Genomic DNA, 56,912 nt, shown 5'->3' with positions numbered 1-56,912 from the left:
AGCGCCCACAGCGGGAAGAACTTGCGATAGCCGTGGTAGCGCAGATAAAACACGCGCGGGAAACCGGTTGCGCTGAAGCGCGTTTCGTCCCACAAGCCGTGCTCGCGCTGTTCGCGCTGCAAATACGCGACGCCGCGCGCCACCGCTTCGTGATTGACCTCGCCGACGGCCATCAGCCCCAGCAGCGCCCACGCGGTTTGCGAAGCGGTGCTCGGCGCGCGTTCGTAACCGCGATAGTCGAGCTTGTAACTCTCGCCGCCTTCGCCCCAGCCGCCGTCCTCGTTCTGGATCGACAGGAGCCACTGCGCGGCGCGCCTCATGCGCGGGTCGTCGTGTGGGAAGCCGGCTGCGTTCAGCGAACACAGCGCGGTCCACGTGCCATAGATGTAATTCAGGCCCCAGCGGCCGTACCAGCTACCGTCCGATTCCTGCTCCTTCAGCATGTAGTCGAATGCGCGTTGTGCCGGCTCGCTGTCCTTCGGCAATTCGCCGAGTTGCGCGAGCATCGACAAACAGCGACCCGACACGTCCGCGGTCGGCGGATCGAGCAAGGCGCCGTGATCGGAGAACGGAATGTTGTTCAGGTAGTACTGGGTGTTTTCCGGCTCGAACGCGCCCCAGCCGCCGTCGCTGCTCTGCATGCCGACCACCCATTCGCGCGCGCGCGCAATCGCTTCGCGATCCACGTCGGATTGCGTGAGCGCGGCCGAGCGCTGCATTGCCATCGCGACCACCGCCGTATCGTCGACGTCCGGATAGTGCGCGTTGTTGTACTGGAACGCCCAGCCGCCAGGACGCACGTTCGGCCGCCGCGAAATCCAGTCGCCGCGCACGTCGAGAATCTGCAGCGGCCGCAGCCATGCGAGCCCGCGTTCAGCGGCCTGTTCGGCATGCGCCTCGCCGGTTTCGAGCAGCGCGTGCGCCACCAGCGAGGTGTCCCACACCGGCGACAGACACGGTTGGCAATACGCTTCGTCATCCTTGATGACGAGCAGCTTCTCGATCGACCGGCGCGCGATCGCGCGATTCGGATGATCCGCCGGATAGCCGAGCACGTCGTACATCATCACCGAATTGGCCATGGCCGGGAAAATCGCGCCGAGGCCGTCTTCCCCGTTCAGCCGTTCGTCGACGAACGCCACGGCCGCGCGCACCGCACGTTCGCGCGTCGCTTTCGGAAACAAACCGTCGACCGCGCGCAGCAGTACGTCCACACCGCTGAAAAAGCGGAACCAGCCGAGGTGCTGGTGCGGCGCCCGATCGCGCGGGCCGACGTTGACCGGCGCGCCGCGGAACAGCTCGTCGATCCGCACGCGCCGCGGATTGCGCGCCACCGGCCGCTTCGCGTTGAGCACCAGCAGCGGCACGATCACGGTCCGCGCCCAGTACGACACCTTCGACAGATGGAACGGGAACCATGCCGGCAAAAGCGTGATTTCAACCGGCATCATCGGCACCGCGCGCCACGACACCACGCCGAACAGCGCGAGCAGAATTCGCGTGAAGACATTGACCGTTTCCGCGCCGCCATGGGCCAGAATCGCCTCACGGGCGCGGACCATGTGCTCGGCGTCGACCGGGTCGCCGATCATCTTGAGCGCGAAGTAGGCCTTCACGCTCGCGCTGATGTCGAGCGCGCCGTCGGTGAACAACGGCCAGCCGCCCTCCGCCATCTGGATGCGGCGCAGATAACGGCCGATCTTCTGCTCCAGTTCCAGGTTCGGCGTTTCGCCGAGGTAGTGGACCAGCAACACGTATTCGGCGGGAATCGTCGCGTCGGCTTCGAGTTCGTAGACCCAGTGGCCGTCCGGTTTCTGCGCGGCGAGGATCGCGTCGGTCGCGCGCGTAATCGCGGCGTCGAGCGAGGCGTCGAGCGAGGCGTCGGGCGCTTGCGCGACCGGCGTCGCGACCGCGGCGGCGTCGGTGCCGGCGATTTCGGGCAGGACGGCGTCCAGCGGCTGAGCTTGAGATAAGTCGTTCATCGGCGTTCCATCGGTTCATTCAGCAACGTATCCGCGGCCTTCTGGCCGGAGCGGATCGCGCCTTCAATCGTCGCGGGCAGGCCGGTGGCCGTCCAGTCGCCCGCGAGCATCAGGTTGTTCCAGCGAGTGCGCGTGCCGGGACGCAGCGTTTCCTGGTCCGGCAGCGCAGCGAAGCTCGCGCGTGGGTTCATCACGACCTGCCAGGCCGGCATCGGCGTGGCGGGCAGACCGGCTGCCTGGGCGACTTCGGCCCACACGGTCGCCGCGAGCGCTTCGTGCGGCGTGTCGAGCAGGGCTTCAGGGTGGCCGACGGTCACGCAGAGGCGTCCGTCGGATGCGAACAGCCATTCGCCCGTTGCGTTGAGCAGTCCGGTGAGCGGCGGCAAGCCGAACGGCGGCTCGACCGCGAAATGGACGCTCGCGGCGGCTGCGAAGCGCGTCGGCGCGCGCATGCCGGGCACCAGCGTCTGCGCGATCTCCGGCGGCACAGCGAGAATCACGGCCTGATTGGCCTCGACGGCAATCTGTTCCTGCGCGAAAGTCAGCGTCTGCACGCGGGGCTGGTCGGCGGCGAAACCGATTGCCGTCAGACCCGAATCCAGCCGGATGGTCGCGCCGCCATGCTGCAGCAGTCGCAGCGCCGGGTCGACGAAAGCGCTACCGAGGCCATTGCGCGCCATCAGCGGACGCCATGCGAGGCCGCCGGCGAGCAAAGTCTCCCGCACCATGGCAGCCGTCAATTCCGCCGATGCCTCACGCGGCTCGACCTGCAGCAGCGCATGAAACAGCGGCCGCAGCAGGCGGTCCCACAACGGACCATTGGCGCGCATGGTTTGCGCGACGCTGCGTCCGGGCCTGGCGAACAGCAACGGCACGAGCGACAGATAATCGCCCGGCCCGGTGTTCGGCACGCGCGCGTTCGAGTCGAAGATCCACCAGGGCAAATGGCCTGGTGACATGCGCACGGTCCAGCGCGCCCGCGTGGCCAGATCGACGAACGGATAGTCGGGCTGCGCCGGACCGTCCAGTTGGTCGGCGGCGCCGATCGCCCGCATGTAGTTCAGCGTCGCGGCATGGCCTGCCAACACGATGTGATTGCCGCTGTCGAGCGTTGCGCCCAGCTTCGCGTCGTAATACGAACGGCAACGTCCTCCTGCGTAGCTCGCTGCCTCGTGCAGCACGACTTGCGCGCCGCGCCGCTGCAGTTGCACCGCGGCGGCCAGGCCGGCAAGGCCCGCGCCGACCACGTGGACGAGCTTCGGCATCAACTCAGAAGAGCGCGTAACGCGCGACGATCCACAGCATGCGCAGCTTCGGCTTGCTGACCTTCGTGCGCGGAATGTCGAAGCCGCGGTCCAGCGTGCGGTCGAGCAGCAGGCGATAGACGCCCGACATGATGCGCGGCGCCTTCACGTGCACCCGCGATTCGCGGTCCATGATCGCGTCGGACGCAGCAAAGTGCTCCTTGGCGCGCTCGGCGAGCGTGGCGCAGACACGCGGCAGCGAGGGATCGTCGGCGATCTGCGTCGGGCTCGTTACCGCGATGCCTTCGCGCGCCAGCAATTCGTGCGGCAGGTAGCAGCGATTGATGCCGGCGTCTTCGTCGATATCGCGCAGGATGTTGGTCAATTGCAGCGCGCGGCCCAGATGGTGCGCGAGCAAACGGCCGGGTTCGTCCTGCATCCCGAATATCCTCACCGATAGCCGGCCTGCCGCACTGGCGACCCGGTCGCAGTAGAGGTCGAGCGTGGCTTCGTCGGGCGCGCAAATGTCGGCGGCGGCGTCCATCGCCATGCCGTCGATCATCGCGTGAAAATCTTCGCGTTGCAGATGAAACGTATGAATGTGCCGCGTCAGCGCGCGCAGCGAAGCGCGCGGCGCGCCGGCATAGCACGCGTCGATATCCGCCCGCCAGCGCTCGAGCGCGGCGGCGCGTTCAACGCGCGGCATGTCGCTGTCGGCGATATCGTCGACAGCGCGGCAAAAAGCGTAGACCTGATACATCGCATCGCGCTGCGCAGCCGGCAGGATGCGCATGGCGAGATAAAACGAGCTGCCGGACGTGGCGGCAGCGGCGTCGATTTCTGGTTCGTCCACGACAAGATTGGAAACAGCCAAGACGATCTCCGCTGGAGGCGCCCGCTGAAAGGCGTTCAAGAAGTTTGATGCTCACCCGCAGGGCGAGCGGCCCGCGCGCGCGGACACGCGCGAAACATCCGGCAGGGAGGCCGGAAACGGCGAAAAGTATATCAACGTTTGTGAGATGCCGCAGTTTCGCGGGTGAATAAGGGGCCGGAAGCGGGGCCGGTAGGACAGCCGTTCACGAGCCGTTCATGCCGCGTAGTGCGCCGCGCGCGCTTCCACGCGATAAGCCGGGCCGGCCGAAACCGCGCCGTACCGCTCAGACCTCAGACAAACGCGATCGAGCGGTTGCGTCCCTGCCGTTTCGCGCTATACAGCGCAGCGTCGGCTTCATTGATCAGCACGTCGTACGCGGGCACGCCCGTACGCGCCGCCGCGCCGCCGACGCTCGCCGTCACCGGCACGCTCACGCCTTGCACTTCGACCGGCGTGTCGGCGATCGTGCAGCGGATCTTTTCCGCGACGCGCATGGCGTCTTCGAGCGGCGTGCAAGGCAGCAGCAACGCGAACTCCTCGCCGCCGAAACGCCCGAAGGTATCCTGCGCGCGCACCACGCCGGCCACGCGCTGCGCCATGACGCGCAGCACCGTGTCGCCCACGCCGTGGCCGAACTGGTCGTTGATTTTCTTGAAGTGATCGAGATCGAACAGGAGCACCGACATGTCGCCGCCGTAGCGCTGCCAGCGCGTGAATTCGTCGCGCAGACGCGCTTCGAAATAACGGCGGTTGGCGATTCCCGTCAGACCGTCGCGGTCCGCGTATTCCTGCAGCTTGGCGACCGCCTCTTCGCGTTCGCGTTGCACGATGCTGACGTGCGTGACGTCCGAGATGGTCACACACACGGCCACCACTTCGCGATCGCGCGTCAGCGGCATAAAGGTGCAGTCCTGCTGCATGAAATCGACGCCGCCGGTGATCGGCCGGTCGTGATCGAACTTGAACAGATACGGGCGCTGCTCCCACGAACTGAACGCGAAACTGCCGAGCTGAAAGACGCTTTCGATCTTGCGCGACAGCCACACGCGCGGCAGTTCGGGGAAATACGTGTACAGCGACTGGCCGACTGCCTGTTCGGCCGTTATGCCGCTGTGGTCCTGCATGAAGCGGTTCCACATGAGGACGTTCATATCGCGATCGAGCACGAAGATGCCGAAACCGACACGTTCGACAACCAGATCGCTCAACGACTCCACGGGCACATTCATAGACTGGACAGCAGCTCGTCGAGCGCTTCGTTCATGTGACGGATCGAGTCTTCCGCCATCAGCATCACCAGATGGGCGCGGAAGCTCTGGTCTTCCAGCGCGAAATTGACTTCGACCAGCAGGGCGACACCCCATTGCAGCACGCCCGGCTGGAACACTTCGTCGAGGGTCATGGCTTCGCCGAGCAGACCGGGCGCCGAAAACACCGGCGTGCGGCCGAGCTGGTCGAGAATGCACGATACGCACGCGCCCGTCAGCACATTGGCGACGTCGAACACCAGCTCGCGCTGGCTGACCGCCTCGTAGGCCGAACGCGAGTACGGATCGCTGACGAGCGAACAGAGTTGATCGACGCTATCGCTGCGGCAAATCACCAGCGCTTCGCCCTTGATGTCGGAACGAAAGCCCTGCCGCACCGCGCTAACCGTATCTTCGATGCCGGTCATCTCGCGCAGCGCCTGCGCCGCCTCGCTCACCGCCACGACCCTCACGCGCGGCACCGACAATTCGATGAACGCATCGAGCAGCCGCGCCAGACGCGTCGCGGCTTGGCCCATCGCCAGGTTGGCGACTTCTTGCAGCGCGTCGCGCTGATCTTCGGTGAGGACTGGCTCAGACATACAACCCGTACTCCTTGAGGATGGGAAGTACCGCCTCGGGCGTCACGGGCTTGGCGATGAATGCGGCGGCGCCGAGCGCGCGCACGCGCGACTGGGCCATCGGCTGGACATCGGCGGAGACGACGATCACGAAGGTGTTGAGATCCTCATGCTGCAAAGCTTCGAGCACCTGATAGCCGGTCATGTCCGGCATCGTCAGATCGAGGAACATTACCGACGCTTTGCCTTCGCGATACAGACCGAGCGCTTCGCGCCCGTTCGTGGCGTAGGACACATCGACATCCCAGTCCGGCGGCAATGCCTTGGTGAGCACCTTGCGGGCAAGCAGCGAATCGTCGGCGATCACAATAGGCAAAGGCATGGGCGGGTCGGAAAGCGAAATTAGCTCTGGCGCGTTAACGGCGTTTACAGGCGAGTTCTTTAGCAGGCGGTCTGTCGACCAGCGGCAAAGTGCGCTGAAGCGTAGGGGAATGCAGAGTGCGTGCGAGCGGGGAGCACGCGCGGCGCGGTGCGTGTGGCGGAACCCGTGGGCGGGCATGAATGCGTGCTCGCACGGTGAACGACGGCTATGACCGGCATGTTCGAAGCCTACCCCGTAGATGAATCTGCGCGGCCTCGTGGATCGGGCTGGTCCCTTGCCGCGCGCGTGTTTCCGCGAACGCCTTCGGCATGCGTGGTACGCACGGTCTGGCAGCCCTCGCGGCAGATGCCTCCGAACATGGCGGACGCATTTTTTATCGTGGCATCGATTTTCGAAGTAAATCAATGGAAAGGCAACTCGCCAATTCCGCGTTCATTAAAGAGATTTTTCCCATAAGTACTATTTTTGAAAATATTTTGATAGATATGGGAAGTCATCTTTGATATTTATGCTTTTGTGTACGTTTGCGCTTGCCGATTCGTCGCTGTTTCAAAAAGCAGACGAATAGCGCGATGCACGCCGCGCGACGATTCGCCAAGGTAACTTCTACCGTGGCCGTGTGTCTATGCTTCTCGTATGACGCCTTCAACGCACCTTTTCTGCTCCGCACGAAGCTGGCTTTAACACCATGACACCCGACCGGTTCGACCCGCCACCCGAGCACCGCCTCGCTGCCAGCCAGCAGGACGAGACGATGTTCCCCGCCGTGCCGGAACAGAACTTCCATGTACGGCGCATGACGCTGATTGCGCTGCTGATCGCCGCGATCGCGCTGCCGTGCGTCTATGTCGCGATCATGGCGTTGAGCGATTGGCGCTCGCGGGTCGCCGACGCCACCGACCTGACGCTGCGCACCGTGCGGGTGGCCGACGAACACGCGCTCAAAGTGTTCGACATGAACGAGACGCTCGACGCGCGGGTCGTCGATCTGACCGAAGGTCTCGACGACGACGGCATTCGCGCCCGTGAAGCCGCGATTCACGAGAAGTTACGCACAATGGGCGGCGGCTATCCGCAAGTGGCCGCAGTCTCGATCTTTGGACACGACGGCAGTCTGCTGGCCACCAGCCGTTTTTATCCGGCGCCGGTCATGTCGATCGGCGAGCGCGACGATTTCGTCGGCATTCGCGGCGGCAAGGATCTGGAGCACGTGTCGAAAGTCATGACGGGGCATGTCGCCGGCGAACAGGTTTTCAACACCGGCGTGGCGCGGCGCGATGCGGACGGCGGGTTTGCCGGCGTGGTCTCGGTGGCCTTGCGGCCCAGCTATTTCGACGCGTTTTACCGCGAACTGCTCGGCGGCAACGACATCACGCCGATCACGATGAGTCTGGTGCGCACGGACGGCGCGATTCTCGCGCGCTATCCCCGCAACCCACGGAACCCGCGCGAGCCGGCCGCGGTGGCCCCGCATTCGCCGTTCGCCGAAGCGTTGGCGCAGGGACGGCGGGCGGGCGTCGTGACCATGCGGTCCGACCTCGACGGCGACGACATGATCGTCGCGTTCCGGCGGGTCGGCTCGTATCCGGTGTATGTGGCGTGCGGCTATCGCACCTCGGCGATCTGGGCCGCGTGGTATCGGCACCTGAGCGTGCTGATTCTGTCGATCTTTACGCCGTCCATCGCGTTGTGGTGCGTGATCTGGCTGTCGCTGCGCCGGCTCGGCGCCGAAGAGGAAGCGTGGGAGCGCTGGCAGGCCGAAGCGTCGATGCGCCGCTCGATCGAATCCGCGTACCGCCAGTCGCGCAAGATGGAAGCGCTCGGCACGCTGGTCGGCAGCGTCGCGCATGATTTCAACAACCTGCTGATGATTCTCTCGTCCAACGTGCAGATCGCGCGACGGCGCGGCACGCCCGGCCTCGATCGCGAACTGTCGGCCATGGAACGCGCGCTCAAGAGCGGCCAGTCGCTGACGCGGCAATTGCTCGGGGTGGCGCGCAAACAGCCGTTGCGCAACGAGACGCTGTCGCTGGAGCGCTGGCTGCCGGCCTGCCGCGAATTGCTGCGCGCGTCGCTCGGCGCGAAGGTGTCGCTGGTGATCGATATTGGCGTGGAAGTGTGGCCGATGCACGTCGACGTCGCCGAACTCGAACTCGCGCTGATCAACGTCGCCATCAACGCGCGCGATGCGATGCCGAACGGCGGCCGATTCACCGTACGGGCCGCGAATATCCATTTTCGCCGCGACGATGGCTTTCCGCTGAGCGGCGAGTTCGTGCAGCTGTCGCTCGAGGATACCGGCGTCGGCATGGCGCCCGACGTGCTCGCGCGGGCCTTCGAGCCGCTCTACACGACCAAGTCGCAGGGCATGGGCACGGGCCTCGGGCTGCCGCAGGTGTTTGCGTTCTGCGAACGCTCGGGCGGGCTGGCCGCAATCGACAGCGCGGTCGGCGCGGGCACGTCGGTGCGCCTGTATCTGCCGCGCGCAACCGACGAACCCGCCGCCGACACCCTCGCTGAGACGAGCGCCGACGAGAGCGGCGCGGCGCAGGGGCTGCGCATTCTGCTGGTCGAAGACAACGAGGAAGTCGCAGCCGGCACGGAGGCGCTGCTGCAGATGATGGGCCACCAGATCACCTGCGTATTTAATGCCGATACTGCACTGCGCCTGTTCGACGACGCGCATGCGCGGCGCGCCCGCACGGGTGAACCGTTGCCGTTCGATCTGGTGCTCTCGGACATCCACATGCCGGGGAAAATGAACGGTATCGATCTGGCCGAGGCGGTGCTGGCGTTCGACACGCAATTACCGGTGATTCTGGTCACGGGCTACGCGGAAGAGCTCGACCGCGCTCGGCACGTGGACGTGCGGGTGCTTTCCAAACCCTTCGATATCGGCTTGCTGGAACAACTGCTGCGAGCGATTCAGCACGATTTGTCGCAGACGGGGACGGGGCCGGCAGTGCAGCCGGCGGATTGAAGCGGGCAATGGCGGGTTTGCGGTGTGACTCAAGGTAGGCGACATCCGCGCCATTTACCGGCGTTGTAAAAGCGCCGCCCCGCTTTCCACTGGTCCCGCGCATGCCGGCATCACCGCTTCTTCGGCGCTGACCGGCTGCTGGATTGGCGTAACGGCGCGCGAGCCACCGCGCCGGCTCCGGCACGATCGTTGCGACATGCAAGGGATAGAGGGCCACGCGTACCGCGTCGCCCGTCGGTCCCTTCAATACGCCGGGAGACAGCCATGCGACATACCGTGATTGGTTTATTCGACACTTATTCCCAAGCGGAAAGCGCCCGGGACACACTCGTTCAAACCGGCTTCGCCCGCGAAACGATCGAATTGCAGGCCTCGCCTGAACCGTCCGTCGGCTCGGCAACCGACGAAGTAGCCGGCTCGGGCGTGCTGGCGAATATCGAGCGCTTTTTGTCGAGCCTGTTCGCCACCGGTTCACGCGCGCCGGATACGGCGCGTTATGCCGAGGCCGTGCGGCGCGGCGCCGTGCTGGTATGCGTGAACGCTGCGAGTGAAGCGCATGCCGATCTGGCGCGCGAGACGTTGACGCGCCTTGGCGCGCTCGATATCGGCGAACGGGTCCCGGACGGGAATGTGGATGCGGCCCCGGGTCGCGAACATTCGGTGCTCGACGAACTCGGCATTGGCACCATAAGGTCGGGGACCCCGCATTCGTCTAGCGTGGCGCCTTCGGCAACAACGGGCGCTGGCGTGCCGGCACCTGGCGTCGTCACCCCGGACCCGGGCATGCCGATGGCCGATCCGCTTTACACCATGCCGCCGGGCAACATCGACGCCGAGCCGTTCGTGCCGCCACCGATCACCGAGCGACCCGTGCTCGATCCGGTCAATGAACCGGTGACCGATCCGCTGGTTGGCGATGCGGGGCGTAGCGCGATCGCAGCCGGCTCGATCGGCGGATCCGGCGCGGTGATGCAGCCGTCGGAGCCGGTCCCCGACAGTGCGCATCCGACCTCGGGTTTGAGCGGCCAGATTCCGAACGAATACCTCGAGTACGAGGAAGATTTTCGCTCGCATTACGACGAACAATACGCGGAGGAAAATTCGCGCTATGAGGACTATGTCCCGGCCTATCGCTACGGCGCGGAAATCGGCCAGGACGCGCGCTTTCGCGATATGCGGTGGGACGACGCGGAGCCGGAAGTACGGCGTCAGTGGGAAACGACGGCGCCGGATAGCGGCTGGGAGCGATTCAAGCTCGCCGTGCGTCATGGCTGGGAACGGGTGACGGGACATCACCACGTGTAGCGTGCGACGGCGGCTCGCCCGTGAACCGATGGCGGCCGCCGGGTACCGCGCGCGTGCATGGCAGGCTTGTGATGCGCCGGCGATCCGGTCGCGCGCCAGCACGAAGAACGGAGGCCGTTACGCCGTCTGGCGTTTAACCCATGCAACGTAGCGGTCGACGAAGGTCTGCAGAAATTTGCGCGTGCCATCGCTGACGATCTCGCCTTTTTCGTTGATCAGCGACAGGTCGTGTTTGATAAAAACCTCGGGCTGCCCCAGCGTGGCGACGTCGAGATAGGTCAGCACATTACGCAGATGCTGCTGGGCCAGCGCCGTGCCCGTCGCGCCGACCGACGTGCCGATCACCGCACCGGGTTTGTTCCCCCACGAGTTCGTGCCCCACGGGCGCGAACCCCAGTCGAGTGCGTTCTTCAGGACGCCCGGGATCGAACGGTTGTATTCCGGGGTGACGAACAACAGGCCGTCGGCCGCCTCGATACGCTGCTTCAATTGCTTGCCGGCTTCGGGATAATCGGCATCGTAATCCTGGCTGTAGAGCGGCAGCGAGCCGATGTCGATGAACTCGAACGTGAAGTCGGATGGGGCAAGCGAAATCACGGCTTGCGCCAGATGACGGTTAAACGACTCGCGACGCAAGCTGCCGACGACGACTGCAATGTGATAAGCCATGGTTCGTGTCCTCGAGTGGGATGCGCGGAACGCGCAAGCAGGTAACGCATGTTCATCATAGGCAAAAGCCGCGCGGGGAGCCACGGCGCGGGCGATGAGGACCGTCGCTGAGCGCCACTGACTGACCGCCTGTCGCGGGAGCGACGGCGAGGCGCCGCGACCGGTGGATAACTTTATCGGTCGCAAAAAGTTATCCACAGAATCACTGAATAACCTTGTGGATAACTGGTACTTTTGCCTTGTCAATCAAGCACGCTTTCGGGCTAGGACGATTTGAGGCAAATCGTAGGCTTCCAATGGATGGACGGCAGAAAGGCACGCTGGCGCGAGTACAAATGACCGGTATCGGAAAATTCTGCGGGACGATGTCGCTGTGGGGGAGATGGCAATCGACGACGGTTTGAACTCGCAGCCCGAAACACGCGCTTGATAAAAAGGCGCGCGGATTACCCGTCCGGCGCCACCACAGTACGAGCGCGCCGACTTCGCATCTGCGTAATCAACGGCTTACTCGGGCACGGCGATGTCGCCATCCACCAATTGCCAACCGTACCGCTCGGCGTAGGACTGCGCGTCGTCGGCTTCGTCGAAGAAGGGCATGTCCGCATGACCCTGGAACGGATAGATCACCCGATCGTCGCTCAAGCGGATCACTTTTAGCGTCGGCACGGTGCCGCTCGACGTCCGCCGTGAAGACGCCGACACCTGATAATTCTCGCGGCCGACTAGCGCCGGAACCTGCGCTCCTTGCGAGCGTTTGGAAAGGTGACTTGCCATCGGTGCGCGCTTTAAAGCCCAGCGACCGACTGATCGGCAATCATGCCGTCGATCACCCGTTCGGCGTAGCTCGTCGACGCAATCCGCGCGGCGCCGGCAGCGTCGAACGGGGAAGCGCTCGGTACCTGAAACAGGCGGCTGCCGGTCACGACATGGTCGCTGCCGCGTCGGCAGATTCGCACGGCGGCGTCGTAGTGGCGGGCGCCGTCGCGATCCCTCGGCTGGTGCGGATAAACCAGCGGATAGATCTCGAGTCCTCGATAGTGTCGAATCGTATTGTTCATGACGGTCGTCTCCGGTGAGGGCTTTCGTGGAACGCTATCGCAACAGCAAACCGAGCGACTGGCAGACGACGTCTTCACGAAAACACGGTAATTGATCGACGATGCGCGCAAGCGGCGGCCGCTTTCAACCAGGCCGCCTGACGACACCGCAAAGCCGAGTAGGAGGAACGGGACCCTGTTCGGAGCAGGGCGCGGTGATGCGAAGCGTTTGCGTCGGGGACTGCGCGAGCGCGCAGGAGAACTGCAAGCTGTTGACCCACTGTAACACGTCGATAGAGTGAGCATTGGACGCATTTACGCATCAGGCGCGAGTGTTGCTTCGTAGTGCCGCGTAAAGAGTACCGTCCGGTTTCACGGGCGGATGCTCTTCTTACGTCCGCCGTTCAAACGAAAAAAGGGCGCCGCTGGCGGCGCCCTTTGCTTCGAAAATCCTCGACAAAACTTTGCTGCGGACAGTCTGGCGCTGGACAAATGAAACGTCTGGCGGCAAGCCGTTCGCCGTTCGGCTTAGTTACCGAAAAACACGTTGCAATACGATGCCGGGCCGTTGCATTGCGCCGGTGCGGCTGCGTGCGCAGCGCCGGAAGCGGCCGCAAACAGGGCGACGGAAGCGATCAGGGCAGACAGAATGCGTTTCATGGTGCTACTCCTCTTCAGCGTTTAGTTCGCGATCAGGGCGATCGATGGAGGGGAGGATAGCGATTCAGTGTCCGCCTAAAAACATCAAAGTCGCGAAGACATCTTTTCGCAAAATGAAACAATTAGAATTAGCATGCGTGCTGGATCAATTGCTGTCGTGCTGGTCAGCTTGTGGGCTGTAGGCGAATGACGACAGCGCATGCTCACGAAATTGATTTCAATTTTCGCAATAATGTTTTTTCTGTCATAACTTCCTGCCGTGGCTCGACTAACTTCATCTATCGTGCGTCGGCGGGACATATGTTCAATACCGATTCGACTGCGTTGGGGCTTGGAGCACAATGGCGCTCGACTCTCCCCATTGCGCAAAACATCCCCCTCTATGAACCACCAAGACGCAAGAGAAAGCGCGCGACACCCGCGAGCACGGCGACGGAGCATGCCATGGCGCAAGTAAGCGGGCCGGCGCTCGACGATCCCGTTTATCTGACGCAATTGCGGCGTGACCTGGTGCGCTTCGCGCGTTTGCAGTTACGCGATGCCGCAGCCGCGGAAGATGCCGTCCAGGAAGCACTCGCCGCAGCGTGGACGCAAGCCGATCGCTTCGCGGCGCAGTCGGAGCACAAGACCTGGGTGTTCGGCATCCTGCGACACAAGCTGATCGACACGCTGCGCGCCCGGCAACGGACAATCAATTTGTCCGCGCTGGAATCCGAACTCGATGGCGAAGCATTGCTCGATCGCGAGTTGTTCAAGGACAACGGCCACTGGTCGCGTGAAACCAAACCGCGTCCATGGCCGACGCCGGAAACCGCGCTGCGTCGGCAGCAGTTCTGGACGCTGTTCGAAATGTGTCTGGAACACCTGCCGGAACAGATCGGGCGCGTGTTCATGATGCGCGAATTTCTCGATCTCGAAACCGATGCGATTTGCACCGAACTGAACATGACCGCCAATCATTGCAGCGTGCTGATTTACCGCGCGCGCTTGCGCCTGCGCACTTGCCTGAGCGAAAAAGGCCTATCCAGCGAGGATGCGAATGGGGAAGTGTAAAAACATCACGCGCTTGCTGTCGGATGCGCTGGACCGCCGTTTAACGACCGGCGAATGGGTCGCGATCCGGCTGCATCTGCCGACCTGCAGCGGCTGCCGCAACTACCGCAAACAGATTCGTTTGCTGCGTGTGGCCGCACGTTCCATGAGCGGGATTGCTACGCCGGGCGCCACCAACGGCGACGATTGACGCGCGGCGTAGTGCAGTAGCGACGCGCCGAATGAGCGGTGAGCTCGATGTCGGCACGCGCGTTCGTGATTCACCGCTCGGTGGGCGGTGTGTTCCGATAACGATCGAAATAGTTAGCGTGCGCCGCCTCGTCGATCGAGATGGGAAACGGTTCGATACGCGCGGGATGCTTCTGGAGCTGCGCGCGCGTGCGTATCGGCCGATGCTGGAAATTACCGCCGCAGTTCGGACACACGTTACGCAGCGTGCTGAGCGCGCAGACCTCGCAGAACGTGCATTCGTAAGTGCAGATCATCGCGTCGGGCGCGTGTGGCGGCAGTGACTTGCCGCATCCTTCGCAGGAGGGTCTCAGTTCAAGCATGGCGGCTCCGTGTCGACAGGGGAGCGAGGTGCGCCGCACCTCGCCTGGCCACGCAGTGTACGTCGCCTTCTCACGCAGGAATTGACAGCCGTGCCGCAATTCCTGCCAATCCGGCCGCGACTAGCCTATTGCCACCTCACGTCAGCACACCCCACAGCACCAGCGTAAGCGCCAGGCCGACCACGGAGACGATGGTTTGCAAGACCGACCAGACGAGCACGGTCTGCTTCAGTTGCAAGCCAAAATACTCGCGCACCATCCAGAAGCCGGCGTCGTTCACGTGACAGAAGAACACCGAACCTGCGCCGATAGCGAGCGCCATCAGCGAATTGTGCGTCGCGCTGAGGCCGGCAACGACAGGGGCGACGATCCCCGCGGTCGTCGTGGTGGCGACCGTTGCCGAACCCGTCGCCTGCCGCAGCGCCACCGCGATAAGCCACGCCAGCAGGATCAGCGGCATGTGCGCACCGACCGCGATCTTGCCGATCGTCGTGCTGATGCCGGCCACGACGAGCGCCTGCTTCAGTCCGCCGCCGGCACCGATGGTCAGCAGCAGCGCGGCGATGGGCGGCAGGCTCTTGCGCAGAATGCCACCGACGCGGTCGCGCGCCATGCCACGCGACCAGCCTAATGCGACAACCGCGAACAGCACGGTGAGGCCGAGCGCGATCAACGGTTCACCGAGGAAATTCAGCGCGTCGAACAGGAACGTTTCGGGGTGAAGCAGCAGCTTCGCGACCGTGCGGCCCAACATCAGCACGACGGGCAGGAGAATCGTGATCAGCGAGATGGCGAAACCCGGCGGCTCGGCGGTGTCTTGCTGCGCGGTGAACAGCTTGCCCATTTCTTCGGGCTCGGCGACATGCATCCGCTTCGACAGCCAGATGCCGTAGAGCGGACCCGCGAGAATCACAGCGGGAATCGCGACGATCAGGCCAAGGCCGAGCGTCAGGCCGAGATCGGCGTGCAATGCACTGACGGCGATCAACGGGCCCGGATGCGGTGGCAGCAAAGCGTGCAACGTGGTCATGCCGGCCAACGCGGGGATCGCGATACGTAAGATGGGTTGTTGCGAGCGGCGCGCCATGACGAAGATGATCGGCACCATCATGACGAGGCCGACTTCGAAGAACAGCGGCAACCCGATGATCAGCGCGACGAGCGCCATCATCCACGGCAGTGTGCGCGGCGTCGAATGTTTGAGGATGGTCGAGACGAGCCGATCGGCCGCGCCCGATTCGGCCATCAGCGCACCGAGCATCGCCCCCAGCGCGATGATGATGCCGACGTCGCCGAGCAATGCGCCGGCGCCTTTGCTGAACGCGCTGGCTACCGCCTCGAGCGGCAGCCCCGCGGCAAAACCCGCAGCAAACGTGCCGACCAGAATCGACAGGAACGGCGCGAGCTTCAGCACGCTGATGAAAACGATGATCAGTGCGAGCCCGAGCACGCACGACAGAATGAGTTGGGTGTCGTGGGATGACCACGGCGCGAGTGTTGTCGTCAGATGCACGGTGTCCCTTTTAAACGATTGACGCATCCACGGCCGCCCGCGGATGACGGATTGTAGCGGGGCGCGAGTGCTCGTTGCAGGGAGCGCGGCGGATTGGTGAGTGGGGGTGGCCTTTGCGGGTTTTTCGGGCGAAGCGGTAATTGGGTTATATGAATTTAGCGGCTTGGACGGCAAATTGAGAAATTAACGTTGGCGTCGGTGGGTTTGTGGTCGCTATTGTTTGGGTGCATTTTTTTGTGTGCGTTTTTTATGTGCCGCTAGCGATGGGGCGCTCGGCGTGCTGGCCTTCCGTGGTGGTGTGGGCGCTTTGGCTTTGTTGGACGCGGCTGGATTGTCTGCTGTGTCCAAAATCGGTTTGGGCCGCTGATGCGCTTCATGCTGCGGAATGTCGAATCGGCGATGGTCGTGAAGATGGTGACGGAGGATGCCGCGTTGGTGACGGAGGGACGCTGCGTTGGTGACGGAGGGACGAAGCTGCGGCTAGGGCACGCTGCTTGAACGGCGCGCTTTGCTGGTGTGCCAAGTCCGCAGGTCCGGTGATGCGTTTTCCCGCCGATGTGCTTTCGTGACCCGTCAGGCGAAAAGCGCCGCGATGTTTTCTGGCGGCCGGCCGATTACCGCGCGACCATTTCGCACGACGATAGGTCGTTGCAGCAGGATGGGATGTTTAGCCATTGCTTCGTATAACTCCTCGTCGGTGAGCGCGGCGTCGGAGAGTTGGAGTTCTTTGTATTCGGCTTCCGTGTCTCGAATCATCTCGCGGACCGGGCAGCCTAGCTCGGCGTTCAACTGCTTGAGTTGCGCGACGGTGAGCGGCTGCTTCAGGTACTCGACAATTTCCGTTTGTTCATTTGCGACGTTGTAGGTGCTGGTGAGCAACTCGCACGCGGCGCGCGATTTTGAGCAACGGGGGTTGTGGTAGATGGTGATCATGGTCGGGTGATTTGTTGCGGTTGGTGTTCTGGTGGCGCGGCGCTTTCTTCTGATGGATTTTAGCGGGTCGATTGGTTTCGGCGCGGCAGAAGGTGGGCGGTGGTTGTCGGAGGCTGGATTCTATTGGGGTGTCGCGATGGCAGTTCGCGCAGGCGAGAGGTGGGTCGGTGGGTGGGTCGATAAGCTGTGTGGGCGATCTCGCGAATTGGTTTTTTTGTGATTCGTCCACAAACTATTTGCGGAATTTCGTGTTCCGAGTGATGTTCCGTGTTCCAGCGTGAGATACGTGGACGACTGTGTTTGGTAATTGAGGTGCGCATCGCGCCATAAGGTGCGGCTGTTAGGAGGCATCAGGCCGCCCGGCGAAATTCCGATCGACGGCGTGGACCTAGTCACTGCATGCGTGGCTCGTTTTGAGCTGCGAAAGTGGGAGGGGCAGTTGTATTTTCCCGTACTCGGATGCCCGCGGAGAGGGCGTGGACGATGATCGTCTGGTGTGTGTCGTCGTTTCAGTCCGACAGCGCTTCGACAGTGCCACTTTCGGTTTATGCGCATAAAGCGATCGGCGGCGGTCCGCCGTTTCTTCTAAACGACACGCCTTCGCCGCCGAAAGATGGTCGCATATGGCTATGCCACGTGCTCCGTGCAGGTGGCGAGCACAGTGAGGTCGCAGGAGACTTTATGCGCATAAAGCGAGTGGCCCGCATCTGCCGCCGCGAACCTGTCCGCATTTTTGTGTGCGAGGCGGGTCAAAGATTTCTAGCCGCATGCGAGCGTGAATCGCTCACCAAACGGAATGGCAAACTGGTTCATCGCCGCTGCCTTCTCCTGCCAGCTCTTCGAACACGCGCACAACCGCGCGCCGCGCACGCCAATATTCGACAGAGCCATCGCTCTCGTCATCTAGGCGGGAGAGCCCGACGCGTCGACGAAAATCGGCACCGGCAACACTCCTCCTGGCGTCGTCAGATCCGGCGACAACTGCGATCGTCACCCCGTTATGCACCACGGGCCTAACCAAGCACAGCCAGCCTTCCGTGCGTTCCAATCTCCGTCCCACGATTACCCGCTCAAGGCCCTCGCGCCGCTTTATGCGCATAAACCTATCCCGAACGGTTAATTCAATTTAGTTTTATCAAAAACGATTGAATTGCGAATTCATCCAGGTAAAATCCTTTTGCGTCTAAAAAGAGGAGGTGAAGATTGGCAGCAGAAATCATCGCGGTAACTCAGCAAAAGGGTGGGGTCGGGAAGAGCACGATCGCGATGCACCTCGGCGCTGCGTTTCATGAGAAAGGCAAACGCGTCCTCGTCGTCGACGCAGATGGTCAAAATACCCTGATCCACTGGGCCAGCGCATCATCGGACGGCGACACTGGCATCCCATTCCCGGTCGTCAACCTGTCCGAAGCCGGCAGCCAGATCCATCGTGAGATCAAGAAATTCGTTTCTGACTACGACATCATCGTGGTCGATTGCCCGCCATCCATCACAGAGAAGGTGTCGGGCGTCGTGCTATTGGCAGCGAGTGTCGCGGTAATTCCCACTTCGTCATCGCCAGCAGATTATTGGTCGAGCATCGGCTTGGTGAAGCTTGTTCAGCAGGCTCAAGTCATGAACGAAGATCTCCGCGCCGTCTTTTTGCTCAACAAGACCGAGGAAAAACGGATGCTCACGCGCGAACTGAAGCGCGCGCTGGAAGAACTCGGATTCCCGCTGCTGAAGACACAGATCCCGACGCGTGAGGCCTACAAGCAGGCCATGGCGCTAGGACAAACAGTCCTTCAGATGAACGATCGCGGCGCCAAACTGGCCGCCATCGAAGTACGGGCGTGCGCGAACGAGATCGCCGCCCTGCTCCCGTGAAATTTATGCGCATAAAGGACCCTGAATGAAACCCTCCCAATTCGCCAAAGGCTTTCAAGCACGTCCTGATACGACCAGCAGCGAAAAGCGAACCGCGCTCGATCGTTTGAATGCCATCGACGGTCTGGTCAAGAACGGCCCGAAGGGCGGTGAAGTGCCGAGCCGTCCAATGCCATCCGTCATGCCGCAAGGCGTCTCGGAAGTCGACACGATCGATTCCCCCGATGAATCGGCGGCCTATCGCGCGTGGCGGCTCGAGCATGGTTATCGGCCGGGCCAGGTGATCGATCTTGCGCTCAAGACGATCAAACCAAGCCCGTTCAATCCGCGGCACTTCTATCTGAAGACATCGATCGCCGAGCTCGCCGTGAATCTGGCGAAGCAGGGACAGCAGCAGGCGATTCACGTCATTCCCGATTACGACAATCCCGGCACCTACTTCGTCAGCGACGGTGGCCGGCGTGTACGCGCTCTGAAAGAAGCGAACAAGGAATCGGTGAAGGCGATCGTCATCGATTTGCCGATCGGTATTGAGAGCTACAAGCTCGGCTACGACCTCAACGTCCAACGCGATTCGCAAACGGTGTTCGACAACGCCGTCGTCTGGAAACGCTTTCTCGACGACCGCCACTTTCAAAGCCAGAAGGAGCTGGCCGAGCATCTCGGCCTGGACGAATCGACCGTTGCGGTCGCCCTGTCGATCGCCAAGTTGCCGGAGGTCGTCATGCATGAGATGGTCGCGCGCCCGGACCGCTTCGGCTCGAACATGGCCTATCAGGTCGGCCGTTACCACGGCGCCCGGGGCGCCGATGCGACGCTGCGTCTGATCAACAAAATTCTCTCGGACGATCTCAGCACCCGGCAAGTTGCGGACATCGTCAAAGGTCGGGCAAGCGCGCAGGAAAGCACCAAGCCGGCTGGCCGGCAGCGCTACGCACAGCGCCTCGAGATCAAACTCGAAGGCGTCTCGGTCGGCGATCTCAAATCGTATGGGGATGATCGAATCGAACTGCGCCTGAAGGGGCTCACGCGTGAAAAGCGTGACGACATCCTTCGGCAGATTGAAAAGATGTTGAAGTAACGGTCAGGAAATTCACAGCGTGGAAAGGGGACCAGAGTGAGCAGCAAGTTGCAAACTCTGGTCGACAGATAGCAAGCAGTCAGGCCGCCGTTCCGCTAAATAATTACGCCGCGCGCGATTGGCTCAGCGTGAAGGCAAGCAAGTCGCCATCGGTAGGCTCACCCCAGGTCTTGCGGGCCAGCCAGTCGAAGAATGCCGTCTCGACGATCTTCGAATCCAACCCGCGACGGCGCCAGTCGTCGCGCATGTGAGTGCCCAGGCCCGGCAATTCGTCTTCTTCAAACGACTGCCGCGCGATATCCCGCTCCGACTCACCTTGCTCGTTGTACAGCTCGTACGCTTCCTTGCGACGATGCGCAGAATATTCGCTGAGCAGCCGGGCCTTGAGATCGTCGGCCGGCGCCGCGACCGCCGCCTTGCCACCGGAGCCGGAAGGCAGCGCTTCGACCGGCGGCGCATAACCCTTTTTCAACGCGTCCTTGAACAGCGCCGGCGCACTGCGCACAGCCGGTAACGACGTGCTGCGCATGCGCTGCTCGGTCATTTGCAGCGCGGCGCGAATCCGGTTTTCCTCGCTGTCGGCATACAGCGTCTGCGCTTCTTTCAGCGGAATGCCGATCTTCACCATCCGGTCGACCAGCGTGCTGTCGAATACGTTCGGGTGTTCGTCGAGCGCGAGCATAGGTTGCTTGCGTTCGGTCACGCGAAACTGGATTTCGGCAACGCGCCGTCCTTCACGGTGTTCGATCAATTCGACGAAGATGTTCGTGACAGCGTTGACCTCGGCAATCGCCGGGCGTAAGTAATCGCGCTTGAAGTACTTGTATTCGCGCTTTGCTTCGTCTCCGGCTTCCGTGTCCGGCGTACCGGACAGGATAGGGCGCCACCATTCCCAAGTCTCGCGCATGGTCAGGTGACTCGGGTTGGTCAGATAGCGCACGCAAATTTCATAGAGCGCCAACCCCGCGCTACTACGCAACTGGCTCTGAAACTGCAGACTCAGCCGGGCGTATTGAACCGGATCGAGCAACTTCTTCTTGATCTTCGGCGCGAACGAAAACTCAACCCACACGCGACGCGTAGTGGGATCTTCGAGAATTTCCGCGTCGGCGATCAGCGTGGAAATACCCCACTTGCGGCCGGGCTTCTGGCTGGACGTGCCGGTGCTCCATTCGACTTGCACCGACACCATGCGCCGCAGATGTTCTTTGACGAGTGCCGTGTCGTTGGAATCGAATGCCGAATTGGCAACGATGTCGGACAGCAAAGCCCGATACGTGTCGCCCGACTCGTCAGCTTGTTGAGCGACGGCGAGCAGCACGTTGAATAGCTTGCGGGTCAGGAGGGTGATTTTGCCGCTTTTGGGCTGAATCGCGATCGCCTCGACGGCTTTACGCAATTCCGCCGAGCTCGGGCTGACTACATCGGTCTTCTTCGCGCGCTTCGTGGCCATGCGTCAGGTCGAGGAGGGATTTGGCGAGAGCATACCGGCTGTGGTGATACCCGTCTATAGCGTGCGTCTCACCGTTCCGGGTGAAGTGAGTTTACGACGCACGACTCACCTCGAGCGCCTCCCGAAAAGCCTCACCTCAGCTGTCAGGCGCCAGGTTGGGGCTGTCCTTGCAGGTCGCGGCCCTGGCAAATTCCGGCCTTTTCCCTCGCCGGCGCGAACAGTGGTGACTTGATCCCGAATCTCCTCACCTTAAAAAATTTCCGGAAATTTTGCCGCTCGCACACCGGACTGAGCCAGACGAACTGATGCCGATCCGTTTGGCCGAAGCGCCCCTCCTCGAAGAGACTCACGCCTTCGGTAGGGGAGGGGACGGCCCCGCCTGAACCACATCAAAGGCGAACCCCGACATCACATTCGGTGCGACGGACGGCTGGAGTAAATCCACAACACGAAACCGTCTGCAAGCCTTCTAACTACGCGCTGCCAAGTCTGCAACGCCTGTACCGGCGGAGCCCCGCCCCGCAGGGCGCTCGCCCGCGACCAGTCAGCAAGCTCGGATTGAGCCTCAGACGGTGCTGGCGATGAATCGTCGGTACGCGATTCATTTGCAGCGCATCGCGCTATCGCAGCAACGCAAGCGCTCCGGCCACGCGACGTCGGCCGCAGACAGCGCTGCGCAGCGGTCACTTAAAGCTGCCGCAAAAGCCGTCTGCCACTCATGCGCCGGCAGCGAATCGACCAACGCCCCCCGAAAAGTCTCACCTTACCGGCGGCACAAGACACGGAACGACGCGGCCTCTAGCGTGGTGGGGCGCAAGGATCGCGAAAAAACTCTCCCGAAAACTCTCACCTTTGAGCCACGCGGGTAATAAAAAGCTTGCCTCAAAAAGCCTCCCGAAAAACCTCACCACTCCAAAATTCCGTGAAAATAGTACATATATTCAATAGGTTACGAAATCACGCCTGTGAGGAATTTCGCTTCCACCTCCCGTAAAACCTCACCTAAAACGACTTTCTCGTCGAAATAGAACACATCCGATCCAGCCACAAAGGTCCCGAAAAACCTCACCTTTGAAATCCAACGGACAAAACACCCGGCGCAATTCATCTACGTGTGTAGGGCATTTCCGAGCGATTCGGGCCGTTTTGATCCTGTATTTCCTCACCTCAGCGATCCAAACCAGCTCAAAACACTCCCGAAAAACCTCACCTTTGGCAAAAATCGGAAGATCTGAAGTCTGGTCGATCGCGTCGATTCGTATCTCCCGAATTTCCTCACCTTTGTCAAGCGCGGCACCAGCAACTCCGTCGAGCTTGCAGTCGGAAAACGGCAGCAACGGCCGTTGGGCTCCCGCAAACCCTCACCTTAAGCCTCGCAATGCACAAAAAATTGGCAAAACGGTACCTCGGCCCCGTAAAATCTCACCTTCGGTTCGCGTTTTCTCCCGTCTTGACTCACCGAAGGGGTTTACGCGCCCCGTATACCGCCAAAAATCGGGAGCAAAGACGGTCCTGAAAGCGCTCACCTTCAGGTGGGCCGGCCCTGGAACGCACGATCAAGCGCCGTCGGGCGATCCCCGACGAGAAGGTCCCGCAAAACCTCACCTTTGAACAAACCTGGTTTTTGGGGTGTCTCCCGAACCCGCTCACGTCCTGTCCCGGACCTGCTCACCAAGGCCCCCGAACTCCATCACTGAACCCTCCCGCAAGACCTCACCACCTCTCCCGGAAAGCTTCACCTTAGCGCCCTGAAACCCTTACCAGGTATAGCTTTGCCGTGGCGTTAACGTTTTTAACATGGGTTCAAAGGTGTTTACTTTTATTACTCTCTAGAATCTCCACCCCGTGCGTCCTTCAGACAAGGCCTCCAAACCACCTCGCCGCCATGACACGGTCGTGAAACAGTGCGCGATCGCTGAAAACACCGTAAATCCTCTTTCTTTACAAAGACTTGTTGGCTATTCTTCGTTTTGTTTCACGGAAAATCCGGCTGCATGATGTTTCCGCGATGCTTCCTGGGTGTTAACTGACGCCGATTCAGCAAAGACAGCCCCATGTCGATAAAAACGTAGCAAACGTTACGTAAATTGTTATGATTCATGCAATTCGAGCGACATCGAGGTATACATGAATCTGGATCAGTTACGGCAAACCATTCGCGACGAGCTCGACTCGATGCGAACCAGCGGCGCCCGTCGGCAAGAATTGTCGCTCCATGCCTGCAAGCGGTTGTTTTTTGATCTGGGTATTCGTCCGTCCATGGCGACGGTTCGCGACCTCACGCAGACCGGCAGCGCGAGCGATATCCCAAAAGACATCGACCATTTCTGGGAGCGCATCCGAAGCGTGTCGCGTGTCAAAGTTGGCGCCGGCGCCATTCCCAAAGCCTTGGAAGATCGTGCCGGCGAACTGTTGGGCGCTCTTTTCGAGGAGGCGGTCGTTCATGCGAGAACCGCGTTGGACGACGAACGTGCCGAAGTCCGCAACCAGATCACGGACGCCGATCAACGCGCTCGAGACGCCGAAATCCGGCTGGAAGCGTCCGAGGACGCGATCAAGCGCAGCGAATTGCGGGCCGAAGCCGCATGGGAAAAGGTCCGCGAGCTCGAAACCCGGTTATCCAGTGCGACCACGCACGGCAATGTTCACCAGGAAGGCTTGCAGGCAACGGTTCGGCGGCTTGATCAGGAAAACGAGACGCTTCGCCAGCGGCTCGACAATGAATGTGCGACCAACGCGACACTTCGCGACCGGATCGACGCATTGCACGTCGAATTGCGGCAAAACACCGAGCACTATGCGCAACAGATCAAAGACGCGATCGCCGAAGCCGAGCGACGCGTGAAGCCCATGCTGGTCGAGTTGGACTCCCTTCGCACGATGGCGGCGACTTATCAGTCAGCCGTACGCGACGCCAGTCGCAAGGAATTCGAGTTTATTCAGCAGATCGCCGCAGCCAAGGCGCGTGGAGACCGGCTCGATGCGCAACTGCGCGAACAATCGGATGACGTCGATACATTGACAAAACAAGTCACCGTGCTGCGTAGTCAGCAAGGGATCGCCCCGGAAATTGCCGGCTTGCTGTGTTCGCTGGTCGAAGCTGGGCGGCTTAGCAGCGAAGAGTTACGGGAAATCGGAACTGCCGCGGACGGTCACGTCGCTCTGCCCTTGCGATGCCCGAAATGTGAGGAAGGTGAGCCGGAGCTGTCGCAGGTCGATCACCGCTTCGAACTGCAATGTCCAGAATGTGATCACTCTTCCGGCCTCGGCGAATCAAGGCTGGAGGCGGTTAGTCGGTTTTTGTCGAATGACCCGATCGCCGGCTCGGCGTGGCGGTCCGGCGTCCCGCAATAACGGACAACAGCTAAAGGTGAGGAAATTCGGGACCCGAGAGGTGAGGATGTTCAGGGCTCGTTGCCTCCCCTTCTCCTCGTTAAACGTCCGTCACGCCTGGGTTCTGGCAAGGATGGCGCCGCAGGATCCGGTTTATCCAAAGCAGGTGAATCCTGCTGATCCGCCCACGTTTGCCACGCGCGATACAACCGGTTCGCCGATACGGCTTGAACAAAGCCGAGCCATTGCCCCACCAGTTCCGCCTCCACCCCGCTCTCAAAAAGATCCGCCGCGAACGTGTTCCGCAAGGTTTGCGGACTGGCTCGCGACGCACGCGACGCCGCGATGCCCGCCGCGTCGATCAGCGCGTCGACCGAACGCAGCATGGTGGCCTTGTGCATCGGCCGCCCGGATGGCGACGCGGGAAAAACCAGATTGCCGGCCAATTCCGACAGACGCCGCTCGGCAAGCCATGCGTCGAGTAGGGCTGTGGCGAAGGGCGCAAGCCGGGTGCGCCGCATCAACATGGGATTGGCCGACTCGATCGTGACCCAGGGCGATCCGACATTCACGCAACTAACCGAAAGCGCGCCAGCTTCCCCGGTCTTCAATCCACCGCCGAGAAACACGGCAATCAGCGCGCGATCGCGTCGTTCCCGCCAGCGCTGCGCGGCTGACAAATCCGGCAACGGCGAAAACAGATGCGCAATCAGCGCGGTACGTTCGGCATGGTTGAGAAAACCGGTAGGCTCATTGTCGCGTGCGTTTCGCCAGGCCGCTTCGCCATCTTGAGCAATGAATCGGGCGGGGTTGGTCGACGCGGACTCGATTTCACGCACATGGTCCAGCACCCGCTCGATCAAGCGCAAATAGCGGATGCGTTGAGGTTTACGAATCTCAAGGCCGCCGACAAATTCGGCGATGGTGTGCGTGTCGACCGTCACGAGACTCTTCTGGCGTACAGCCAGCCAATCGAGAAAGAGTCCCCATTGTGCCTGGTAGACTTCAGCGGACGAACGCCGGAAATGTTGATTGGCGAGCCATGCGTCGAATGCGATTTGCGGATCGCGGCGCCAGTCTTCGCGCTGCTGATCGAATAGATCGGTCGACGGCGTGGGCCGTGGAACCGGGTCGGACAGATGGTGAGGTGACATAAGCTATTCTTCCGTTAGTTGCGCACATTGTAGGTGGCAACCAGCGAAAAATCAGCCCTGAGTCAGTCGCCCCAAGCCCGCGCGCGTTTCAGCGGCGCGGCTTGCGCAACAGGTTGCGCGGCGCGGCGAGCCGCTTCTTCATAGGCGCAGACCGCGAACGCGAACACCGCGGGCAAGGCGGTAGACGTACCAAAGTCCACGCCATCATCGGTCTCGGGATAAGGCAGATCGGACGGGCGCTGAAACAGCCCGAGCATGATCGCGTCGTGCCGGCTGGCAAAGCCGAGGTCGGCCAGCGCCTCGGCCTCGACGGCATGCAGCAGTCGCCACGTAAGCGGCACCTCTTGCACGATGTAGCGCGCGGCGATATTGCGCACGATGCGTTCGAGATCGCGCGCTGCGGTTTGATAGCGCAGCGCGGCCAGAGCGTGGTCGGTTGTCAGGTCGTTCATTGTCGGCTCCAGTCGATATCCAGTACTGTACAAACATACAGTGTTTGGTGCAACCTCATCCGCCGAACAGCCACTCTCGCCACGCGCGACTAACGGTGAGCGGCCGCGTCAGCCGTGAATCACCACCAACAGGGCTTTCGCCTCGCCCTTGCCGGTGTTGCGGATCGCATGCGGCTCGTCGGCGACGTAACGCGCCGTGTCCGCCGTCTTGAGCCGTTTCGTTGTACCGGCCGCCTCGATTTCAATCGAGCCATGCAGCACAGTCAGATGTTCACGCGTACCGGGTTCGTGCGCGTTCGACACCAACGCCCCGCCCGCTTGCAGCGTCAATTCGTACCACTCGAACTTGCCGGCCAGCTCGATCGGCCCCCACACCCGCAATTGATACTTGGCTTCGTGCCCGCTCAGCGTGGGAATGTCGTGCGGACCGGAGACGGCGATCGCCTCCGGCGTCTTTTGCGGCGCGAACAGCGAATCGAGACTAACGCCGAGCGCATTGGTCAGCCGCCAGGCGACCGCGATAGTCGGATTCGCCTTGTCGCGCTCGATCTCAGATAGCATGGACTTCGACACGCCGGCTGCGCGCGACAGATCGTCGAGCGTCATGCGCCGTTCGGCGCGCAGACGCTGAATGTGTTCGCCGACACGCGGCGGCGCCGCGATTGCGGCCACCGGACCCGCGGCCGCGCCCGCAACAGACGCCGCAGCGGCCGCGGCGCGGCGAATACCCGAACTTGCCATTTCCTGACCCATCGTTTAGAGTTGTTCGATATATCGGATTTTAGTTCGAAAAAACGAAAATATCCGCTAAAACTGACAGCCGACTATAACAGGCCGCCTCGTGGTCGCACATGCCGAACACGCTGACCCGGGCGCTCTCACCCATTTCAGGAGTCTGGTTCATGCGTGACCAATACCTCGCCCATCTGCGCGGCACACTCGAGCAGATCCGCGCTGACGGCTTTTACAAGAATGAACGCGTGATCGCCAGCCCGCAGTCGGCCGATATCCGTCTCGCCAACGGTGCGGGCGTGTTGAATTTCTGCGCGAACAACTATCTGGGACTCGCCGACGACGCGCGTCTGATCGAAGCCGCCAAGCAAGGCCTGGATCACGACGGCTTCGGTATGGCGTCGGTGCGTTTCATTTGCGGCACGCAAAGCGTGCACAAGGAACTCGAGTCGGCGCTCGCCGCGTTCCTGCAAACGGACGACTGTATTCTCTACTCCAGTTGTTTCGACGCAAACGGCGGCCTGTTCGAAACACTGCTCGACGATAACGACGCGATTATTAGCGACGAATTGAACCACGCCAGCATTATCGACGGCGTGCGGCTGTCGAAGGCGAAGCGCTTTCGCTACAAGAACAACGACCTCGCCGATCTCGAAGCGCGGCTGAAAGAAGCCGACGCCGCCGGCGCTCGCTTCAAACTGATCGCGACCGACGGCGTGTTCTCGATGGACGGCATCATCGCCGACCTCGCCGGCATCTGCGATCTGGCCGACCGCTACGGCGCACTGGTGATGGTCGACGATTCGCACGCGGTGGGTTTCGTCGGCGAACACGGCCGCGGTACGCCGGAACATTGCGGGGTGCTGTCGCGCGTCGACATCATCACGGGTACGTTGGGTAAAGCGCTGGGTGGTGCATCGGGCGGTTACGTCGCGGCGCGCAAGGAAATCGTCGAGCTGTTGCGCCAGCGCTCACGTCCCTATCTGTTCTCGAACACTTTGACGCCGAGCATCGCCGCCGCGTCGCTGAAAGTGCTCGAACTACTCGCCAGCGAGGAAGGCGCGCAACTGCGCGCACGCGTACGCGAAAACGGCGCGCACTTCCGCGGCAAGATGAGCGCGCTTGGCTTCACGCTCGTGCCCGGCGAACATCCGATCATTCCAGTCATGCTCGGCGACGCGCAACTCGCCTCGAAGATGGCCGATGCCTTGTTGAAGGAAGGCGTCTACGTGATCGGCTTTTCGTTCCCGGTGGTGCCGAAGGGTCGCGCACGCATCCGCACGCAGATGAGCGCCGCGCACACCACGGAGCAGATCGATCGCGCCGTGGATGCGTTCGCACGCGTTGGCCGTGAACTTGGCGTGATCTGATCCGGAGCCGCACATGAAAGCATTGGCAAAACTTGAACGCGCACCGGGCCTGACGCTCACGGATGTCGCGAAACCTGAAGTCGGTCACAACGACGTGATGATCCGCATCACGCGCACCGCGATTTGCGGCACCGACATTCACATCTGGAAGTGGGACGACTGGGCGCAAAAAACGATTCCGGTGCCGATGCATGTCGGTCACGAATACGTGGGTGAAATCGTGGAGATGGGCCAGGAAGTGCGCGGCTTTGCGATCGGCGATCGCGTGTCGGGCGAAGGGCATATCACGTGCGGGTTCTGTCGCAATTGCCGCGCTGGTCGTCGGCATTTGTGCCGCAACACGGTGGGTGTCGGCGTGAATCGCGAGGGCGCGTTCGCCGAATACCTGGTGATTCCGGCCTTCAACGCGTTCAAGATTCCGCCCGAGATTTCCGACGACCTCGCCGCGATTTTCGATCCGTTCGGCAATGCCACGCACACGGCGCTGTCGTTCAATCTGGTCGGCGAAGACGTGCTGATTACCGGTGCTGGACCGATCGGCATCATGGCGGTGGCGATCGCGAAACATGTCGGCGCGCGCAATGTGGTGATTACCGACGTCAACGATTACCGGCTCGAACTCGCGCGCAAGATGGGCGCGACGCGTGCGGTGAACGTCTCGCGCGAAACGCTGCGCGACGTCATGGCGGATCTGCACATGGCCGAAGGTTTCGACGTCGGCCTTGAAATGTCCGGCGTACCGAGCGCGTTCACCAGCATGCTCGAAGCGATGAACCATGGCGGCAAGATTGCGTTGCTCGGTATTCCGCCGGCGCAGACCGCGATCGACTGGACGCAGGTGATTTTCAAAGGCCTCGAAATCAAGGGCATTTATGGCCGCGAGATGTTCGAGACCTGGTACAAGATGGTCGCGATGCTGCAGAGCGGGTTGGATCTGTCGCCGATCCTGACGCACCATTTCAAGGTGGACGACTATCAGGAAGCGTTTGCCACGATGCTTTCAGGCGAGAGCGGCAAGGTGATTCTCGATTGGACGACCGCTTGAGTTAGCCCAGCAATAACGCAGCGCAACACAACGCAACGACACCAAAACGCCCGCAGCGCGCTCACCCGCCTGCGGGCGTTTTCACGAACTCCGCCTGAATGCGCACATGAATATCGTCGCCCACGGCCGGATACCATGTCGCCAAACCAAACTTCGCGCGGCTGAAATGCCCCTCGGCTGAAAAACCGAGCGTGTCTTGCTTCGTCAACGGATCGGGGGCGAAGCCGTTGAACGTGACATCGAGCGTCACGGGCTGCGTGACGCCGTGAATCGTCAGATCGCCCGTCAACGTGCCGCGCGATTCACCCGTGCGCTCAAAACGCGTGCTCACAAAGCGAATCTCCGGATAGCGCTCCACGTCGAGCAGGCTGGCGCTTTTCACCATCTTGTCGAGCAGCGGCACGTTCGTATCGATGCTCGCGGCGTCGATCGTGATCGATGTCGTGCTCTTATCCAGGCCGCCTTCGTTCCAGTCGAGTTGTCCCTTCTTGCGATCGAAGCGGATCTGAAAGCGCGTGTACTTGAAGTGGTCGATGTCGAACGTCACGCTGGTATGGTTCGGGTCGACCTCGTAGCGCCCGGCCGGCACGCGGGCCTCGTTCTGGCTGACCGAATGCGTGAGCACCTGAATCGGCGTGCAGGCCGCCGCGCCTAGCAGTATTGCGCCGAGCAAGCCTCGCTTTAAGGCGCGCGCCAAGCTGACGCGCACTGTCGATGAGTTCATGACGTTCATTCCGGTTGACCGATCACGATCAAGATAGCAGGTCGCGTTCCTCATCCGCAAAACACATCGACACTTGACGAAGGAGAATGATCGTTCTACTCTTCGCACATGGCTAACGACCCTCAATCAGAATCCACGGCGTCAGGCAGCGCGCGCGACCGGTTGCTCGACGCGGCCGAGGCGTTGATTTACGCCGGCGGCATCCATGCCACCGGTGTGGACGCGATCGTCAAGCAGTCCGGCACCGCACGGAAAAGCTTTTACACGCACTTCGAATCGAAAGATGCGCTGGTGACGGCGGCACTCGAACGGCGTGACGAACGCTGGATGAACTGGTTTATCGCCGGTACGCAGCAACGCGGCAGGACGGCTCGAAAACGTCTGCTGGGCATGTTCGACGTGCTGCGCGAATGGTTCGAGTCGGCGGATTTTCACGGCTGCGCGTTCCTGAACGCGGCCGGCGAAATTGCCTCGGCGGACGATCCGATCCGGATCGTCGCGCGCAAACATAAAGAGCGCCTGCTCGAATTCGTGCGGACTCAGTGCGATGAGTTCGCGGCGGAGTCGGGCATGGAGGGCCGCCGTGTCGCGCGTCTGTCGCGTCAGTGGCTAGTGCTGCTCGATGGCGCGATTGCCGTGGCGCTGGTGAGCGGCGACTCCGATGCGGCACGCGATGCTCAGGCCGTAGCGCGCACCGTATTGGAGGCGGAGTCCGCCAGCAACGCCGACGCGCCCGCAGGGAAAGCGACCACAGCGTCTTCGAGCCAACCCGGCACGCCAGGCAAACCGACCAACCCAAGTAAACGCCCGCGCGTCCCGCGCACCGCAACCTGACCGAGTGAGGAAACATCATGGCCGACCCGACCGAAACCCGCCCGCCGCTGCCGCCGTTCACGCGCGAAACCGCGATCCAGAAAGTGCGTGCCGCTGAAGATGGCTGGAATACCCGCGACCCGGAGCGCGTGTCGCTCGCCTATACCGTCGACAGCATCTGGCGCAATCGTGCTGAGTTCACCAATGGCCGCGCGGAGATCGTTGGCCTCTTGCGCCGCAAATGGGCGAAGGAGCTCGACTACCGTCTGATCAAGGAACTCTGGGCGTTCACCGATAACCGTATCGCCGTCCGCTTTGCCTACGAATGGCACGACGATTCGAACAACTGGTTCCGCTCCTACGGTAATGAGAATTGGGAGTTCGACGAGCATGGCTTGATGGCGCACCGCCACGCGAGCATCAACGACATGCCGATCCGCGAAGCCGACCGTCTGTATCACTGGCCGCTCGGACGTCGTCCGGACGATCATCCGAGTTTGTCCGACCTCGGTCTTTAACCGCGCCTTCGAGAAAGCCGCCGCGTCTTCACGGCTCTGCCATCGGTTCTCCGGTATTGTTCTGCTTCCAGGCGGCAGGGGACGACTTGTGCCCGCGCGTCCGAGCGTGTCCTCCACATGGTCCGTGCGGGTTGAGGTACAGTGCGCGACGGGCGGCAAGCACGACTATCCAGAACATAGATGACGCCGGCGCTCGACCGGTGGCGGAGAAGACATGTATTTTCGGCAGATCAGGAAGACTATTCGACATACCGCGATTGCATTCGTCGCGAGCCTCGCCGCGGCATCCGCGGCGCACGCCGGAAGCTGGTGCGACGGTGGCGTGTGGGTCGACGCGATGCTCGGCTCGTATCACATCGATCCCGATCCCGGCACTCACTTCGAGCAATTCAACCCAGGCCTCGGTGTCGAATGCTGGCTGAACAACCAGTGGGCGCTGACGGCCGGCGGCTTTCGCAACTCGCTGCGCCGCCCTTCTTATTACGGCGGCGGTGTCTGGGCGCCGGAGTTCGCGCACTGGGGCATCGTGCGGCTCGCGGCGATGGGCGGGATCATCTCCGGCTATAACTATGGCAACTGGGGCTTGGGCCGCGATCATACGATCGGGCCGGTGCTCGCGCCGATCGTCATGGTCGAGTACAAACGCGTGGGCGCGAACTTCATCGTGATTCCACCGATTCCGTCGGATCATCTTCCGTTCACCATTGGGTTTCAGGTGAAGGTGAAGTTCTGATTGTGTGGCGTGGTTCTTCACCGTGAATAGGTGAACGTTTCCAGGATGGTGAGGAATTCCAGGAGATACGCCATTTCGACAAGCGGTGAGGATTTCCAGGGAAACGGCGTCACCGCGCTCACTGGTGAGGAATTCCAGGAGATCGCACCGTTGCCCTATGCGGTGAAGATTTCCACGGAAACGAGTTCACCGTGACTAGCGGTGAGACGTTCCAGGAGATGAGATCGCCTCAGCAAGCGGTGAGCGTTTTCGAGTCAGTGACTTCACCACGACGAACGGTGAGGCGTTCCAGGAGACGGCATCGTCGTGACTCGCGGTGAGATTATCCAGGAGCCAGATTTAACCTGATTTGACGAAAGTGGCTTGACGTAGCCCCTATTTCTTCGTGAGGCAGCCCGTCGCACGAAGAATCGCCTGACACCTTTAATACGCACCAACCGAATTGAGGTGAGACGTTCCAGGAGGTCGCTTGCAAAAGGTGAGCGATTCCAGGAGGTGAGTCAACTTCGCTCGGAGCCCGCACCTTCGATAGGGTGAGGATTTCCAGGGGGTCTCTTCGTCGCTATCAGAAAAGGCGGTGGCAAACCGGAACGGCCTCAACTCCAAAGGTGAGAAGATTCGGGATATGGCGAGGTGAGAATATCGCTACCTGTCCGCGCACTTTAAATCCAAAGGTGAGGGAATGCGGGAGCATGTGGTCCGCTTGTTCGGCGGCGATCCGCATAAACGAACCGGTCGGAAACGAACAGCCTGAGATCATGCGGCAGCGCTGAACGCAGTCAAAAAATTCACGTGGAGTGCTTTCTCCCATGACACCCAAGACCTTCGCCAAAGAGATCAAAGCCGCGCTCGGCCCGCTCGCCGACGCGCAGCGAGCCCCTGCGATGCGCGCCTACATGCGCGATCAGTTCGTTTTCATCGGCGTGCCCACGCCGCTGCGTCGACAAGCGGTGCTGCCGGTATTCAAGCGGCTGGAGGTGGAGAACGCCGAGCATTTACTGGCGTGCGCGCATGCCGTGTGGACGATGCCGGCGCGCGAATATCAATACGTCGCGACCGACCTGCTGGCGCGCAAGTGGAAGACGCTGGCGGTGGCGGATATCGAGCCGCTACTGGCGATCGTGCAGCGCGCTTGCTGGTGGGATTGCGTCGATCCGCTCGCGGGCGTGATCGGCGACGTGCTGAAGGCGGCCCGAACGCACACGCCGCAGGCCCAGGCCATCATGGATGCGGCGCTTCAGCACGAATCGCTGTGGGTGCGACGTGTGGCGATGATTCATCAACTCGGCTGGCGCGATCACACCGACGAAGCGCGTCTGTTCGGCTATGCGCAGTCGCTTGCGGCCGAAAGCGATTTCTTCATCCGCAAAGCGATCGGCTGGGCGCTGCGGGATTACGCGTGGCACGCGCCTCAAGCGGTGAGCGGCTTTCTGTCGGCTTCCGGCGACCTCATGTCACCGCTCACCGTGCGCGAGGCGTCGAAGCATTTGCCGGCGCATCGCTGACGAGCGGATTGACGAAACGCGGCAACCACCAGAACCTGTGGTGCCGCTCACGGCTTACGTATCCCCGCACGCCCCGACTCAATCCCCCCCGTTCGCCAGCGCAACCCGCGCCTTCGCCTCCGGGCTTCCCGCAACGAAATACTTCTTCGCCCACGACCCATCCGGCGCCAGCATCAATCGCTCGTGCGTGCCGTCGACCTTTTGCCGGATCGCCAACGCGCGTGCCCGGTAATGCTCATACAGCCGCAGAAACTCGGCAAGATAAATACCTGCAATGCGCCGATCGCGGATCTCCAGCAGGTTCTCGTCGTTGAAGTGTTCGGAGTTGTTGCTCATATTCGCCGAGCCGGTATAGACGATCGGATTCGCGCCCTCCGCGTCGATCACCAGAAACTTGTGGTGGATGATGACCGGCGCGTAGCTCGGCGCATGCTCGCCGGGAAACACGCGCATTTCCGGTTCGAACCCTGCCGGCACGGTGGCCGGTGAAAAATACTCGGCGTCGATCACGTCGTGCTTGTCGCGGCCGCGGTGGTACAACGCCATGTTGGCCAACGCCGTGGTCGCGACAGTTTTGCCCGCTCTCTGCGCGGCATCGGCTTCGTCGGCCGACTTCGCGCTGATGTGATTGACCAGGCCGAACATCATCTTGCCCTTGTCGCCCGCCGCGAAGCAGGCATCGCGCAGCGGCGCGTCGGTCGGCATGAACAGGCAGAACACCACCGAATGCTTCGCGTTGTCGATAGCGTCGACGATCGTATCGATCTGCATGCGCGACGTCTTCGGCTCCGGCGAAAAGCAAACGCGCACCTTGGCGCTACCTACCTGAATCGAGTCGGACCAACCCGGCGTGAGGTTCGCGGTGTCGGCAATTCCCGGATTACCCGCGAGCGCTTCGGCGCGATCACTGTAAAGCGTGGCCAATTCCGGCGACTCGAACAGATGCAGCACGTTGGCCTGTTCGGTGATGCCTTCGGTGGTGAAATTGGCGGAACCTGTGAGTACGCGCGCGGGCGATGCGTGCCCATTACCGTCATCCACGACGATGAACTTGTCGTGCATGATGTGCGTCTTGTCGCGTGGCGCAAAGGTGGCGACGTCGGCGAGTTGGTCGACGGCGGGCTGGTTCGGCGAAGGCGCCGGCGGCTTACCCTTCTGCTCCACCTCATGTGAGTCGTACACGATCGCCAACGCGGCCTTGCCTGCCTTCTTGCCGAACGCTTCGAAAGCGGGAATCGCCCACAGCGGATCGGTCAGGTGATACACCGCTGACGCCGCGCGATGCGCGTGGCCGAGCGTCAGCGCGAAGACGTCCTGCAAGTCGTTCGCGAGCCAGGTACGCAGGCTTAACGCCTGCTCGGCCGACGGTGCCGCATGCGGCGCCAGATGCAACGCGGCAACCTTGCGCGAGAACGCTTGTGAACTGACCACGGCGCGATTGAACCACGAGCCGACATTCGCTTCGATGTGCGCCGGCAATGTCAACCGGCATTCGGCCTTTTGCGCGTCCAGCAATTGCGGCGCGCCCGCTGTACCGACAACCGGATAGACAAGATAAGTGAATGACTTTTGCCGATCCGCTTCGTCGATTCGCGCATCCCACCACATGAATTTCTGAATAGGCGCCTCATTCGAGGGCGCGTCTTTTTGCGTGTCCGGCACGACGCCGGTGAACGTGAGCCGATTGGGCAGCCAACTGCTCGCCTCCCGTTCCTGCCCATCGGCCGACAGAAAGCCCGGTGTCCGTTTGATCGCGAAGCCGAGGAAATCTCGACGTATCGCGCCGTCGGGCCAGTCAAAGGCGAGCAGAACAAGGGTCGGGGACAGGTAGCTGCGGACGCTGACGTTCATCAGTGGACTCCACGATAACGAATGGCGTTTCAGTCTGGCCGCGCAGTTTGTTGGAATGGTGACAATCGCAAATATTGCCGGAGAAGGGTTATCGGCTTTTCATTCAAAAACTTTAGCTCTTTTTTTAGCAATTCTTAATGCGAATCGCAACAGGAGTGTAGTCATCGCTTAGTAACAAACCTCGGCAATACTCCGCAGCGCTGCAAGTCAGTCCATATTCCGCACAAAACGCGCTGCTCCGATCGAGGGTTGACGCGAAGGCCAGACCCCGGGGGGTTCAAATGACTATCCGTCATCGCATTACGCTATTGGTTGTTTTGATGTTCGTCGCCTTGTCGGCGATCGGCGGCTACGCCGTTTATCAGACGCGCGGCAGCGCGGCTGAAGTACGCAAGGTGACGGAAGGCGTGGTGCCCAGCGCGCTCGCTTCCGCCGACCTCGTCTCGCAAGTCAAGGACGTGCAACTGGCCACCATGACGCTGGTCTACGCGCCCGACGCCAACATGGTGACGCAGGCGCAGGACGAGTTGAAGAAGAAGAAAGCCTCGTTGCAACAGGCGCTCGCCGTGCAGGCGAAAGACGCCGCGAGCCATGCGCAGCAAGGTCTGGTTTCGCAAGCCAACGACAGCCTCGAGAACTATTTTTCCGCGATCACCGAAACGGCCAAGATGAAGGCCGACGGCAAGAACGAACTCGCCCAGGCCTATCTGTTCGCCAACGTCGCGCAATATCGCGATGAACTCGAAGGCATTGTCGAGACCTTGCGCGTCGAGAAGAATCGCCAGAAAGACGACGCGATCACGGCCTTGAACGCCACGTTGTCCACCACGACCACGGCGATTGCGATCGTCACCGGCATCGCGATCATTCTGCTGACGTCGATCGGCTCGCTGCTGTACCGCCAGATCACCCGTCCGCTGAGCCGCATGCAGGCCATGATGAGCGAGATCGCGTCGAGCCAGGACTTCACGCGCCGCGTGCCGGTGGGCCGGCTCGACGAGATCGGTCATTCGATCGTCGCGTTCAACGGCATGATCGAGAAGATTCAGGAAAGCTCGGCGCAACTGAAGCAGAAAACCGCCGACATTCAGGCGATGTTGCAGAACATGCAGCAAGGTATTCTGACCGTGGTCGACGGCGCGGTGATCCACTCGGAGTACTCGGCGTATCTGGAAGACATCTTCGAAACGAAAGATATTGCCGGCCGCGGCCTGATGGACCTCGTGTTCGGCGATACCGATCTCGGTTCGGACGCGCTCTCGCAGGTCGACGCCGCCGCGCATGCGTGCCTTGGCGAAGACTGCATGAACTTCGTGTTCAACCAGCATCTGCTGATCGGTGAGATTTCGAAGCGCATGCCCGACGGTCGCGCGAAAATCCTCGACCTGAGCTGGTCGGCGATTACCGACGAAAACGACGTGATCGTGCGCCTGATGCTGTGCGTGCGCGACGTCACCGAATTGCGCAAGCTCGCGGCGCAAGCCAGCGAACAGCGTCGTCGCCTCGACATGATCGGCGAGATTCTCGCGGTCAGCGAAGAGAAGTTCCATCACTTCATCGAAAGCTCGGCCGGGTTTATCAGTGAGAACGAGCGCATTATCCGCAAGCATTCGGAGGCGGATCACGCGGCAATTGCCGAGCTGTTCCGCAACATGCACACCATCAAGGGCAATGCGCGCACGTATAACCTGCAGCATCTGACCAACGTCGTGCACGAAACCGAGCAGAGCTATCACGAGCTGCGCCAGCCGGACGCGGACCGCCCGTGGGATCAGGATCACCTGATGCAGGAACTGACGCGCGTGCGTGAAGCGATCGAAAGCTACGCGAAGATCAACGAGCATAGCCTCGGCCGCAAGGGTAAGGGGCCGGCCAACGAAGCGGGCAACGCCGGCCGCTTCGTGATGGTCGAGAAAGACGACATTCAACGCACGCTCAGCATGCTGGACCAGACCAACGCGGGCGAACTGCACGAACTGCAATCCATGCGCGATGCGATGCGCCGCACGCTGCGGGGGCTGGGCAGCGAGAGCGTGGCCGACGCGCTGTCGGGCGTGCTGGATTCACTGCCGTCGCTGGCAAGCGAATTGGGCAAGCCGGCGCCGGAGGTGCGGATCGACGACAACGGCTACCGTCTGCGTGGCCAGGCGGGCCGCACGCTGAACGACGTGTTCATGCATCTGCTACGCAATTCGATGGATCACGGCATTGAAACCGCGGACGTGCGCGCTGCGCACGGTAAGACGCCGGCCGGCACGATCGATATCGAAGTCGGCGTGGATAGCGGCGCACTGCAGATCACGCTGAGCGACGACGGCCGCGGCCTCGCGCTCGAACGGATTCGCGGCATCGCGGCGGAACGCGGCTGGATCGACAGCGACGAACCACTCAGCGACGAGACGATTGCCGATTTCATTTTCCGGCCGGGTTTCTCGACCGCGGAAACGGTCACGGAAGTCTCGGGCCGCGGTGTTGGCATGGACGCGGTGCGGGCTTTCCTCAAGCGCGAGCACGGCAGCATCGAACTGCGGTTCACCGACGATCACAAGGGCGCGGCATTCCGTCAGTTCCAGACGATCGTTTGCCTGCCGGACAGCTTCGCGGTGGATACGCTCGGCGTGAACGCGCGCGGTGAAACCGGCGAACTGAAACTCGACGCGATGGCGGACTGAGCACGGGTCGATACGTGTCGCGATGAACTTCGCAAGGAATGGTTGTGATTCAACAGTATGGTTTAGCGGCAGCAGCAGCCGGCAGCGCGATCACCGCACTGCTGGCGTTTGCCCTCCACAAGCTGCATAGCGCGAAGCTGGCCGCACGTCTGCGTGCCGAAGCGGAAGCCCGGATCAATACGCTGATGGCCCAGCAGGTCGACCATGGCGACGTGCTGCGTCAGCGCGAGCAGGCCGAGCAGGAACTGCTCGCGCTGACCGACCAGTTGCGCGACGAGTTGCGGCAGCAGTCTGCCAGCGCCGAGGAACTGCGCGCGACACTCGACGCGCTCGCCGGCGACAAGGATCAGTGGACCCAGCAGGCTCAGCGTATCGCCAGCGAAGCCGCGCGTCTGAAAGGGCTGGGCGCGACCTTCGAGCGCTGGCACGAGCAGATGATTTCGCTGATGACGCAGAACCACGACATGCACGCGAAGAATCAGGAGTTGTCGTCGATCGTGCGGCATGTAGTGATCGTGTCGCTGAACGCGTCGATCGAAGCGGCGCGTGCGGGTCCGGCGGGCCGCGGTTTCGCGGTGGTGGCCAGCGAAGTGCGCGCGCTCGCGGCGCGCTCCGAAGAGTTGTCGAAGAGCTATCGCGACAGTCTGCATCGCAACGACCTGACCACCACGTCGACGTTCCAGGACATTCAGGCGGGCGGCAAGATGATCTCGGCGTCGCTGGCGAGCGTCGAGTCGCTTGCCAATCAGTTTTACGCGAAGCTGCATCAGGTGCCGGCGTGATTTCGGACCACGCCAAGGACAGCTTCGACCGCATTTTCCGCAAGGCGGCGCAGGCGCGCTTGCCGCTGGATTCGGGCGACCTGTTCGAGATCGCACCGATCGACGACGCGAGCGCCGGCACGACCCAGGATACGCAGGTGGTCGTTCTGACCATTTCGTCGATCGTGTACCGGCTGTTGCTGATTCTCCATTTCGACGAAAACGACAGCGCGCGCCAGTACTACCTGAAAGAGGCCGACGAGCGCTCGTTCAAGGAAGTCTTTCTGGAAATCTGCAATCTCTGCTGCGGGGCGATGAATCAGGAATTGCTGAACCACTTTCCCGACCTCGGCATGTCGACGCCGTATGTGCTGAACGCGCGTTGCCTGCCGCATCTGCATGAATTGAAGCCGGGGCTGCTGTCGTCGTACGCGATCACGCTCAACGGCGACGTGCGTCTCGCCGCGACGGTGTGCGTCTGCGCGCATGCGCCGATCGATTTCGTTGCGGATACAAGCGCGCTTGAAGAAACCAGCGGCGAGCTGGAATTGTTTTAACGACCCGGCGATTTGCCGCAGTGAGCAGGAACGCGACATGAACATGAACAAGCCGGTCAGCAAGGTGCTGGTGCTGGACGACTCGCCGGCGCACAAAGAAGCGCTGAAGCGGTTTTGCGACGAGAACAATCTGGTCGGCGTGAAAGTCGGCAAGAGCCGGTTGCAGTCGGTGCTGCGCTCGAATATCGATCTGGGCGCGGTGCTGTTCTCCGAGAGCTATGGCGGCTCGCTCGAAGCCAGCGCCGAGATCGCCATCCGGATCAACGCGGTGCGCCCCGAGTTGCCGATCATCATGCGGCGCGATAGCGAGGCCAGTGTGGACAGCTTGCCGGAGAGTCTGCGCCGGGTGATCTGCGCCGCCTATGTCGGACACGACATGGCGCCGCTGCGCCAGGTGATCGACGAATACATTTTCAGTCTGGACTACCCGAACGCGCTGGTGCGCGGTATCGCCGACATGACGCAGGCGATTCTCGGCGACGTGTTCAAGGATCTCGTCATTACGTGCGACACGCCGTATATCGTGCGCGACCGCATCATCTTCGGCGAAGTGTTCAGCCTGATTCCGCTGGAAAGCGCGTGGTGTCGCGGCTACATGATGATGCAGGCCGAAGAGGCGCCGATCCTCGACCTGCTCGATCGCTACCGGATGGTCGACCAGGCGCCGGACGGCGAAGCGGACTTCCGCGATCTGAATGGCGTGCTCGGCGAGGTGACGAACCTGATCTGGGGGTCGTTCAAGAACCGCTATGTCGGCGACGCGGACGCCTGGCAGCGCAGCCAGGTGCAGGTGCCGCTGCTGGTGAATCACAAGCACCGCTACATCTCGTTCGGCAGCGGCAATCCGCAATTGTGCTTCATGTATTGGCTGAAGGACCCGCAGTCGGGTCGCTCGGTCAAATTGCATCAACGTTTTGTGTTCAGCCTGAGCTGGTCGCCGGAAGACTTCAAGGAAGTCACGGACGACGTCGGCGCCATGGTCGAAGCGGGCGAACTGGATCTGTTCTGATTGTTGTCATAGGAAAAATCATGTCGAAAATTCTGGTGGTGGATGACTCGAGCACGGTGCGCGACGAAGTGGCCGGCTTTCTGAAGAAGAACGGCCTGGACGTCGATACGGCCGTGGACGGCAAGGATGGCCTCGCCAAGCTGAAGGCCAGCCCCGGCATAAAGCTGGTGATTAGCGACGTCAACATGCCGAACATGGACGGCCTGACGATGGTCGAGAAGATTCGCGGCGAACTCGCGAATACGACCGTCAACGTGATCATGCTGACGACGGAAAGCAGCCCGGCCATGAAGGAGCGCGGTAAGGCGGCGGGCGTCAAGGGCTGGATCGTCAAGCCGTTCAAGGGCGACGCGGTGCTGGAAACGTTCCGCAAGCTGGCGAGCTGAAATCGGTAAGAGCGGCGGCAAAAGCGCGGTCAACGCGCGGGGTTTCGCCAAAGGTGAGGTTTTTCGGGAGCCGCCCGCCCGTGATTTGCAAAGCATGATTCGCTATAACGGCGGCGGTTGAAACACGCTAGTCTCCCAATGACTGTGAACGACCCGGGACGACGAGTGATGGCCGCGATACCTTCAGGCAGTGCTGGCGCCGTAATGGCGGATGCGGTCGCCTCGTTCGTGGCTGGGGCTGTGCCAATGCCCATGCCCATGCGTCTGCCGGCGCAGGCCGCTTGAGGCGAGGCCGACATGTGCCAATTGCTCGCCTTGAGCTGCGCCGAACCCACCGACGTCAGTTTCTCGCTGACGGGTTTCGCCGCGCGCGGCGGTCTCACCGACCATCATGTCGACGGCTGGGGCGTGGCGTTCTACGAAGACCGCGCGTGCCGCGTGTTCGTCGACGAAAAGCCGGCGTATCAGTCGCCGGTCGCGGCCTTTCTGAAAAACTATCCGATCAAGTCACGCAATGTCGTCGCGCATATTCGCAAGGCGACGCAGGGTGGCGCGCGCGTCGAGAACTGCCATCCGTTCATGCGCGAGTTGCGCGGCCAGCAATGGGTATTCGCGCATAACGGCGATTTGCGGCCGCTCGGCGAACCGGAGCCCGGTCCCTATGCGCCGGTCGGCACGACCGACAGCGAAGCCGCGTTCTGCTTCATCATGAACCGCCTCTACGCGCATTTCGCGGCGAATGCAGACACCAGCGCCGACAACGTCGACGCCCTGTTCAACGTCATCGAACAGGCGACGCGCACGCTGAACACCTTCGGCATTTTCAACTTCGTGTTGTCGAACGGCCAGGCGCAATTCGCTTATTGCTCGACGCGACTCTCGTACGTGATTCGCCATTGGCCATTTTCGAGCGCACGCCTGGTCGACGGCGATCTGAGCGTTGACTTTGCCGAGCGCGGCACGCCTGCCGATCGCACCGCGGTGATCGCCACCACGCCGCTAACCGACGAAGTGTGGACCGCCTGCCAGCCGGGCGATCTGCTGATGTTCCGCAGCGGCGCGCTAGTGCGCCGCGCCCACGTCGCCGTTCCCGGCGACGTGCTCGCCACGTCGAAATACGCGCTCTCCGAGCAGTCCGCCGTGCCGGCCTGACCGCTAGCGGGGTCGCGCACGGTTGCGTTCATATTCATCGAAGATTTAGTTAGTTTGCCGACGCCCGCTCGTCTCGTATCGTTTCGCCAGTTTTAAACAAATACAACATCGATACGGGAACACACGAACCATGAAGCGTCTTACTCTCCTCGCATTGCCCGCCGGTCTTCTTCTGGCGGCAGGCGCACAGGCACAAAGCAGCGTCACGCTGTACGGTATCGCCGACGCCGGCATCGCTTACGTCCACAACGCACAAGGTGCGAACGGCCAGAACCAGTCGTCGCTGGTGAAGTTCAGCAGCGGTAACGTCTCCGGTAGCCGTTGGGGCCTCAAGGGCACCGAAGACCTGGGCGGCGGTCTCGCCGCGGTGTTCCAGATCGAGAACGGCTACAACCTCGGCACCGGCACGCTGGGCCAGGGCAGCCGCGAATTCGGCCGCAAGTCGGTGGTCGGTCTGTCGAGCAGCACGTTGGGTACGGTCACGTTGGGCCGCCAATACGATCCGATCGTCGATCTGGTTCAAGGCCTCACCGAAGACAACTACTTCGGCGGTACCTTCGCTTCGCCGGGCGACCTGGATAACTACGACAACAGCCTGCGCGTCAGCAACTCGATCAAGTACGTGAGCCCGCTGTTCGCCGGCTTCCAGGTCGAGGCGTTGTATGGCGTGGGCGGCGTGGCCGGCGCGAGCGGCAACGGTCAAACCTACAGCTTCGGCGCGGCCTATGCGAACGGTCCGCTGTCGCTGGGCGCCGGTTATTTCTACGCCAACTGCGGCAATACGACGACCGGCAACGTGCGGACGTGGACCAGCAGTTCCGACTCGCTGTTCAACACGGTCATCAACTCGGGCTTCGCGAGCGCGAAGTCGATTCAGATCGTGCGGGTGGGTGGACAGTACGTGATCGGCGCGGCAACGCTCGGTCTTGCGTATTCGAACACGCAGTACGCGACCGACGCGTTCTCCGCGTACCACAGCACGGCGAAGTTCAACAACGGCTCGGTGTTCTTCAACTATCAGATCACGCCGGCGTTGCGCACGGGGGTGGGCTACAACTACACGTCGCTGACGGGCCCGAGCTCGGCGCATTACAACCAGGTCAACCTCGGTGCGGATTACGCGCTATCCAAGCGCACCGATCTGTATGCGCTGGCCGGGTACCAGAAGGCGAGCGGCAACACGTTGAACGCGAGCGGCAAGGTGGTGAGCGCGCAGGCCTCGATCGGCAGTTTTGGCGTCAACTCGGGGACCAGCAGCCAGGAGCTGGCGGTGGTCGGCATCCGTCACAAGTTCTGATTGTTTGCATGAGCGCACCGGCCGTCGCCACGGCGGCCGGGCTCGCGAATGGCTTCATCGCGGTCAAAGGTGAGGATATTCGGGAGCCGACGGATTTCACGCCATCCGTGAGTCCGTCACGTCATTCCGCCTCACCTTCCAGCAATTCCGACGACGATTCCCGCAAGCAGTCGCTGAACAGATCCGCTGCCGGCGCCGACGTATCCGCGCGCCACACCAGCACCACTTCACCCAGCGGTTCGAGCGGCGCGAGGGGCAGCACGCGCATGCGCCCACGGCTCACGTGATGCCGCGCGACCGAAAGCGGCAGGATCGACACGAAGTCCCCGCGAATCAGCAGCGACAGATTCAACGTGAGCGAACTGGATTCGAGCGCACCGCGATCGAGTGCAATGCCCTGCGCGGCGAGCGCTTCGACGAGCGTCGCAAAGGCGGGCGAGCCGCGTAACGGCGTGATCCAACGCACTGAGCGCAGATCGTTCCAGCTCACCGGCAGATCGACCTTGCCGAGCGGATGACTCGCGCCCACCACGAACACGAACGGCTCGCGATGCAGCGTCTGCTGGCTCAGCACGTCCTGATTGTCGGCGATGCGATTGCGTCCTAACGCGAGATCGAGCTCGCCTTCGTCGAGCATCCTGACCAGCTTGTCGAGCGTCGTTTCGACGAACGACAGCGTCGCGCTCGGCGCACGCCGCATGAACAGTTCGACCGCGTGCGCGATCAACGGCTGCGGAATCGTCGTGACCGCGCCGAAGCGCACGTGACCGGCCGTGCCGGTGGTCAACGCGCTGACGTCGCGGCGTGCCAGTTCGATATGCCGCAGAATCTCGCGGCCGCGCGCGGCTATCACGTTGCCGATGCCGGTCAGCTCGACCGCATTGCCTACCCGCCTCGCGACGGGCACGCCCAACGCTTCCTCGATTTCACCGATCTGCTTGGAGATGGCCGGCTGCGTCACGTGAAACGCGGCCGCCACGCGGGTGACCTGGCCGAGCTCGGCGAGGCTCACCAGTATGCGCAAATGCGGTAGTTTCAGACCGCTGCGGAAGAAGCGGTCGATAGAGTCGTTTTCAGGCGTTGCCACCCGGATTGCCTCATGAACATAACTAAACGGTAATGACCTGCGCCGAAACAGTGATTTGCAGCGCAGTGCGTAACGCGGCTACGCTTCACTATCGGCAGGACGGTTGGGCGTGAAGCGAGTGAGTCGAGCATAGCAGCTACGCCTCGACCGCATGACTCAGGGTATAACCGGAGTCGCTCATGCACCGCACGCCGCGACCACAGCGCGCCACCAAGCGCGCGGAAGGAGACAAGCATGAGCACCCCCCTCTACGGCGGCGCCGCACGGCCCGCTTCGCCAGCAGAAACCGGCGGCACCGGCGAACCCGTCGAATCCGCCGAACGCGCGGCGCTCTACCGCAAGCTTGCGTGGCGCATCGTGCCGTTTCTGTTTCTCGCGTTCATCGTCGCGTATATCGATCGCGTGAACGTGAGCTTCGCCAAATTGCAGATGCTCACCGATCTCTCGTTGAGCGAAACCGTGTATGGCGCGGGCGCGGGCATTTTCTTTCTCGGCTATTTCATCTTCGAGGTGCCGAGCAACCTGATCCTGCATCGCGTCGGCGCGCGGATCTGGATCGCACGAATCATGGTGACGTGGTCGATCGTGTCGTGTCTGACCATGTTCGCGAGCGGCGCCACGTCGTTTTACGTCTTGCGCTTTCTGCTCGGCGTGGCCGAAGCCGGCTTCTTTCCCGGCATCGTGCTGTACCTGTCCACCTGGTTCCCGTCGAACCGGCGCTCGCAGATTATTGCGCTCTTCATGGCGGCGATTCCGGTGTCGGGTGCGATCGGCGGTCCGGTGTCGGGCTGGATCATGCAGCAACTGGCGGGCGTGCAGGGATTGGCCGGCTGGAAGTGGTTGTTCCTGATCGAAGGGATTGCCTCGCTCGTGGTCGGCATCGTGGCGTTCTTCGTGCTGCACGATCGTATCGAGTCGGTGAGCTGGCTGTCGAAAGACGAGAAGGCCTTGCTCGCGCGCGATCTCGACGCCGATGCGCAGACCCGCGCGCATCAAACGGTGCGCGGCGCGTTCACCAACCCGAAAGTGTGGCTGCTCGGTCTGCTGTACTTCTGCATTGCGATGGGCAACTACGGCCTCGTGTTCTGGCTGCCGACGATGATCCGCGCCAGTGGCGTCGTCAGCGTGGCGAATATCGGCTTGCTATCGGCGCTGCCGTCGCTGATCAGCGCGGTCGCCATGATTCTGATCGCACGCCACGCCGACAAACACGACGAGCGGCGCATTCACGTTGCGGTGTGCGCGGTGCTCGGCGCGGCCGGCATGCTGGCGTCGGTGCTGCTCGGCCAGCACGTGTGGCTTTCGATGGCGGCACTGGTGGTCGCGGCCATCGGCATCAATTCGATCGCGCCGGTGTTCTGGGGCATTCCGACCGCGCTAATGGGCGGCGTGGGCGCGGCGGCGGCGATCGCGGTGATCAATTGCACCGGCAATCTGGCGGGCTTCGTGAGCCCGTATGTCATTGGATTTCTGAAAGACGCGACCGGCACCTTGCTGCCCGGCATGATCGTGCTCGCCTGCGCGCTGGTGCTGGCAGCGGTGATCGTGCTGGCCATGCCGGCCGCGCGCAAGTCAGCATGAGGGGAGCAGGATGACGCAGCAGGTTTGTATGGTGACCGGCGCGGCGACCGGGATCGGCGCGGCGACCGCGTTGCGCTTCGCGGGCGCCGGCTGGGCGGTGGCGCTGGGCAATTTCGACGACAGCACGCGCGGCGCCGCCCTGGCCGTCGAAGCGCAATGCCGGAGGCTCGGCGCCGAAACGCTGATCTTCGACGCCGACGTGGGTGCCGACGCCGACTGCGTGAAGGCCGTCGACACGGTGGCGAAGCGTTGGCAGCGCATCGATGCGCTGATCAACTGCGCGGGGACCACGCGTTTTATCCCGCACGGCGATCTCGCTGCCGTCGACGACATGGAGTTCGAGCGCGTGTATCGGGTGAACCTGATCGGCATGTTTCAGATGACGCGCGCCGCGGTGCCCGTGCTGCGCGAATCGTCGACGTCGTCGCACAGCACCTCGGTGATCAATATCTCGTCGCTGGCCTCGCTGAACGGCACGGGGTCTTCCATTGCCTATGCGGCGTCGAAGGGCGCCGTCAACACGCTGACGCTCTCGTTGGCCCGCAATCTCGCGCCCCACATTCGCGTGAATGCGTTGGCCCCGGGCATGGTGGACGACGGCTTGCCGCGCCGCGTGCTCGGTGAAGCGGCCTACGCGAAGATCGTCGACAGCATGACCGAGGTCGCGCCGCTCAAGCGCGTGTCGCAGCCCGGCGAGATCGCGGACCTCGCATGGTTCATCGTCGCGCATGCACCGGCGATGACCGGCCAGGTGATCGCGGCGGAGAACGGCTTGCTGTTGAACGGGTGACACCGGCTGAAGTCGCTTGGAACCGCTCGAGGCTGCCTGAAGCCGCTTGAAGCGACGACGGCCTAACCCACCGCAACACCGCCCAAACCACGCATAGGACCCACCATGAGCAATCTCCACAAACACCGCTCGCGTACCGTGACCGAAGGCATCACGCGCACGCCGCATCGCGCGTTCCTGCGTGCGACCGGTATGGACGACGCCGCGATCGAGAAACCGTTCGTCGCGATCGTCGATACGTTCGGCGAAAACACCCCGTGCTCGATGTCGCTCGCCGCGGTCTCCGACAACGTGCGGCTCGGCGTTGCAGCGGGCGGCGGCGTGCCGATTCGCGGATCGGCGATTTCGGTGTCGGACGGCACCTCCATGAATCATTCCGGCATGCGCTTTAGCCTCGTGTCGCGAGAGATCATTGCGGACAGCGTCGAGGTGTTCGTACGCGCGCATTGCTATGACGCTTTCGTCGGCGTGGCCGGTTGCGACAAGACGCTGCCCGGCATTCTGATGGGCATGGTGCGGGTGAACGTGCCGGGCGTATTTCTGTTCGGTGGCGCGATGTTGCCGGGCATCGCGCCGGACGGCACACAGGCCACGATCCTGACCGCGATCGAAGCCGTCGGCGCGGCGCAACGCGGCGACATATCGCTCGACACGCTGCGCGGCATCGAAAAGCGCTGCACGCCGGGCGCCGGTTCGTGTCCGGGCCAGTTCACCGCGAACACCATGGCGATGGTGGCCGAAACACTCGGTCTCGCACCGCTCGGTTCGGCGATGGTGCCGGCCGTGTATAGCGAGCGCATTGCGATTGCGCGCCGCGCCGGCGAAACGGTGATGAACACGCTGAAGCACGGTGGTCCGCTGCCGCGCGATCTGGTCACGCGCAAGAGCCTGGAGAACGCATGCGCCGCGGTCGCGGCGACCGGTGGCTCGACCAATGCCGCGCTGCATATTCCGGCGATCGCGCATGAAGCAGGTATTCGCTTTACGCTCGACGACGTTTCCGAGGTGCTGGCGCGCACACCGTTGATCGGCGATCTGCAACCGGGCGGCCGCTATCTCGCGCTCGATCTGTATCACGTCGGCGGCGTGCCGGCCGTGTTGAACGCGTTGCTTGCCGGCGGTTATCTGCACGGCGATACGCTGACGCAAAGCGGCGAAACGCTCGACGTCGCGTTGAAGGCATTCGCGGGTCCGGATGGTCGCGTCGTACGCGCGCATAACGAACCGTTGAGTGAGAACGCGGGGCTGGTTGTGCTGCGCGGTAACCTCGCGCCTGACGGTGCCTGTCTGAAGACCGCCGGGTTGAAATCACTCGTCTTCAGCGGCACCGCGCGCGTGTTCGAAACCGAAGAAGCGTGCATGTCGGTCGTCTCGAAGCGCACCTATCGTGAAGGCGACGTGCTGGTGATCCGTAACGAAGGGCCGAAGGGCGGTCCCGGCATGCGCGAGATGCTCAGCGTGACGGCAGCGATCTACGGGCAGGGCATGGGCGAGAAAGTCGCGTTGCTGACCGACGGTCGTTTTTCGGGCGCGACGCGCGGCATGTGTATCGGCTACGTCGGACCGGAGGCCGCGGCGGGCGGCCCGATTCGTTTGCTGAAAGACGGCGACCGGATTCATATCGACGCGCACAAGGGCACGCTCGACGTCGAGCTGAGCGAAGCGGAACTCGCGCGCCGTAGCGCGGAGGCGGTGCCGTTCACGCGAGGGCGTCTGGGCGGTGTGCTGGAAAAATACGAAGCGCTGGTGCGGCCGGCGAATCTCGGCGCGGTGACCCATTCGGGCGCGGTCGAGTGGCCGTACGAGGCGTCCATCGGCGAGGATGAGGTATGAGTCATGGCGATTTGCCTGAGACGCCGCGCGTCGGCTTCTGCGGAATCGGCAAGATGGGCGAGCCGATGGCCTGGCGGTTGCTCGCGGCCGGGCATGCGTTGCGCGTGTGGAACCGCTCGGCGGCGAAGTTGGCGCAGCTTGAGGCGCATGGCGCGGTAGTCGACGACTCGCCCATGCTGTTGGCCGCGCACAGCGACGTGGTGATGCTGTGCCTCGGCGATGCCGACGCCGTCGAAGACGTCGTGTTCGGCGCTGAAGGACTCGCGCGGGCGCTTCACGCGCCGCGTTTTCTGATCGACCACTCGACCCTCGCACCCAGCCAGGCGCGACACTTCGCGCAGCGCTGGCATGAGAGGACCGGCGCTGCGTGGATCGATGCGCCCGTGTCGGGCGGTACGGCAGGCGCTGCTGCGGGCACGCTCGCGATCATGTGCGGTGGCGGTGCGCCGGAGATCGCTGCCGTCGAGCCGCTGTTGCGTGCTTATGCGTCGCGTGTGACGCACATGGGGGCGAGCGGTGCCGGACAAGCGACCAAACTCGCCAACCAGGCGATCGTCGTGACGACCATTGCGGGTATTGCCGAAGCCTGCGTGCTCGCGCAACGCGCGGGCATCGACGCCGCGTCGATGCCCGCCGCGTTGGCAGGCGGTTGGGCCGATTCGGTGCTGCTGCAAACCTTGCTGCCGCGCATGCTGACGCCGCCGTCGAACCCGTCGGGCACGATCAGGACCATGTTGAAGGACCTCGACGCGGTTGCCGAATTGGCGCGCGAGTCGCGTGCGCCGCTGCGCGCCGTCGGCGAAGTGCGCAAGCTATTGCAGGAAGCGGTGGAGCAAGGACTCGGCGACGAAGATATTTCGCAGATCGTCCGCGTTCTGCTCAAGCCGCCCATGAGTGAAGCGTGAACGAAAGCGGTATGGGCCGTGGCTCATGCCGACGCACCTGGTGGCCGCTAACATTCGCTGCCGCCACGGTTTCTTACCTGGGTATGCAAATTACCCCGGCACCTCTAAAGGTGAGGGTTTGCGGGAGTAGCCGGTTCGACACCTCCCGCGCCACGCCCAGCATGCCTTTGCGCCCTGCCCCCAAGCTCGAAAGGTGAGGGTTTTCGGGAGCAGGACAAGCCCACCTTGCGCCTGGCCCCGGTCGCTTCGCATCAAAGGTGAGGTTTTTCGGGAGCCTGTCTTGCACATTGACGCGCGCGCTCGCGTAATCCCATATCACGTTCCAGATTGAAAGAGTTGGAAAGAAATTGCCAACCTTGGGGGCTGTTCCGCGCTTTGAGATGAGCCGCATACAGGGAAGATGGCGACGCGGACGACAAAGTCTGCGGCTTCGCTATACCTGCAAGCCGGGCCCTGTCTCTGAAAAACGATCGTCTCCTGGAATCAGTTGGATGAGTCAGCATATTCTTTTCGTTGGCGCCGATGCCGGCTTGACAGCCGTGGTGGGCGCATCGTTGCGCGGGCAAGGCTGCGGGGTATCCGCACGGCCACCGGTCGTCGGTCTCAAGCACGTGGTCGAGATGGAGCGGCCGGCGTTGCTGGTGCTCGACATCTCCGCGCCGCATGGCGACGGACTGGCGGTGTTACGCGACCTGCGCCTGAGCGGTAACGACGTGCCGGTGATTCTGCTGTCGGCGGGCAGCAAGGCGATCGATCGCGTGATCGGTCTCGAACTGGGCGCCGACGATTTCATGAGCAAGCCCGCCGATCCCGCCGAACTGCTCGCCCGTATCCGCGTGTTGCTACGACGGCGCGGCGCGCTCGCGCCAGGCGCGCCGGAAACGCGGCCGCCTTATCGCTTCGGCCGCTGCGAGCTGAACTTTTCGGCGCGCGAGTTGCATCGCGATAACGAGCGCTTCGCGCTGCGCAGTTCCGAGTTCGCGTTGCTGAAAATCTTCGTCAATCACGCCATGACCGTGCTCACGCGCGTGCAACTCAACGAGCAACTACGCGGCAGCAGTGTGGTGCATCAAGGGCGCAGTCTCGACGTGTCGATCTGGCGCTTGCGTCGACTGATCGAGATGGATCCTTCCGAACCGCGTTACGTGCAGACGGTGTGGGGACGCGGCTATGTGTTCGTGCCGCACGGCGAGATCGGTGCGGCCGAGCGCGGCGCGATGGTCGCGCCCGGCGTGTGAAGCGGATGTTGGGTCCGCGATTCCGCGGCGTTAGTGCCCGATTTGCCCGAATCCGCTCAAAGGTGAGTGTTTTCGGGAGCGCCGGCGGTGCGCGTCAAACCGGCTTCGCGATCTCGCGAATGTCGGCCACCGGCGTTTCGGCGAAACGCTCGCCGAGTGCGTAATCGAGCAACTGGGTGGCGCATTGTTCAGGCGTCGCAAGCTGGCCGTTGCGCTTGAGGTCTTCGAATTTTTCGCGCAGCGGGAACTGCTCGGCGCCGCTGCCGCGAATTTCCGCCTGCATATTCGTGTCGATCACGCCCGGCGCCAGGCTGCAGATGCGCAGTGCGCGATTCGCGTCGAGCGCGACGGCGCGCGCGTGATGATCGAGCGCGGCTTTGGTCGCGCAGTAGATGCTCCAGCCCGGATACGCATTGCGTGCCGCGCCGCTCGAGATATGGACGATGCGCCGGTCGGCGGCGTCGGGGCTGGCGGCGGCGAGCGCGCTCGCCAGCAACAGCGGCGTGGCGACGTTCAGGCTCACCGCGCTGGCAATCGCCGTGGGATCCTGGCCTTCGATCGGTCCGATGGGCTGCACCATGCCCGCGTTATTGATCAGCAGCACCGTTTGCGCGCCCTTGAGAAACGCATGCAGCGCGTCGGTCGCGATCCATTGCGCGACCCGCGCGGGGTCGTCCAACGTCAGTTCGATTTCTTCGATCTGCGTGGTAAAACGCGCCTTGAGCGTGGCGTGACGCGAGCGGGACAGGCCCAGCACCGCGACGTCGCGCGCGAGCAGTTGCTCGGCGAGCGCGGCGCCCAGACCGCGTGTGTGGCCGGTGACGATCGCGCGAATCGGAGAAGAGGGAGTCATGTCGTTCCTTGGGATCGGTGGCTTGGGGAGCTCGCTATTTTCTCACGCGGGTTGCATGCGTGCCGAGCGGCGCGGCTTCGGCGCCGGGTTTGAGCGATGCGCTCACCGCTCAACTTTCAACTCGAACGGAAGCGCTCGCGATACTGCATCGGCGTCGCGCCGATGCGCTTGGTGAAGACGATCCGCATCCGGTCGGCGGTGCCGAAGCCGCAGTCGTAAGCGATCGTCTTGAGCGCCGTGCCGCTGCTTTCGAGCAGTTTGCGCGCCGCGTCCACACGCGCACGTTCGACGAATTCGTGCGGCGTGACCTGTGTCTCCTGCACGAACACGCGTGCGAAGTTGCGTGCGCTCATGCCCGCGACATCCGCCAGTTGCTTCACCGTGAAGCTTTCGCGAATCCGCTCCATGACGTGCGCCTGGACCTTGGCGACCGGCGAGGTTTCGTCGGCCGGGGCGGTGAGATACGGACTGAATTGCGACTGGCCGCCCTGGCGCTGCGCGAACACCACCAGACGTTTGGCGACGGCCAGCGCGGTGTGCGGACCGTGATCTTCGGCGACCAGCGCGAGCGACAGATCGATGCCGGCCGTCACGCCCGCCGACGTGACGAGCGGGCCATCGCGCAGATAGATGCGGTCGAAGTCGACACGCGCCTTCGGAAACCGTGCCGCCAGTTGCGCGGCGTGCTGCCAGTGCGTGGTGACGTTGCATTCGTCGAGCAAGCCTGCGTGGCCCAGCGCGAATGCGCCGGTGCAGATCGACCCGTAACGGTCGCATTGCGCGGCGACGTTCGTCAGCCAGTCCAGCAAGCGGTCGTCTAACGCCTCGCTGTCCGGCAGCGCCGGGCCGCCTGCGATCAACGCCAGATCGAATGGGCGGCGCGCCTCGCCGAAGGTTGTATCGGCAACGAGCGTCATGCCGTTGGACGCGCGCAGCGGCGCCGCCTCGGCGCTGATCAGCTTGACCTCGTAGCGTGCGGACGGAGCAACGAAGCGGTTGGCTTCGGAGAACACGTCGACGGGCCCGGCGACGTCGAGCGCCTGGACGCCGGGAAAGATCGCGATCGCGACGGTAGACATCGAAAGACTTCCTTTGACGATGGACGGCATCCGCCAGCCGCGGCGGTCAGCGTGATGCGTTGGGCAGAGTGTAATTCGACTGATGCCAGCAGGTCACGTCCGTGCACGCGCACGCGTCCGCATGGTGCGTATTCCAGCGAAGACATCGCACTCATTTCCGCATTCAGCTAAGGCCTACCTGAGTCGTTGCGTCGGAAGGATGCCGCGAGCTGAGCGGCGTCGCGTCGCTGAAGCATCCTTCGAATAATTTTTTGCGAAGTACGTCATTTTCAGTCAGCGGTGGCGACTAAGTCCACGAAACATCCGGACGATCGTGCATGGCGGCCAGCCCCGGATGTTGCGTTGCCGGGTATGGCATGGGTAGTGGATCGACCGCTGCCCGGTGCGTCCAGGCGTTTGAACGTCGCTGCGTGTCCCGCTATCGAAGCGTGGCCACCGGCCTGAAACTGGAGATGACATGAAATCGATCCGAGCCGCCATGGTGTGCTGCCTGTTGCCGCTTGCCTTTGCCGCGGGTTCCGCACAAGCGCAGGGCATTGGTCACGCCGGCATGTATCTGATGCCGCCGAACTACAGCATGATGATGGACAAGCTGACGCCTGAGCAGCGCACGCAAGCCATCGGCATTCAGCAAAAAATGATGCAGATGGAAATGGAGTATCAGGACAACGTGGCCCAGATGGAGATGAAACATACCCACGACATGATGCAGATGCAAAGCCAACTGCTCGATATCTTCAAGGGTCACTGACCGTCAACGAAGCGCTTCCCGGTGCGCGCGTGGCGAAGATGCCTCGCACGCATCGGTCATCCTTTGCCGTGTGTCGCGGCGATTTCCTGCAGATCCAGATCGTGCTCGAGAACGCTCAGAAGTTCGTCGTGAATCTGCCCCGTTCGGTGCAGACGCAACAATTCGACGCGCGCTGCCGCGACCGCCGCCAATACGACGTCGTAGTGTGCGGCGCGGACGTCCGACGGGTAGGCGGCTTCGCTTTGATACGCCTCGGTCATGCTGGCGCGATAGGTGTACTGCTCCAGCAGCCTGGGATGAATCACGCTGCCATCTGGCCCATGCGCGAGCGGTAGAACGGCGGCGAGTTGCGCCGCTTCGAGCCTGGCCCACGCTTGCGGTTCGGTCAGATGGCGGGCGTTCTGTTCGTCCGCGTGATCCGGATTGATCCAGTGGATCAGTGGTCCGATCGTTGTGCCTTGACCTAACACCGTCACGAGAATGACCGCGAAGGACGCGACCAGAATCAGATCGCGGCCGGGCATGGCTTCAGGCAGCGACAGTGCGATCGCCAGCGTGACCACGCCCCGCATGCCGGCCCAACTGGTGACCGTTGCCGAGCGCCAGTCGGGTGTGGCGCCTTCGCGCCTTGCCCACTTGCAGATCAGTGCCTTCAGCCATTCCGTCGTGAAGACCCACACGAAACGCGATAGTACGACCGCCGCCAGCACCGCGCCGACTGCGGGCGCCAGCGCGGTGAGCGTGTCGCCGACGCCGCCCAGCCGCGCGATCACACCGCGCAGCGAGAGGCCGATCAGAATGAAGACCAGTGCTTCCATCAGAAAGATCACGACCTGCCAGAAGGCCGTGCCGCGCATCCGGACGGCGGCCGAGAAGACCTCGTGCTGATACCAGCCGAGCATCATGCCGCAGCTCACGGTCGCGATGACACCGGACACGCCCAGCATGTCGCCGGCAATGTAGCTGATCCACGGAGAGAGTATCGATGCGGTGATGATGAGGTAGCTGTCGTCGAGAAACCGCAACAGCCGCACGACGACAAAGCCGATCGCCACGCCGACGGCGACGCCGCCGAGCGCCAGCAGGGCGAAACGTCCCGCCGCGTGTTGTGCGCTGAACGTGCCGGTCAGCGCGGCCGCCACGGCGAAGCGGAATAGCACGATGCCGGCGGCGTCATTGAGGAGACTCTCGCCTTCGAGCAGCACCATCAGGCGGCGCGGCAGCGCGACGCGTTCGAGCACGGCTTTCGCGGCGACGGCGTCGGGCGGCGAGACGACCGCGCCCAACGCGAAACAGGCGCCCCACGGCAACGCGGGCACGACCCAGTGCACCACCAGGCCGACCGCGAGCGTGGTGAAGGCGACCGCACCGATCGCGAGCAGCAGGATGCCGCCGAGGTTGCGTTTGAACTCGTCCCATACCGAGAAGTACGCGCCGTCCATGAGAAGCGGCGGCAGGAACACGATCAGGATCAGCTCGGGATCGAGATTGAAGGTCGGTAATCCGGGCACGAAGGCCATCGCAGCGCCGCCGACCAGCAGCGCGGCGGCGGGCGGCAGACGCAGCCGTTTGGCGAGCAGTTCGAGACCGATGATCGCGACGAGCGACAGCAGGACGAGTTTGAAGCCCATGACGGAAGACATGCGCGGTCTCGATAGGTGGCGGGGGAGTTACTTTTTATCACAGGGGCGGGCGGGGGCTTGGGGCTTTGCCTGTGCCTGTGCCTGTGGGGGAACCGGCGGGGGATTGGTTTGTTGCGTCAATGAGTTGGGTGGGATGTGCCCAGGTTGTCCACAGGCTTATGGACAAAATGTGGGGATAACTAGGCAATCGGAAACGCGGTTAGTGGAGATGAGCTGACAGGAGACGTGTTTGAGCGTCGCCGACGGTGCAACGACGCGTGTTGCTTATGCATGAACCGCAAGGCGAAAGTTCTGTAGGGTCAAGCACTTGGTTTTGATGTCCGAAGGTTCTCCACAGGTTTGCGAACAATTTACGTGGACAAGTTTCGTCCTCGTACGGTCTTTGTTTGCTCGACATGGCGAGTGGACTACTGAAAAAACCGTCCCCTACGACTTCTGTCACGGAGCAGTTGGTTCACGCCAGCGCAACGCCTCCTCCCATTCCGGCGACGGTTGCTTGTCGCGCATGAACTTGTCCTGCTCGGTAGTCGCCAGACTGTGCCAATACGGGTCCCAGATATTTTCGTACCAGTATCGAGCGTCTCCCTGGCTTACGCGTATCGGTAGCCCCAGTTCTGGGAATAACGGGCTCAAGCGCCGTGATATTGCTGCGATTCACCTCGCCAGCAAGACGCAGCTCTTGACGCTTTGCAGCTCGCTCACGCATGAAAATCAGAATATCGTTGAAAGAGAGCATGGGAACAGTTCGGTTATCCGACTTCTGGTCGGCGACTGCGCCACACGAATGAATGATGGCGGCCGCTTTGATACACGCTCAAACGCCGGTGCGTTGCCGGGGCGAGCTATAGCAGCGCGAGACTGATCGTCCTCCCACGCCATGCCAAGGCGCTATCGGGGAACTTCGATAATTAAATAGGGAAATTTCGGAACGGAGGGGGCGCCGAAGAGTGCGAGGAGTGAATCGCCAGGTTCTGGCGTGGGGGCTCGCCGGCGGAGTTGTTAAGCGTCGGTGATTTCAACGTGACGTGCGATGGACTGCTAGGTAGAGCACGATGGACAAGGAAATCGACAAACACGTCGCGTCAGAAGTCAGCAAGAATCTGATGGACGCGTACCTATCGGTCGAAAACGCGACGCGGATAATTCAGGCGCGGTGTTCAAAAGATGAATTCGATGGGTTTCGATCTGAGGCAGGGAAGATCGCTGGAGGGCTATACCTTCTTCTTGAGCCGCTGTGGAGAGCTTACCCAGACCTTGCGCCGGAAGGTCTGGTGATGACGCAGCCCAAGAAGAAAGAACGTAGGCGGGGAGCTGACCGCCAAGACTGAGAATTACTAAGTCGCGGCAACATTCAGTGGACGCGTCAAGCGCTCATCGGGAGGGCGGCAATACGTTGTCCAGGCGAATTAGGGAGGCCGAAGCAGATCACCACAGGCCAACCGACGCATCGATTAGCACAAGCGTATTTGCGTCAATGGCTTGGCGCCATTTCGGGGGTGTTGTCCACAGCCTTGCCAACAAATTCTGTGGACAACTGGAGGTGAATGTTCGGAGTCTTGGACACGCTACCCGCGGGCGCGGACCTATCCGTGATTTTGTGGGCGAGGCATATCATGAAGGATGAATATCATGGATATGCCGATCATGAAAAAGAAACGTACTGTGGCCTCTCAG

Annotated in this window: 51 protein-coding genes and 2 pseudogenes (1 of these 53 running past the window's edge); 29 read left to right on the top strand and 24 right to left on the bottom strand. The window is 62.3% G+C overall.

The features are described from left to right. From shc to BX591_RS17720, 6 genes are all read right to left on the bottom strand, one after another. A protein-coding gene (shc, locus tag BX591_RS17745; protein WP_111932687.1) for a squalene--hopene cyclase crosses the window boundary here: on the bottom strand, positions 1-1,982 show its 5' portion. 58 nt of this gene lie to the left of the window's left edge; 1,982 of the gene's 2,040 nt are visible here — the first part of the coding sequence; the start codon lies at positions 1,980-1,982; its stop codon lies off the left edge, out of view. After that, positions 1,979-3,247 carry a hydroxysqualene dehydroxylase HpnE gene (gene hpnE / locus BX591_RS17740; RefSeq protein ID WP_111932795.1) on the bottom strand — a complete coding sequence of 423 codons (1,269 nt, stop codon included), beginning with the start codon at positions 3,245-3,247 and terminating at the stop codon, positions 1,979-1,981. The genes shc and hpnE overlap by 4 nt, the downstream gene beginning before the upstream one ends. A 4-nt stretch (positions 3,248-3,251) precedes the next feature. Beyond that, entirely contained in the window at positions 3,252-4,100 is an 849-nt protein-coding gene (gene hpnD, locus BX591_RS17735; protein ID WP_035560566.1) for a presqualene diphosphate synthase HpnD, read from the bottom strand. Positions 4,101-4,390: 290 nt separating this feature from the next. After that, a complete protein-coding gene (locus tag BX591_RS17730) occupies positions 4,391-5,329 on the bottom strand; it encodes a sensor domain-containing diguanylate cyclase (RefSeq protein WP_111932686.1) in 939 nt (312 codons plus the stop codon). Next, positions 5,326-5,949, bottom strand: a complete 624-nt coding sequence (locus tag BX591_RS17725; protein ID WP_111932685.1) for a chemotaxis protein CheC — start codon at positions 5,947-5,949, stop codon at positions 5,326-5,328. The genes BX591_RS17730 and BX591_RS17725 overlap by 4 nt, the downstream gene beginning before the upstream one ends. Beyond that, a complete protein-coding gene (locus tag BX591_RS17720; protein ID WP_028195969.1) occupies positions 5,942-6,310 on the bottom strand; it encodes a response regulator in 369 nt (122 codons plus the stop codon). Before BX591_RS17720 ends, BX591_RS17725 begins: the two co-directional genes overlap by 8 nt. Positions 6,311-6,618: 308 nt before the next feature. Here BX591_RS17720 and BX591_RS36135 point away from each other — a divergent pair, with 308 nt between their 5' ends. From BX591_RS36135 to BX591_RS17710, 3 genes are all read left to right on the top strand, one after another. Further along, a complete protein-coding gene (locus BX591_RS36135) occupies positions 6,619-6,813 on the top strand; it encodes a hypothetical protein (RefSeq protein ID WP_146749783.1) in 195 nt (64 codons plus the stop codon). A gap of 185 nt (positions 6,814-6,998) precedes the next feature. Continuing rightward, positions 6,999-9,290 (top strand): hybrid sensor histidine kinase/response regulator, encoded by a 2,292-nt coding sequence (locus tag BX591_RS17715; protein WP_111932684.1) that lies wholly within the window; start codon positions 6,999-7,001, stop codon positions 9,288-9,290. Positions 9,291-9,554: 264 nt separating this feature from the next. Beyond that, positions 9,555-10,595 (top strand): hypothetical protein, encoded by a 1,041-nt coding sequence (locus BX591_RS17710; protein ID WP_111932683.1) that lies wholly within the window; start codon positions 9,555-9,557, stop codon positions 10,593-10,595. Positions 10,596-10,712: 117 nt separating this feature from the next. On the opposite strand, the gene BX591_RS17705 is transcribed toward BX591_RS17710, so the two are convergent. The 3 genes from BX591_RS17705 to BX591_RS17695 all read right to left on the bottom strand — a co-directional run bounded on the left by BX591_RS17705 (position 10,713) and on the right by BX591_RS17695 (position 12,325). Next, positions 10,713-11,264: an NADPH-dependent FMN reductase gene (locus BX591_RS17705; protein WP_111932682.1), complete on the bottom strand. Its 552-nt coding sequence runs from the start codon at positions 11,262-11,264 to the stop codon at positions 10,713-10,715. A 507-nt stretch (positions 11,265-11,771) separates the two neighbouring features. Next, positions 11,772-12,041, bottom strand: a complete 270-nt coding sequence (locus tag BX591_RS17700; RefSeq protein WP_111932681.1) for a DUF6723 family protein — start codon at positions 12,039-12,041, stop codon at positions 11,772-11,774. Positions 12,042-12,052: 11 nt separating this feature from the next. Next, positions 12,053-12,325: a hypothetical protein gene (locus tag BX591_RS17695; protein WP_111932680.1), complete on the bottom strand. Its 273-nt coding sequence runs from the start codon at positions 12,323-12,325 to the stop codon at positions 12,053-12,055. A gap of 1,083 nt (positions 12,326-13,408) precedes the next feature. On the opposite strand from BX591_RS17695, the gene BX591_RS17690 reads away from it, so the two are divergent. Both BX591_RS17690 and BX591_RS17685 read left to right on the top strand, forming a co-directional pair. Then, positions 13,409-14,017: an RNA polymerase factor sigma-70 gene (locus BX591_RS17690; protein WP_111932679.1), complete on the top strand. Its 609-nt coding sequence runs from the start codon at positions 13,409-13,411 to the stop codon at positions 14,015-14,017. After that, entirely contained in the window at positions 14,004-14,207 is a 204-nt protein-coding gene (locus BX591_RS17685; RefSeq protein WP_111932678.1) for a zf-HC2 domain-containing protein, read from the top strand. Before BX591_RS17690 ends, BX591_RS17685 begins: the two co-directional genes overlap by 14 nt. 70 nt (positions 14,208-14,277) lie before the next feature. Here the strand turns inward: BX591_RS17685 and BX591_RS17680 are convergent, their stop codons facing one another. The 4 genes from BX591_RS17680 to BX591_RS37160 all read right to left on the bottom strand — a co-directional run bounded on the left by BX591_RS17680 (position 14,278) and on the right by BX591_RS37160 (position 17,905). After that, entirely contained in the window at positions 14,278-14,568 is a 291-nt protein-coding gene (locus BX591_RS17680) for a DUF1272 domain-containing protein (RefSeq protein ID WP_111932677.1), read from the bottom strand. A gap of 136 nt (positions 14,569-14,704) precedes the next feature. Beyond that, positions 14,705-16,081 (bottom strand): GntT/GntP/DsdX family permease, encoded by a 1,377-nt coding sequence (locus BX591_RS17675; RefSeq protein WP_111932794.1) that lies wholly within the window; start codon positions 16,079-16,081, stop codon positions 14,705-14,707. 573 nt (positions 16,082-16,654) lie between these two features. Further along, complete coding sequence (gene arsC, locus BX591_RS17670; protein WP_111932676.1) at positions 16,655-17,014, bottom strand: arsenate reductase (glutaredoxin); 360 nt, start codon at positions 17,012-17,014, stop codon at positions 16,655-16,657. A gap of 759 nt (positions 17,015-17,773) precedes the next feature. After that, positions 17,774-17,905 carry a hypothetical protein gene (locus tag BX591_RS37160; RefSeq protein ID WP_276330772.1) on the bottom strand — a complete coding sequence of 44 codons (132 nt, stop codon included), beginning with the start codon at positions 17,903-17,905 and terminating at the stop codon, positions 17,774-17,776. Between the two features lie 312 nt (positions 17,906-18,217). Here BX591_RS37160 and parA point away from each other — a divergent pair, with 312 nt between their 5' ends. The 3 genes and pseudogenes from parA to BX591_RS17660 all read left to right on the top strand — a co-directional run. After that, complete coding sequence (gene parA, locus BX591_RS17665; protein WP_012428795.1) at positions 18,218-18,880, top strand: ParA family partition ATPase; 663 nt, start codon at positions 18,218-18,220, stop codon at positions 18,878-18,880. A 25-nt stretch (positions 18,881-18,905) separates the two neighbouring features. After that, positions 18,906-19,016, top strand: a pseudogene (locus tag BX591_RS37360) (ParB/RepB/Spo0J family partition protein); the annotation flags it as partial. Between the two features lie 78 nt (positions 19,017-19,094). Next, positions 19,095-19,961 (top strand): annotated as a pseudogene (locus BX591_RS17660) (ParB/RepB/Spo0J family partition protein); the annotation flags it as partial. Between the two features lie 103 nt (positions 19,962-20,064). On the opposite strand, the gene BX591_RS17655 reads toward BX591_RS17660, so the two are convergent. Beyond that, a complete protein-coding gene (locus BX591_RS17655; RefSeq protein ID WP_111932674.1) occupies positions 20,065-21,414 on the bottom strand; it encodes a replication initiation protein in 1,350 nt (449 codons plus the stop codon). Positions 21,415-23,541: 2,127 nt separating this feature from the next. Between BX591_RS17655 and BX591_RS17645 the strand changes: the two genes are divergently transcribed. After that, complete coding sequence (locus BX591_RS17645) at positions 23,542-24,768, top strand: DNA-binding protein (RefSeq protein ID WP_111932672.1); 1,227 nt, start codon at positions 23,542-23,544, stop codon at positions 24,766-24,768. A gap of 50 nt (positions 24,769-24,818) precedes the next feature. On the opposite strand, the gene BX591_RS17640 is transcribed toward BX591_RS17645, so the two are convergent. From BX591_RS17640 to BX591_RS17630, 3 genes are all read right to left on the bottom strand, one after another. After that, a complete protein-coding gene (locus BX591_RS17640; RefSeq protein ID WP_111932671.1) occupies positions 24,819-25,901 on the bottom strand; it encodes a tyrosine-type recombinase/integrase in 1,083 nt (360 codons plus the stop codon). 62 nt (positions 25,902-25,963) lie between these two features. Further along, positions 25,964-26,353 carry a DUF2471 family protein gene (locus BX591_RS17635; protein ID WP_111932670.1) on the bottom strand — a complete coding sequence of 130 codons (390 nt, stop codon included), beginning with the start codon at positions 26,351-26,353 and terminating at the stop codon, positions 25,964-25,966. A 108-nt stretch (positions 26,354-26,461) separates the two neighbouring features. Next, positions 26,462-27,106 (bottom strand): helix-turn-helix domain-containing protein, encoded by a 645-nt coding sequence (locus BX591_RS17630; protein WP_111932669.1) that lies wholly within the window; start codon positions 27,104-27,106, stop codon positions 26,462-26,464. 149 nt (positions 27,107-27,255) lie between these two features. Between BX591_RS17630 and BX591_RS17625 the strand changes: the two genes are divergently transcribed. Beyond that, positions 27,256-28,455 carry a glycine C-acetyltransferase gene (locus BX591_RS17625; RefSeq protein WP_111932668.1) on the top strand — a complete coding sequence of 400 codons (1,200 nt, stop codon included), beginning with the start codon at positions 27,256-27,258 and terminating at the stop codon, positions 28,453-28,455. Positions 28,456-28,468: 13 nt separating this feature from the next. Beyond that, entirely contained in the window at positions 28,469-29,500 is a 1,032-nt protein-coding gene (gene tdh / locus BX591_RS17620; RefSeq protein WP_111932667.1) for an L-threonine 3-dehydrogenase, read from the top strand. 61 nt (positions 29,501-29,561) lie between these two features. Here tdh and BX591_RS17615 read toward each other — a convergent pair whose 3' ends face one another. Continuing rightward, complete coding sequence (locus BX591_RS17615) at positions 29,562-30,224, bottom strand: YceI family protein (protein ID WP_111932793.1); 663 nt, start codon at positions 30,222-30,224, stop codon at positions 29,562-29,564. Between the two features lie 108 nt (positions 30,225-30,332). On the opposite strand from BX591_RS17615, the gene BX591_RS17610 reads away from it, so the two are divergent. The 4 genes from BX591_RS17610 to BX591_RS17595 all read left to right on the top strand — a co-directional run bounded on the left by BX591_RS17610 (position 30,333) and on the right by BX591_RS17595 (position 33,793). Beyond that, on the top strand, positions 30,333-31,058 hold the full coding sequence (locus tag BX591_RS17610; RefSeq protein WP_111932666.1) for a TetR/AcrR family transcriptional regulator: 726 nt from the start codon (positions 30,333-30,335) through the stop codon (positions 31,056-31,058). 17 nt (positions 31,059-31,075) lie between these two features. Further along, positions 31,076-31,555, top strand: a complete 480-nt coding sequence (locus BX591_RS17605) for a nuclear transport factor 2 family protein (protein ID WP_111932665.1) — start codon at positions 31,076-31,078, stop codon at positions 31,553-31,555. 214 nt (positions 31,556-31,769) lie between these two features. Beyond that, positions 31,770-32,288, top strand: a complete 519-nt coding sequence (locus BX591_RS17600; protein WP_111932664.1) for a hypothetical protein — start codon at positions 31,770-31,772, stop codon at positions 32,286-32,288. Positions 32,289-33,097: 809 nt separating this feature from the next. Then, positions 33,098-33,793 carry a DNA alkylation repair protein gene (locus tag BX591_RS17595; RefSeq protein ID WP_111932663.1) on the top strand — a complete coding sequence of 232 codons (696 nt, stop codon included), beginning with the start codon at positions 33,098-33,100 and terminating at the stop codon, positions 33,791-33,793. 78 nt (positions 33,794-33,871) lie between these two features. Here BX591_RS17595 and BX591_RS17590 read toward each other — a convergent pair whose 3' ends face one another. Then, a complete protein-coding gene (locus tag BX591_RS17590) occupies positions 33,872-35,644 on the bottom strand; it encodes a phospholipase D-like domain-containing protein (protein ID WP_111932662.1) in 1,773 nt (590 codons plus the stop codon). 281 nt (positions 35,645-35,925) lie between these two features. Here BX591_RS17590 and BX591_RS17585 point away from each other — a divergent pair, with 281 nt between their 5' ends. From BX591_RS17585 to BX591_RS17555, 7 genes are all read left to right on the top strand, one after another. Continuing rightward, positions 35,926-38,316 (top strand): ATP-binding protein, encoded by a 2,391-nt coding sequence (locus BX591_RS17585; protein ID WP_111932661.1) that lies wholly within the window; start codon positions 35,926-35,928, stop codon positions 38,314-38,316. A gap of 44 nt (positions 38,317-38,360) precedes the next feature. Then, complete coding sequence (locus BX591_RS17580) at positions 38,361-39,098, top strand: methyl-accepting chemotaxis protein (RefSeq protein WP_111932660.1); 738 nt, start codon at positions 38,361-38,363, stop codon at positions 39,096-39,098. Next, on the top strand, positions 39,095-39,634 hold the full coding sequence (locus BX591_RS17575; RefSeq protein WP_111932659.1) for a hypothetical protein: 540 nt from the start codon (positions 39,095-39,097) through the stop codon (positions 39,632-39,634). Before BX591_RS17580 ends, BX591_RS17575 begins: the two co-directional genes overlap by 4 nt. A gap of 37 nt (positions 39,635-39,671) precedes the next feature. Beyond that, positions 39,672-40,643 carry a chemotaxis protein CheX gene (locus BX591_RS17570; RefSeq protein ID WP_111932658.1) on the top strand — a complete coding sequence of 324 codons (972 nt, stop codon included), beginning with the start codon at positions 39,672-39,674 and terminating at the stop codon, positions 40,641-40,643. 20 nt (positions 40,644-40,663) lie between these two features. Continuing rightward, on the top strand, positions 40,664-41,029 hold the full coding sequence (locus BX591_RS17565) for a response regulator (protein WP_028196001.1): 366 nt from the start codon (positions 40,664-40,666) through the stop codon (positions 41,027-41,029). Between the two features lie 297 nt (positions 41,030-41,326). Beyond that, positions 41,327-42,181, top strand: coding sequence for a class II glutamine amidotransferase (locus tag BX591_RS17560; protein WP_111932657.1), 855 nt, complete (start codon positions 41,327-41,329; stop codon positions 42,179-42,181). Between the two features lie 130 nt (positions 42,182-42,311). After that, positions 42,312-43,478 (top strand): porin, encoded by a 1,167-nt coding sequence (locus BX591_RS17555; protein WP_111932656.1) that lies wholly within the window; start codon positions 42,312-42,314, stop codon positions 43,476-43,478. A 121-nt stretch (positions 43,479-43,599) separates the two neighbouring features. On the opposite strand, the gene BX591_RS17550 is transcribed toward BX591_RS17555, so the two are convergent. Next, a complete protein-coding gene (locus tag BX591_RS17550; protein WP_111932655.1) occupies positions 43,600-44,571 on the bottom strand; it encodes a LysR family transcriptional regulator in 972 nt (323 codons plus the stop codon). 228 nt (positions 44,572-44,799) lie between these two features. On the opposite strand from BX591_RS17550, the gene BX591_RS17545 reads away from it, so the two are divergent. The 5 genes from BX591_RS17545 to BX591_RS17525 all read left to right on the top strand — a co-directional run bounded on the left by BX591_RS17545 (position 44,800) and on the right by BX591_RS17525 (position 50,912). Continuing rightward, complete coding sequence (locus BX591_RS17545; protein WP_111932654.1) at positions 44,800-46,146, top strand: MFS transporter; 1,347 nt, start codon at positions 44,800-44,802, stop codon at positions 46,144-46,146. A gap of 10 nt (positions 46,147-46,156) precedes the next feature. After that, entirely contained in the window at positions 46,157-46,936 is a 780-nt protein-coding gene (locus tag BX591_RS17540) for an SDR family NAD(P)-dependent oxidoreductase (protein WP_111932653.1), read from the top strand. Positions 46,937-47,041: 105 nt separating this feature from the next. Further along, entirely contained in the window at positions 47,042-48,769 is a 1,728-nt protein-coding gene (gene ilvD / locus BX591_RS17535) for a dihydroxy-acid dehydratase (RefSeq protein WP_111932652.1), read from the top strand. Beyond that, entirely contained in the window at positions 48,766-49,674 is a 909-nt protein-coding gene (locus BX591_RS17530) for an NAD(P)-dependent oxidoreductase (RefSeq protein WP_111932651.1), read from the top strand. Before ilvD ends, BX591_RS17530 begins: the two co-directional genes overlap by 4 nt. Before the next feature lie 491 nt (positions 49,675-50,165). Further along, complete coding sequence (locus BX591_RS17525; RefSeq protein WP_035560694.1) at positions 50,166-50,912, top strand: winged helix-turn-helix domain-containing protein; 747 nt, start codon at positions 50,166-50,168, stop codon at positions 50,910-50,912. A 94-nt stretch (positions 50,913-51,006) separates the two neighbouring features. Here the strand turns inward: BX591_RS17525 and BX591_RS17520 are convergent, their stop codons facing one another. Then, entirely contained in the window at positions 51,007-51,765 is a 759-nt protein-coding gene (locus tag BX591_RS17520; protein WP_111932650.1) for an SDR family oxidoreductase, read from the bottom strand. Positions 51,766-51,881: 116 nt separating this feature from the next. Next, positions 51,882-52,844, bottom strand: a complete 963-nt coding sequence (locus BX591_RS17515) for a GlxA family transcriptional regulator (RefSeq protein WP_111932649.1) — start codon at positions 52,842-52,844, stop codon at positions 51,882-51,884. 457 nt (positions 52,845-53,301) lie between these two features. Here BX591_RS17515 and BX591_RS17510 point away from each other — a divergent pair, with 457 nt between their 5' ends. Then, positions 53,302-53,595 (top strand): hypothetical protein, encoded by a 294-nt coding sequence (locus tag BX591_RS17510; RefSeq protein ID WP_111932648.1) that lies wholly within the window; start codon positions 53,302-53,304, stop codon positions 53,593-53,595. A gap of 56 nt (positions 53,596-53,651) precedes the next feature. Here the strand turns inward: BX591_RS17510 and BX591_RS17505 are convergent, their stop codons facing one another. Together BX591_RS17505 and BX591_RS36130 are read right to left on the bottom strand one after the other, a co-directional pair. Then, the gene (locus BX591_RS17505) at positions 53,652-55,238 is read right to left on the bottom strand and encodes a Na+/H+ antiporter (RefSeq protein WP_111932647.1); all 1,587 of its coding nucleotides are present in this window, start codon (positions 55,236-55,238) and stop codon (positions 53,652-53,654) included. A gap of 454 nt (positions 55,239-55,692) precedes the next feature. Then, on the bottom strand, positions 55,693-55,974 hold the full coding sequence (locus BX591_RS36130; RefSeq protein WP_146749782.1) for a hypothetical protein: 282 nt from the start codon (positions 55,972-55,974) through the stop codon (positions 55,693-55,695). Between the two features lie 316 nt (positions 55,975-56,290). On the opposite strand from BX591_RS36130, the gene BX591_RS17500 reads away from it, so the two are divergent. Continuing rightward, a complete protein-coding gene (locus BX591_RS17500; protein ID WP_111932646.1) occupies positions 56,291-56,566 on the top strand; it encodes a hypothetical protein in 276 nt (91 codons plus the stop codon). Positions 56,567-56,912: the final 346 nt, after the last annotated feature.

This window comes from Paraburkholderia bryophila (assembly GCF_003269035.1).
GTDB lineage: Bacteria > Pseudomonadota > Gammaproteobacteria > Burkholderiales > Burkholderiaceae > Paraburkholderia > Paraburkholderia bryophila.
Note: the sequence above shows the minus strand (reverse complement) of the source record. Positions and strands in the feature narration are given on the sequence as shown.

What these genes read in the sequence shown, in the direction of transcription:
- hpnE (WP_111932795.1), bottom strand. Translation starts at nt 3,247, where the DNA reads ATGCCGAAGCTCGTCCACGTGGTCGGCGCGGGCCTTGCCGGCCTGGCC.
- BX591_RS17730 (WP_111932686.1), bottom strand. Translation starts at nt 5,329, where the DNA reads ATGAATGTGCCCGTGGAGTCGTTGAGCGATCTGGTTGTCGAACGTGTC.
- BX591_RS17725 (WP_111932685.1), bottom strand. Translation starts at nt 5,949, where the DNA reads ATGTCTGAGCCAGTCCTCACCGAAGATCAGCGCGACGCGCTGCAAGAA.
- BX591_RS17720 (WP_028195969.1), bottom strand. Translation starts at nt 6,310, where the DNA reads ATGCCTTTGCCTATTGTGATCGCCGACGATTCGCTGCTTGCCCGCAAG.
- BX591_RS36135 (WP_146749783.1), top strand. Translation starts at nt 6,619, where the DNA reads ATGCGTGGTACGCACGGTCTGGCAGCCCTCGCGGCAGATGCCTCCGAA.
- BX591_RS17715 (WP_111932684.1), top strand. Translation starts at nt 6,999, where the DNA reads ATGACACCCGACCGGTTCGACCCGCCACCCGAGCACCGCCTCGCTGCC.
- BX591_RS17710 (WP_111932683.1), top strand. Translation starts at nt 9,555, where the DNA reads ATGCGACATACCGTGATTGGTTTATTCGACACTTATTCCCAAGCGGAA.
- BX591_RS17705 (WP_111932682.1), bottom strand. Translation starts at nt 11,264, where the DNA reads ATGGCTTATCACATTGCAGTCGTCGTCGGCAGCTTGCGTCGCGAGTCG.
- BX591_RS17700 (WP_111932681.1), bottom strand. Translation starts at nt 12,041, where the DNA reads ATGGCAAGTCACCTTTCCAAACGCTCGCAAGGAGCGCAGGTTCCGGCG.
- BX591_RS17695 (WP_111932680.1), bottom strand. Translation starts at nt 12,325, where the DNA reads ATGAACAATACGATTCGACACTATCGAGGACTCGAGATCTATCCGCTG.
- BX591_RS17690 (WP_111932679.1), top strand. Translation starts at nt 13,409, where the DNA reads ATGGCGCAAGTAAGCGGGCCGGCGCTCGACGATCCCGTTTATCTGACG.
- BX591_RS17685 (WP_111932678.1), top strand. Translation starts at nt 14,004, where the DNA reads ATGGGGAAGTGTAAAAACATCACGCGCTTGCTGTCGGATGCGCTGGAC.
- BX591_RS17680 (WP_111932677.1), bottom strand. Translation starts at nt 14,568, where the DNA reads ATGCTTGAACTGAGACCCTCCTGCGAAGGATGCGGCAAGTCACTGCCG.
- arsC (WP_111932676.1), bottom strand. Translation starts at nt 17,014, where the DNA reads ATGATCACCATCTACCACAACCCCCGTTGCTCAAAATCGCGCGCCGCG.
- BX591_RS37160 (WP_276330772.1), bottom strand. Translation starts at nt 17,905, where the DNA reads ATGGCTCTGTCGAATATTGGCGTGCGCGGCGCGCGGTTGTGCGCGTGT.
- BX591_RS17655 (WP_111932674.1), bottom strand. Translation starts at nt 21,414, where the DNA reads ATGGCCACGAAGCGCGCGAAGAAGACCGATGTAGTCAGCCCGAGCTCG.
- BX591_RS17645 (WP_111932672.1), top strand. Translation starts at nt 23,542, where the DNA reads ATGAATCTGGATCAGTTACGGCAAACCATTCGCGACGAGCTCGACTCG.
- BX591_RS17640 (WP_111932671.1), bottom strand. Translation starts at nt 25,901, where the DNA reads ATGTCACCTCACCATCTGTCCGACCCGGTTCCACGGCCCACGCCGTCG.
- BX591_RS17635 (WP_111932670.1), bottom strand. Translation starts at nt 26,353, where the DNA reads ATGAACGACCTGACAACCGACCACGCTCTGGCCGCGCTGCGCTATCAA.
- BX591_RS17630 (WP_111932669.1), bottom strand. Translation starts at nt 27,106, where the DNA reads ATGGGTCAGGAAATGGCAAGTTCGGGTATTCGCCGCGCCGCGGCCGCT.
- BX591_RS17625 (WP_111932668.1), top strand. Translation starts at nt 27,256, where the DNA reads ATGCGTGACCAATACCTCGCCCATCTGCGCGGCACACTCGAGCAGATC.
- tdh (WP_111932667.1), top strand. Translation starts at nt 28,469, where the DNA reads ATGAAAGCATTGGCAAAACTTGAACGCGCACCGGGCCTGACGCTCACG.
- BX591_RS17615 (WP_111932793.1), bottom strand. Translation starts at nt 30,224, where the DNA reads ATGAACTCATCGACAGTGCGCGTCAGCTTGGCGCGCGCCTTAAAGCGA.
- BX591_RS17610 (WP_111932666.1), top strand. Translation starts at nt 30,333, where the DNA reads ATGGCTAACGACCCTCAATCAGAATCCACGGCGTCAGGCAGCGCGCGC.
- BX591_RS17605 (WP_111932665.1), top strand. Translation starts at nt 31,076, where the DNA reads ATGGCCGACCCGACCGAAACCCGCCCGCCGCTGCCGCCGTTCACGCGC.
- BX591_RS17600 (WP_111932664.1), top strand. Translation starts at nt 31,770, where the DNA reads ATGTATTTTCGGCAGATCAGGAAGACTATTCGACATACCGCGATTGCA.
- BX591_RS17595 (WP_111932663.1), top strand. Translation starts at nt 33,098, where the DNA reads ATGACACCCAAGACCTTCGCCAAAGAGATCAAAGCCGCGCTCGGCCCG.
- BX591_RS17590 (WP_111932662.1), bottom strand. Translation starts at nt 35,644, where the DNA reads ATGAACGTCAGCGTCCGCAGCTACCTGTCCCCGACCCTTGTTCTGCTC.
- BX591_RS17585 (WP_111932661.1), top strand. Translation starts at nt 35,926, where the DNA reads ATGACTATCCGTCATCGCATTACGCTATTGGTTGTTTTGATGTTCGTC.
- BX591_RS17570 (WP_111932658.1), top strand. Translation starts at nt 39,672, where the DNA reads ATGAACATGAACAAGCCGGTCAGCAAGGTGCTGGTGCTGGACGACTCG.
- BX591_RS17565 (WP_028196001.1), top strand. Translation starts at nt 40,664, where the DNA reads ATGTCGAAAATTCTGGTGGTGGATGACTCGAGCACGGTGCGCGACGAA.
- BX591_RS17560 (WP_111932657.1), top strand. Translation starts at nt 41,327, where the DNA reads ATGTGCCAATTGCTCGCCTTGAGCTGCGCCGAACCCACCGACGTCAGT.
- BX591_RS17555 (WP_111932656.1), top strand. Translation starts at nt 42,312, where the DNA reads ATGAAGCGTCTTACTCTCCTCGCATTGCCCGCCGGTCTTCTTCTGGCG.
- BX591_RS17545 (WP_111932654.1), top strand. Translation starts at nt 44,800, where the DNA reads ATGAGCACCCCCCTCTACGGCGGCGCCGCACGGCCCGCTTCGCCAGCA.
- BX591_RS17540 (WP_111932653.1), top strand. Translation starts at nt 46,157, where the DNA reads ATGACGCAGCAGGTTTGTATGGTGACCGGCGCGGCGACCGGGATCGGC.
- ilvD (WP_111932652.1), top strand. Translation starts at nt 47,042, where the DNA reads ATGAGCAATCTCCACAAACACCGCTCGCGTACCGTGACCGAAGGCATC.
- BX591_RS17530 (WP_111932651.1), top strand. Translation starts at nt 48,766, where the DNA reads ATGAGTCATGGCGATTTGCCTGAGACGCCGCGCGTCGGCTTCTGCGGA.
- BX591_RS17525 (WP_035560694.1), top strand. Translation starts at nt 50,166, where the DNA reads ATGAGTCAGCATATTCTTTTCGTTGGCGCCGATGCCGGCTTGACAGCC.
- BX591_RS17520 (WP_111932650.1), bottom strand. Translation starts at nt 51,765, where the DNA reads ATGACTCCCTCTTCTCCGATTCGCGCGATCGTCACCGGCCACACACGC.
- BX591_RS17515 (WP_111932649.1), bottom strand. Translation starts at nt 52,844, where the DNA reads ATGTCTACCGTCGCGATCGCGATCTTTCCCGGCGTCCAGGCGCTCGAC.
- BX591_RS17510 (WP_111932648.1), top strand. Translation starts at nt 53,302, where the DNA reads ATGAAATCGATCCGAGCCGCCATGGTGTGCTGCCTGTTGCCGCTTGCC.
- BX591_RS17505 (WP_111932647.1), bottom strand. Translation starts at nt 55,238, where the DNA reads ATGTCTTCCGTCATGGGCTTCAAACTCGTCCTGCTGTCGCTCGTCGCG.
- BX591_RS36130 (WP_146749782.1), bottom strand. Translation starts at nt 55,974, where the DNA reads ATGCTCTCTTTCAACGATATTCTGATTTTCATGCGTGAGCGAGCTGCA.
- BX591_RS17500 (WP_111932646.1), top strand. Translation starts at nt 56,291, where the DNA reads ATGGACAAGGAAATCGACAAACACGTCGCGTCAGAAGTCAGCAAGAAT.